This is a genomic window from Streptomyces sp. NPDC058092 (genome assembly GCF_042884935.1).
In the GTDB taxonomy this organism is placed as follows: domain Bacteria; phylum Actinomycetota; class Actinomycetes; order Streptomycetales; family Streptomycetaceae; genus Streptomyces.
In genome coordinates this window covers 1-57005 of sequence record NZ_JBHVSY010000024.1, presented here as the reverse complement: position 1 = coordinate 57005, position 57005 = coordinate 1, and the positions used below count along the sequence as shown (strand labels likewise).

At 70.4% G+C, this 57005-nt stretch carries 52 protein-coding genes (1 of these 52 running past the window's edge); 29 read left to right on the top strand and 23 right to left on the bottom strand.

Annotated features, from left to right (window positions below; genetic code table 11):
- From trpD to ACFVV1_RS31330, 5 genes are all read right to left on the bottom strand, one after another.
- On the bottom strand, positions 1-665 hold the 5' portion of the coding sequence (gene trpD, locus ACFVV1_RS31350) for an anthranilate phosphoribosyltransferase (protein ID WP_389996174.1). The gene continues 400 nt to the left of window position 1, outside the view; the window shows 665 of its 1065 coding nt (coding positions 1-665); the start codon lies at positions 663-665; the stop codon falls past the left edge of the window.
- Between the two features lie 123 nt (positions 666-788).
- Positions 789-2438, bottom strand: a complete 1650-nt coding sequence (locus ACFVV1_RS31345; protein WP_389996171.1) for a cytochrome bc complex cytochrome b subunit — start codon at positions 2436-2438, stop codon at positions 789-791.
- Positions 2435-3487: a Rieske 2Fe-2S domain-containing protein gene (locus ACFVV1_RS31340; RefSeq protein ID WP_389996169.1), complete on the bottom strand. Its 1053-nt coding sequence runs from the start codon at positions 3485-3487 to the stop codon at positions 2435-2437. The genes ACFVV1_RS31345 and ACFVV1_RS31340 overlap by 4 nt, the downstream gene beginning before the upstream one ends.
- Entirely contained in the window at positions 3484-4293 is an 810-nt protein-coding gene (locus ACFVV1_RS31335; protein ID WP_389996166.1) for a c-type cytochrome, read from the bottom strand. The genes ACFVV1_RS31340 and ACFVV1_RS31335 overlap by 4 nt, the downstream gene beginning before the upstream one ends.
- A 62-nt stretch (positions 4294-4355) precedes the next feature.
- The gene (locus ACFVV1_RS31330; RefSeq protein WP_384459961.1) at positions 4356-4976 is read right to left on the bottom strand and encodes a heme-copper oxidase subunit III; all 621 of its coding nucleotides are present in this window, start codon (positions 4974-4976) and stop codon (positions 4356-4358) included.
- Positions 4977-5163: 187 nt separating this feature from the next.
- On the opposite strand from ACFVV1_RS31330, the gene ACFVV1_RS31325 reads away from it, so the two are divergent.
- Positions 5164-5565, top strand: coding sequence for a hypothetical protein (locus tag ACFVV1_RS31325; RefSeq protein ID WP_389996163.1), 402 nt, complete (start codon positions 5164-5166; stop codon positions 5563-5565).
- 45 nt (positions 5566-5610) lie between these two features.
- Here the strand turns inward: ACFVV1_RS31325 and ACFVV1_RS31320 are convergent, their stop codons facing one another.
- The 4 genes from ACFVV1_RS31320 to coxB all read right to left on the bottom strand — a co-directional run bounded on the left by ACFVV1_RS31320 (position 5611) and on the right by coxB (position 10079).
- Complete coding sequence (locus ACFVV1_RS31320) at positions 5611-6870, bottom strand: Ig-like domain-containing protein (RefSeq protein ID WP_389996160.1); 1260 nt, start codon at positions 6868-6870, stop codon at positions 5611-5613.
- Positions 6871-6988: 118 nt separating this feature from the next.
- The gene (locus ACFVV1_RS31315) at positions 6989-7387 is read right to left on the bottom strand and encodes a cytochrome c oxidase subunit 4 (protein ID WP_389996157.1); all 399 of its coding nucleotides are present in this window, start codon (positions 7385-7387) and stop codon (positions 6989-6991) included.
- Positions 7384-9120, bottom strand: coding sequence for a cytochrome c oxidase subunit I (gene ctaD, locus ACFVV1_RS31310; RefSeq protein ID WP_389996154.1), 1737 nt, complete (start codon positions 9118-9120; stop codon positions 7384-7386). The genes ACFVV1_RS31315 and ctaD overlap by 4 nt, the downstream gene beginning before the upstream one ends.
- Entirely contained in the window at positions 9117-10079 is a 963-nt protein-coding gene (gene coxB, locus ACFVV1_RS31305; RefSeq protein ID WP_389996152.1) for a cytochrome c oxidase subunit II, read from the bottom strand. The genes ctaD and coxB overlap by 4 nt, the downstream gene beginning before the upstream one ends.
- Before the next feature lie 270 nt (positions 10080-10349).
- On the opposite strand from coxB, the gene ACFVV1_RS31300 reads away from it, so the two are divergent.
- A complete protein-coding gene (locus ACFVV1_RS31300) occupies positions 10350-11732 on the top strand; it encodes a cysteine desulfurase/sulfurtransferase TusA family protein (RefSeq protein ID WP_389996149.1) in 1383 nt (460 codons plus the stop codon).
- 13 nt (positions 11733-11745) lie between these two features.
- On the opposite strand, the gene ACFVV1_RS31295 is transcribed toward ACFVV1_RS31300, so the two are convergent.
- Positions 11746-12720, bottom strand: coding sequence for a carbohydrate kinase family protein (locus tag ACFVV1_RS31295; RefSeq protein ID WP_389996146.1), 975 nt, complete (start codon positions 12718-12720; stop codon positions 11746-11748).
- 159 nt (positions 12721-12879) lie between these two features.
- Here ACFVV1_RS31295 and ACFVV1_RS31290 point away from each other — a divergent pair, with 159 nt between their 5' ends.
- A complete protein-coding gene (locus ACFVV1_RS31290; RefSeq protein WP_389996144.1) occupies positions 12880-13077 on the top strand; it encodes a hypothetical protein in 198 nt (65 codons plus the stop codon).
- 141 nt (positions 13078-13218) lie between these two features.
- Entirely contained in the window at positions 13219-14685 is a 1467-nt protein-coding gene (locus ACFVV1_RS31285; RefSeq protein WP_389996141.1) for a hypothetical protein, read from the top strand.
- A gap of 80 nt (positions 14686-14765) precedes the next feature.
- On the opposite strand, the gene ACFVV1_RS31280 is transcribed toward ACFVV1_RS31285, so the two are convergent.
- Positions 14766-15122 carry an iron-sulfur cluster assembly accessory protein gene (locus tag ACFVV1_RS31280; RefSeq protein ID WP_030933606.1) on the bottom strand — a complete coding sequence of 119 codons (357 nt, stop codon included), beginning with the start codon at positions 15120-15122 and terminating at the stop codon, positions 14766-14768.
- A gap of 222 nt (positions 15123-15344) precedes the next feature.
- Here ACFVV1_RS31280 and nadA point away from each other — a divergent pair, with 222 nt between their 5' ends.
- The gene (gene nadA / locus ACFVV1_RS31275) at positions 15345-16541 is read left to right on the top strand and encodes a quinolinate synthase NadA (RefSeq protein WP_389996139.1); all 1197 of its coding nucleotides are present in this window, start codon (positions 15345-15347) and stop codon (positions 16539-16541) included.
- Between the two features lie 130 nt (positions 16542-16671).
- Here the strand turns inward: nadA and ACFVV1_RS31270 are convergent, their stop codons facing one another.
- The 5 genes from ACFVV1_RS31270 to ACFVV1_RS31250 form a co-directional block, all read right to left on the bottom strand.
- Positions 16672-19827: an efflux RND transporter permease subunit gene (locus tag ACFVV1_RS31270; protein WP_389996136.1), complete on the bottom strand. Its 3156-nt coding sequence runs from the start codon at positions 19825-19827 to the stop codon at positions 16672-16674.
- Between the two features lie 163 nt (positions 19828-19990).
- Entirely contained in the window at positions 19991-20686 is a 696-nt protein-coding gene (locus ACFVV1_RS31265; protein WP_389996133.1) for a response regulator, read from the bottom strand.
- Positions 20683-21942 carry a sensor histidine kinase gene (locus tag ACFVV1_RS31260; RefSeq protein ID WP_389996131.1) on the bottom strand — a complete coding sequence of 420 codons (1260 nt, stop codon included), beginning with the start codon at positions 21940-21942 and terminating at the stop codon, positions 20683-20685. Before ACFVV1_RS31260 ends, ACFVV1_RS31265 begins: the two co-directional genes overlap by 4 nt.
- Positions 21943-22249: 307 nt before the next feature.
- Positions 22250-22528 (bottom strand): hypothetical protein, encoded by a 279-nt coding sequence (locus ACFVV1_RS31255; protein WP_389996128.1) that lies wholly within the window; start codon positions 22526-22528, stop codon positions 22250-22252.
- Between the two features lie 9 nt (positions 22529-22537).
- Complete coding sequence (locus tag ACFVV1_RS31250) at positions 22538-23320, bottom strand: PspA/IM30 family protein (protein ID WP_384462077.1); 783 nt, start codon at positions 23318-23320, stop codon at positions 22538-22540.
- A gap of 296 nt (positions 23321-23616) precedes the next feature.
- Here ACFVV1_RS31250 and ACFVV1_RS31245 point away from each other — a divergent pair, with 296 nt between their 5' ends.
- From ACFVV1_RS31245 to ACFVV1_RS31235, 3 genes are all read left to right on the top strand, one after another.
- Positions 23617-24216, top strand: coding sequence for a DUF3043 domain-containing protein (locus ACFVV1_RS31245; protein WP_266420247.1), 600 nt, complete (start codon positions 23617-23619; stop codon positions 24214-24216).
- A 125-nt stretch (positions 24217-24341) separates the two neighbouring features.
- Positions 24342-25076: a class I SAM-dependent methyltransferase gene (locus ACFVV1_RS31240; RefSeq protein ID WP_389996345.1), complete on the top strand. Its 735-nt coding sequence runs from the start codon at positions 24342-24344 to the stop codon at positions 25074-25076.
- A gap of 210 nt (positions 25077-25286) precedes the next feature.
- Positions 25287-26363: a S1C family serine protease gene (locus tag ACFVV1_RS31235; protein ID WP_389996125.1), complete on the top strand. Its 1077-nt coding sequence runs from the start codon at positions 25287-25289 to the stop codon at positions 26361-26363.
- 438 nt (positions 26364-26801) lie between these two features.
- Here ACFVV1_RS31235 and ACFVV1_RS31230 read toward each other — a convergent pair whose 3' ends face one another.
- Entirely contained in the window at positions 26802-27011 is a 210-nt protein-coding gene (locus ACFVV1_RS31230) for a hypothetical protein (RefSeq protein WP_389996122.1), read from the bottom strand.
- A gap of 128 nt (positions 27012-27139) precedes the next feature.
- On the opposite strand from ACFVV1_RS31230, the gene ACFVV1_RS31225 reads away from it, so the two are divergent.
- The 5 genes from ACFVV1_RS31225 (at position 27140) to ACFVV1_RS31205 (ending at position 33149) form a co-directional block, all read left to right on the top strand.
- The gene (locus tag ACFVV1_RS31225; RefSeq protein ID WP_389996119.1) at positions 27140-28342 is read left to right on the top strand and encodes a bifunctional adenosylcobinamide kinase/adenosylcobinamide-phosphate guanylyltransferase; all 1203 of its coding nucleotides are present in this window, start codon (positions 27140-27142) and stop codon (positions 28340-28342) included.
- A 72-nt stretch (positions 28343-28414) separates the two neighbouring features.
- A complete protein-coding gene (locus ACFVV1_RS31220; protein ID WP_389996117.1) occupies positions 28415-29254 on the top strand; it encodes a class I SAM-dependent methyltransferase in 840 nt (279 codons plus the stop codon).
- Positions 29255-29349: 95 nt separating this feature from the next.
- Positions 29350-30444, top strand: a complete 1095-nt coding sequence (gene cobT / locus ACFVV1_RS31215; RefSeq protein ID WP_389996114.1) for a nicotinate-nucleotide--dimethylbenzimidazole phosphoribosyltransferase — start codon at positions 29350-29352, stop codon at positions 30442-30444.
- A gap of 84 nt (positions 30445-30528) precedes the next feature.
- The gene (locus ACFVV1_RS31210) at positions 30529-32418 is read left to right on the top strand and encodes a phosphatidylglycerol lysyltransferase domain-containing protein (protein WP_389996111.1); all 1890 of its coding nucleotides are present in this window, start codon (positions 30529-30531) and stop codon (positions 32416-32418) included.
- A complete protein-coding gene (locus ACFVV1_RS31205) occupies positions 32415-33149 on the top strand; it encodes a hypothetical protein (protein ID WP_389996108.1) in 735 nt (244 codons plus the stop codon). Before ACFVV1_RS31210 ends, ACFVV1_RS31205 begins: the two co-directional genes overlap by 4 nt.
- Here the strand turns inward: ACFVV1_RS31205 and ACFVV1_RS31200 are convergent.
- On the bottom strand, positions 33092-33853 hold the full coding sequence (locus ACFVV1_RS31200) for a hypothetical protein (protein ID WP_389996105.1): 762 nt from the start codon (positions 33851-33853) through the stop codon (positions 33092-33094). The genes ACFVV1_RS31205 and ACFVV1_RS31200 overlap by 58 nt on opposite strands.
- Before the next feature lie 88 nt (positions 33854-33941).
- Between ACFVV1_RS31200 and ACFVV1_RS31195 the strand changes: the two genes are divergently transcribed.
- Entirely contained in the window at positions 33942-34721 is a 780-nt protein-coding gene (locus ACFVV1_RS31195; RefSeq protein ID WP_389996102.1) for an adenosylcobinamide-GDP ribazoletransferase, read from the top strand.
- Here ACFVV1_RS31195 and ACFVV1_RS31190 read toward each other — a convergent pair.
- On the bottom strand, positions 34718-35590 hold the full coding sequence (locus tag ACFVV1_RS31190; protein WP_389996099.1) for an endo alpha-1,4 polygalactosaminidase: 873 nt from the start codon (positions 35588-35590) through the stop codon (positions 34718-34720). The two genes, ACFVV1_RS31195 and ACFVV1_RS31190, sit on opposite strands and share 4 nt — an antisense overlap.
- A gap of 263 nt (positions 35591-35853) precedes the next feature.
- Here ACFVV1_RS31190 and ACFVV1_RS31185 point away from each other — a divergent pair, with 263 nt between their 5' ends.
- The 7 genes from ACFVV1_RS31185 (at position 35854) to ACFVV1_RS31155 (ending at position 46581) form a co-directional block, all read left to right on the top strand.
- Entirely contained in the window at positions 35854-37398 is a 1545-nt protein-coding gene (locus ACFVV1_RS31185; protein WP_389996096.1) for a leucyl aminopeptidase, read from the top strand.
- 382 nt (positions 37399-37780) lie between these two features.
- A complete protein-coding gene (gene lpdA / locus ACFVV1_RS31180) occupies positions 37781-39169 on the top strand; it encodes a dihydrolipoyl dehydrogenase (RefSeq protein ID WP_389996093.1) in 1389 nt (462 codons plus the stop codon).
- A 61-nt stretch (positions 39170-39230) separates the two neighbouring features.
- Positions 39231-41012, top strand: a complete 1782-nt coding sequence (gene sucB / locus ACFVV1_RS31175) for a 2-oxoglutarate dehydrogenase, E2 component, dihydrolipoamide succinyltransferase (RefSeq protein WP_389996090.1) — start codon at positions 39231-39233, stop codon at positions 41010-41012.
- 146 nt (positions 41013-41158) lie between these two features.
- The gene (locus ACFVV1_RS31170; RefSeq protein ID WP_384464671.1) at positions 41159-41782 is read left to right on the top strand and encodes a GntR family transcriptional regulator; all 624 of its coding nucleotides are present in this window, start codon (positions 41159-41161) and stop codon (positions 41780-41782) included.
- Between the two features lie 469 nt (positions 41783-42251).
- On the top strand, positions 42252-44921 hold the full coding sequence (aceE, locus tag ACFVV1_RS31165) for a pyruvate dehydrogenase (acetyl-transferring), homodimeric type (RefSeq protein ID WP_389996087.1): 2670 nt from the start codon (positions 42252-42254) through the stop codon (positions 44919-44921).
- Between the two features lie 105 nt (positions 44922-45026).
- Entirely contained in the window at positions 45027-45998 is a 972-nt protein-coding gene (locus ACFVV1_RS31160) for a helix-turn-helix transcriptional regulator (protein ID WP_389996085.1), read from the top strand.
- A gap of 61 nt (positions 45999-46059) precedes the next feature.
- Entirely contained in the window at positions 46060-46581 is a 522-nt protein-coding gene (locus ACFVV1_RS31155; protein ID WP_389996342.1) for a DUF4240 domain-containing protein, read from the top strand.
- Between the two features lie 80 nt (positions 46582-46661).
- Here the strand turns inward: ACFVV1_RS31155 and ACFVV1_RS31150 are convergent, their stop codons facing one another.
- Positions 46662-47432, bottom strand: a complete 771-nt coding sequence (locus ACFVV1_RS31150; RefSeq protein ID WP_389996082.1) for an SDR family NAD(P)-dependent oxidoreductase — start codon at positions 47430-47432, stop codon at positions 46662-46664.
- Positions 47433-47599: 167 nt separating this feature from the next.
- Here ACFVV1_RS31150 and ACFVV1_RS31145 point away from each other — a divergent pair, with 167 nt between their 5' ends.
- Positions 47600-48235, top strand: coding sequence for a TetR family transcriptional regulator (locus ACFVV1_RS31145; protein ID WP_389996079.1), 636 nt, complete (start codon positions 47600-47602; stop codon positions 48233-48235).
- A 15-nt stretch (positions 48236-48250) separates the two neighbouring features.
- Here the strand turns inward: ACFVV1_RS31145 and ACFVV1_RS31140 are convergent, their stop codons facing one another.
- A complete protein-coding gene (locus ACFVV1_RS31140) occupies positions 48251-48787 on the bottom strand; it encodes a GNAT family N-acetyltransferase (RefSeq protein WP_389996076.1) in 537 nt (178 codons plus the stop codon).
- Between the two features lie 51 nt (positions 48788-48838).
- Positions 48839-48970 carry a hypothetical protein gene (locus ACFVV1_RS31135; RefSeq protein ID WP_389996073.1) on the bottom strand — a complete coding sequence of 44 codons (132 nt, stop codon included), beginning with the start codon at positions 48968-48970 and terminating at the stop codon, positions 48839-48841.
- A 1-nt stretch (position 48971) separates the two neighbouring features.
- Here ACFVV1_RS31135 and ACFVV1_RS31130 point away from each other — a divergent pair, with 1 nt between their 5' ends.
- The 3 genes from ACFVV1_RS31130 (at position 48972) to ACFVV1_RS31120 (ending at position 51671) form a co-directional block, all read left to right on the top strand.
- A complete protein-coding gene (locus ACFVV1_RS31130; protein WP_389996070.1) occupies positions 48972-49193 on the top strand; it encodes an FCD domain-containing protein in 222 nt (73 codons plus the stop codon).
- A gap of 65 nt (positions 49194-49258) precedes the next feature.
- Complete coding sequence (locus ACFVV1_RS31125) at positions 49259-50158, top strand: TIGR01777 family oxidoreductase (protein WP_389996067.1); 900 nt, start codon at positions 49259-49261, stop codon at positions 50156-50158.
- Between the two features lie 202 nt (positions 50159-50360).
- Positions 50361-51671 carry an NAD(P)/FAD-dependent oxidoreductase gene (locus ACFVV1_RS31120; protein WP_389996065.1) on the top strand — a complete coding sequence of 437 codons (1311 nt, stop codon included), beginning with the start codon at positions 50361-50363 and terminating at the stop codon, positions 51669-51671.
- Positions 51672-51696: 25 nt separating this feature from the next.
- On the opposite strand, the gene ACFVV1_RS31115 is transcribed toward ACFVV1_RS31120, so the two are convergent.
- On the bottom strand, positions 51697-53469 hold the full coding sequence (locus ACFVV1_RS31115) for a regulator (protein WP_389996062.1): 1773 nt from the start codon (positions 53467-53469) through the stop codon (positions 51697-51699).
- A 262-nt stretch (positions 53470-53731) separates the two neighbouring features.
- Between ACFVV1_RS31115 and lipB the strand changes: the two genes are divergently transcribed.
- From lipB to ACFVV1_RS31095, 4 genes are all read left to right on the top strand, one after another.
- Positions 53732-54544 (top strand): lipoyl(octanoyl) transferase LipB, encoded by an 813-nt coding sequence (gene lipB / locus ACFVV1_RS31110; protein WP_389996060.1) that lies wholly within the window; start codon positions 53732-53734, stop codon positions 54542-54544.
- 132 nt (positions 54545-54676) lie between these two features.
- Complete coding sequence (gene lipA / locus ACFVV1_RS31105; protein ID WP_389996057.1) at positions 54677-55642, top strand: lipoyl synthase; 966 nt, start codon at positions 54677-54679, stop codon at positions 55640-55642.
- 328 nt (positions 55643-55970) lie between these two features.
- Positions 55971-56171 (top strand): hypothetical protein, encoded by a 201-nt coding sequence (locus tag ACFVV1_RS31100; RefSeq protein WP_351207429.1) that lies wholly within the window; start codon positions 55971-55973, stop codon positions 56169-56171.
- A gap of 19 nt (positions 56172-56190) precedes the next feature.
- The gene (locus ACFVV1_RS31095; RefSeq protein ID WP_389996055.1) at positions 56191-56898 is read left to right on the top strand and encodes a DUF4191 domain-containing protein; all 708 of its coding nucleotides are present in this window, start codon (positions 56191-56193) and stop codon (positions 56896-56898) included.
- Positions 56899-57005: the final 107 nt, after the last annotated feature.

Sequence of the window (57005 nt, the reverse complement as noted above, 5' to 3'; positions counted from 1 at the left end):
GCGAGGACACCGGCGACGATGGGCGCCATCCGCAGGTCGGCGACGCCGATGGCCTGGGAGCGCACCTTCGCCGGGTTGGTGAGCGGCCCCAGGATGTTGAACGTCGTCGGGGCACCGAGTTCCTTGCGGGCCCTGGCCACGTACCGCAGAGCGGGGTGGAACTTCACCGCGAAGCAGAGGGTGATGCCCGCTTCCTCGGCGACCTCGACGACCCGCTGCGCGCTGAGGTCCAGATTGACGCCGAGCTTCTCCAGCACGTCGGAGGAACCGCTCGCCGACGAGGACGCGCGGTTGCCGTGCTTGACGACCTTGGCGCCGGTGCCCGCGATGACGATCGCCGACATCGTGGAGATGTTGACCGTCTTGGCGAGGTCGCCGCCGGTGCCGACGATGTCGACCGTACGGCCGGGTACGTGGATGGTGTGGGCGTGCTCGTACATCGCGCGCACCAGCCCGGACACCTCCTCGACCGTCTCGCCCTTGGCGCGCAGGGCCACCGCGAAACCGGCGATCTGCACATCGCTCGCCTCACCGCTCATGATGCGGTCCATCGCCCACGCGGTGTCGTCCGCGGTCAGGTTCTCGCCACGCAGCAGCGGGTTCAGCAGGCCGGGCCAGGAACGGTCCGCCACGCTGTCGCCGCCGACCGGGGTCACAACGTTCATGGTCCGCTCCTGGGGTCCACAGCCGATAAAAGGGATAGCCCCACCCTATCGAGGGCCGGGGACAGCGAAGAGCCCCGTCCATCGGATGGACGGGGCTCCTGCTGTGGCGATCAGTTCAGACGATCAGTGGTGACCGTGGCCGCTGGTGATCTCCTTGTACTCCTCGACGGTGGGCTTGGCGATCTGGTTGTCCTCGCCGTAGTAACCCTTGCTGAGCTTGGCACGCAGCTTCTGCAGGACGGACACCTTGCGCTCGACACCGTTCTCGTCGACCGTCGGGCCGATCTCGGCCGGCTTGTACTGCTCGTGCGCGGTGAGCGTGTGCAGCTGCTCGGGGCCGAGCGGCTCGTGGATCTCGACGAACTCACCGTGCGGCAGGCGCTTGATCATGCCGGACTCGCGCCCGTGCAGCACCTTCTCCTTGTCACGGCGCTGGAGGCCGAGGCAGATCCGCCGGGTGGCGATGAACGTGAGGACCGGGCCCACGAAGATGAAGATCCGGACGAACCAGGAAATGGCGTTCAGCGACAGGTGGAAGTGCGTGGCCCACAGGTCGTTGCCACCGCCGACGAAGACGATGAAGTACAGGGTGATCCAGGCGACACCGAAGGCCGTCCGGGTCGGGGCGTTGCGCGGGCGGTCCAGGATGTGGTGCTCGCGCTTGTCCCCGGTGATCCAGGACTCGATGAACGGGTAGACCGCGATGATCGCGAGCACCAGTCCGAAGGCCATCAGCGGGATGAACACACCCAGGACGAGCGTGTGACCCCAGAGGTTGATCTCCCAGCCGGGCATCACTCGGATCAGACCCTCGGCGAAGCCCATGTACCAGTCGGGCTGGGCGCCGGTGGACACCTGGTCCGGGCGGTACGGGCCGATGGCCCAGATCGGGTTGATCGAGGCGATGGCCGCGATGACGGCGATGATGCCGAAGACCAGGAAGAAGAAGCCACCGGCCTTCGCCATGTACACCGGCAACAGCGGCATGCCGACGACGTTCCTGTTGGTGCGGCCGGGACCCGCGAACTGCGTGTGCTTGTGGTAGAAGACCAGGATCAGGTGCGCCACCAGCAGGCCGAGCATGATGCCCGGCAGCAGCAGGATGTGGATCGAGTAGAACCGGCCGACGAAGTCGTGGCCGGGGAACTCGCCGCCGAACATGAACATCGAGATGTACGTGCCGACGACCGGCATCGACAGGATCGCGCCCTGGGTGAAGCGGACACCCGTACCGGACAGCAGGTCGTCCGGGAGCGAGTAGCCGGTGAAGCCCGTGAACATACCCAGCACGAACAGCAGGAAGCCGAACAACCAGTTGACCTCACGCGGCTTGCGGAACGCACCCGTGAAGAAGACGCGCATCATGTGCACGAACATGCCGGCCAGGAAGATCAGCGCGGCCCAGTGGTGGATCTGGCGAACCAGCAGGCCACCACGGACGTCGAAGCTGATGTCCAGTGTCGAGGCGTAGGCCTCGGACATCTTGATGCCCTGCATCGGCTCGTACGAGCCGTGGTACACGACCTCGCCCATGCTCGGGTGGAAGAACAGCGTCAGATACACACCCGTGAGGATGATGATGATGAAGCTGTACAGGGCGATCTCACCGAGCATGAAGGACCAGTGGTCCGGGAAGATCTTGCGCATGTTGGCCTTGGCCAGGGAGTAGATCCCGAGCCGGCCGTCCGCCCAGTCGGCCACCCGCTCGCCGGCGGGCGCCTTGCGATTGCCCGGTGCGGCGGCACCGGGTGTGTTCGTGGTCGCAGTACTCATCCGCGCTCCCAGAATGCAGGACCGACGGGCTCTTCGAAGTCACCGAGCGCCTCGAGGTTGCCCTCACTGTTCACACCGATCCGCAGCTGCGGAAGGGCGTGACCGGCCGGACCGAAGATGACGCGGGCGCCGTCGGAGAGGTCGAAGGTGGACTGGTGGCACGGGCAGAGTACGTGGTGCGTCTGCTGCTCGTACAGGCTGATCGGGCAGCCGACGTGGGTGCAGATCTTGGAGAAGGCCACGATGCCCTCGTGGGCCCACTCGCGCTCGCGCTTGTCCTTGATGTTCTCCGGCTCGATGCGGATGATCATCAGCGCGGCCTTGGCGATCTGGTTCTGGAAGTCCTCCGCCTCCTCCGTCAGCCCTTCGGGCATGGCGAAGGTCAGCGAACCGACGGCGACGTCCTCGGGACGAAGCGGCAGCATCGTGTTCATGTTGATGAGCTGCTTGCCCTTGGCCCACAGGGTGTTGCGGAGCTTCTTCTCCGGCAGCGGACCGAGGTCGCGCAGCAGCACCACACCGGAGAGCGGCACCAGGGCCAGCGCGCCGAACATGGTGTTGCGGATCAGCTTGCGCCGGCCGAGCGCGGACTCCTGGGCACCTGCCGCGAAGTCGGCGAGAACCTTCGCCCTGACCTCGGGCTCGGCCTCGATGGCGTGCCGGTCGTCGGCGACCTCCACGTCGGTCATCAGGGTGCGCGCCCAGTGGACGGCACCTGCGCCGATCGTGAAGAGGGCCACGCCCAGGGTCAGACCCAGGGAGAAGTTGAGCGCGCTCACATGGCCGAAGGGCCAGATGTACACGATCTTGTCGACCGGGAAGATGACGTACGAGGCGATGAAGCCGACCGTCGCCAGCATGGACAGCGTGAACATGAACGCGACGGTGCGCTCGGAGCGCTTCGCGGCACGTTCGTCGATGTCCTGGATGCGCGGCTTGTGGGCCGGCAGCCCCGGGTCGGCGAACGGGTCGTCCGCGACCGTTACCGCGCCGTGCGCGTGGTCCTGCTCAGCGGGCAGGTTCTCGTCTGGAATCTCTTGGCTACTCATGACTTCTTGGCCTTAGCGGTGTGGGCCGCGACCCAAATGGCAAGTGCGATCAGGGCGCCGAGCCCGAAGATCCAGCCGAACAAGCCTTCGCTGACCGGCCCCAGGCCACCCAGCTTGAGACCGCCCGGGTTCTCCGACTGGGCGCTGTTCACGGTCTGGACGTACGCGATGATGTCCCGCTTCTGCTGCTCGGGCATCGTCGTGTCCGGGAAGGTCGGCATGCTCTGCGGGCCGGTCTGCATGGCCTCGTACATGTGCTTCGGGTCCACGCCTTCGAGGCTGGGCGCGTACTTGCCGTTCGTCAGCGCACCACCCTCGCCGGTGAAGTTGTGGCACTGAGCGCAGTTGGTACGGAACAGGTCGCCACCCTTGGCGATGTCCGCGCCGTCAGGGCTGACCTGGCTCTTGGTCGGAACGATCGGACCGGCGCCGAGCGACGCGACGTACGCCGCGAGCTGGTCGATCTCGGACTGGCTGTAGATGACCTTCTTCTTCGGTACCTGGGCACCCGGCTGCTGCGCCGGCATGCGGCCCGTACCGACCTGGAAGTCCACGGCGGCGGAGCCCACGCCCACCAGGCTCGGCCCGTCGGTGGTGCCCCGACCGCCGATTCCGTGGCAGCTGGCGCAACCGACGGAGTACAGCTTCTTGCCCTCGTCGATGGCGAGGGACTGGGCGGTTTCGTCGGCCTGCGCCTTACTCGCGGGCGCAAACGCGGCGTACAGCCCCCCAGTAGCCGCCAGCGCGAGGAGTAGTACGACAACCGCCGCCAACGGATGGCGTCGTCGTGCGGAGAGCTTTTTCACGGATTACCCCGGTGTCAGGATCTTCTGCGTCGATGCTGGATGTGGTTCGGGTTCGAGCCCGGTTACTTGATCATGTAGATCGTGGCGAAGAGGCCGATCCACACGACATCGACGAAGTGCCAGTAATAGGACACGACGATGGCAGCGGTGGCCTGTTCGTGGGTGAACCTCTTGGCTGCGTATGTCCTGCCCAGAACGAGCAGGAAGGCGATGAGACCGCCTGTCACGTGCAGCCCGTGGAAGCCGGTCGTCAGGTAGAACACCGAGCCGTACGGGTCGGAGGACAGCGAGAGGCCGTCCTTCTTCACCAGCTCGGTGTACTCGAAGACCTGGCCTCCGATGAAGATCGCACCCATCACGAACGTGATCACGAACCAGGCACGGAGTTTCTTCACATCGCCCCGCTCCGCGGCGAAGACGCCGAGCTGGCAGGTGAGTGAGGAAAGCACCAGGATCGTGGTGTTCGTCGCCGAGAACGGGAAGTTCAGGGCCGAAGCCATTTCCTTCCAGTGATCCGGTCCCGTCACCGATCGCAGGGTGAAGTACATCGCGAAGAGGGCCGCGAAGAACATCAGCTCGGAACTCAACCAGATGATGGTTCCGACGCTGGTGAGGTTCGGTCGATTGACCGACGGGTGCGCGTGCCCGGTTTCTACTGTCGTTGCTGTCGCCACGCTCGACATTATGTCGGTCCCTTATCCCGCCCTCACCCCGGGGGGTGCTGTTCGGTGTGTCAACAGGGTGTGCCCTCCCCGAACAGCCCATGAATCCGCTGTCCCGGGCGGTGCTGACAGCCCATCGGGCGGAGTACGATCCGCGCATCGGTTCATGCCCGGCAAGCCCCGAAGACACAGATGTCACGGAGGAACAATGCAGCCGACCGCCACGGTCCTGGTCTACAGCGACGACGCCAACACCCGTGAGCAGGTGAGGCTGGCAGCCGGGCGCAGGCCCGCGGCCGATGTGCCACCGGTGGAGTTCCTGGAGTGCGCCACGCTGCCCGCCGTCCTGCAGGCGCTGGACAACGGCGGCATCGATGTCTGCGTCCTGGACGGTGAGGCGGCCCCGGCGGGCGGTATGGGCGTCTGCCGGCAGATCAAGGACGAGATCTTCCGCTGCCCGCCGGTGCTGCTGCTGATCGGACGCCCTCAGGACGCCTGGCTGGCCACCTGGAGCCGTGCGGACGCCGCGGTGACCCTTCCGGTCGAACCGGTCGAGTTCGCGGACGCCCTGGCCGCTCTGCTGCGCAGCAGGGACTGCGTGGACGCCTGAGGCCCGCCGCGGCTCCGCCGAGGGGCAGCGCGCTCCCCGGGCCGGTCAGACCTCGGGGCGCAGTCGCGCCGCCTGGATCGTCTCCGTGCGGTCCGGCGCGTCGTTCTTCTGCAGGGCGCTGCCCTGCTGCCATTTCGCCCAGGACAGGTTCCAGTCGCCGAAGCCGTTGTCGAACGGCGTCATCGTCTCGCCCTGGCTGCCGACGACCTGGACGATGTCGCCCGTGTGCACGGTGTTGAAGAACCACTCGGCCAGGCTGGTGCTCATGCCCGTACAGCCGTGGCTGACGTTCGCGTACCCCTGGGATCCGGTGGACCAGGGGGCCGCGTGCACGTACTCGCCGCTCCAGGTGACGCGGGTCGCGTAGTGGACCATCAGGTCGTACCCGTCGGAGGAGTCCTCCGAGATGCCGACGGTCTCGCCGCGCATGCGTACGGAGTACTCCTTGCTCAGCACGACCTTGACGCCGTTTCTGGTGGCGAAGCCGGGCTTGCCGGTGGTCACCGGAATGGTGTTGATCACTTTCCCGTTGCGCTTGACCGTCATCGTGTGCGCGGCGGCGTCGGTGATGGCCTCGATGCGGTCGCCCGTGGTGAGCTTCAGCGCCTTCACGGGCGCTCCGTACAGGTTGTCGCCGACCTTGATGCCGGCCAGGCCGCTGGTGACGTCGATGGTGGCTCCGGCGGGCCAGTACTCCTTGGGGCGGTAGTGCAGGGTCTTGTCGTCGACCCAGTACCAGGAGCCGGTCACGGCGGGCGCGGAACGGACGCGCAGGGCGCGCTCCACGGTGGCCCTGGACGCCTTGTCCTTGACCGGAGTGCTGAGTTGCGCCGTGATGGGCTGTCCTACCCCGTAGGTGCCCGCCTGGGGGCCGAATGTGACCTTCAGGACCTTCTTGGCCCGGACGGAGGCGGTCTCGAACGAGAGCGTACGGCCGCCCGGGGCGCCGTCGCCGTCCTCCATGCTGACCTGGACGGTGTAGCGGGTGCCGGCGGCGAGCGGGGAGGTGGAGTGCCAGCGCCTCCCGTCGGCGTCCAGTTCGCCCGCCAGATGGCGTCCGGTCGTGTCCGTGGCCGTCACGTCCGTGATCCGGCCGTCGCCGTCCTCGACGTTGACTTCGAGCGGCTTGTCGGGGTCGGCCTTCTCGTCGCCCGCGGGGACGTTGGCGGAGATCTCGTCCGTCGCGTCGTACGGTTTCGCCGCGAGCGGGTGGCCGTCGGACCCACAGGCGGTCACACCTGCGACCAGGGTCATGACCAGCAGAGTGCTGCTGACTACGGGGCGGAAGCGCGGCGTGTGGCTCATGAACACACGTTATGGAGATTCATCCCTATAAGCGCGCGATGTGACTGCAAACGGGGGACCCGTACTCCTTTTGGTGGAGAAGTACGGGCCCCCCGTCAGGTGGAGCGGTGACGCGAGGTCACTGGGTGCGGTTCTCACCGCGGTAGTACTCGAAGACCCAGCCGAACAGGCCGACCAGGATCACCGGGACCGAGTAGTAGAGCAGCCACCAGCCGAAGACGATGCCCAGGAAGGCGAGGGCGCCACCGGTGGCCAGCGCGAGCGGCTGCCAGCTGTGCGGGGAGAAGAACCCCACCTCGCCGGCCTCGTCCGCGACATCGGCTTCCTTGTTGTCCTGCGCCATGGCGTCGACCCGCCTGGCCGTGAAGGCCAGGTAGAAGCCGATCATGATGCTCAGGCCGAAGGCCAGGACGAGCGCGGTGGTACCGGCCGGCTCCTTCGACCACACGCCGTACGTGACGGCCAGGGCGAGGAAGAAAACGCTCAGCCAGATGAACAGCTTGCCCTGGATCTTCACTTGCCGGCCTCCTTGCCACCAGTGAGCGCCTTGTCGGCCTCGGAGTGGTGCTCCAGCAGCTCGAGCGCCGCGATCTCCGGGTGGTGCAGGTCGAACGCCGGGGATTCGGAACGGATCCGCGGCAGGGTGAGGAAGTTGTGCCGCGGCGGCGGGCAGGAGGTCGCCCACTCCAGCGAACGGCCGTAGCCCCACGGGTCGTCGACCTCGATCTTCTTGCCGTACTTGGCGGTCTTCCACACGTTGTAGAAGAACGGCAGCATCGACAGGCCGAGCAGGAACGAGGAGATCGTCGAGATCGTGTTCAGCGCGGTGAAGCCGTCTGCGGCGAGGTAGTCCGCGTAACGACGCGGCATGCCCTCGGCACCCAGCCAGTGCTGCACCAGGAACGTGCCGTGGAAGCCCACGAACAGCGTCCAGAACGTGATCTTGCCGAGCCGCTCGTCCAGCATCTTGCCGGTGAACTTCGGCCACCAGAAGTGGAATCCGGAGAACATCGCGAAGACCACGGTGCCGAAGACGACGTAGTGGAAGTGCGCGACGACGAAGTACGAGTCCGATACGTGGAAGTCCATCGGGGGCGACGCCAGGATGACACCGGTCAGACCACCGAAGGTGAAGGTGATCAGGAAGCCGACGGCCCAGAGCATCGGTGTCTCGAAGGACAACGACCCCTTCCACATCGTGCCGATCCAGTTGAAGAACTTCACACCGGTCGGTACCGCGATGAGGAAGGTCATGAACGAGAAGAACGGCAACAGCACACCGCCGGTGACGTACATGTGGTGCGCCCACACGGTCACGGAGAGGCCGGCGATGGCGATCGTCGCGCTGATCAGACCGATGTAGCCGAACATCGGCTTGCGGCTGAACACCGGAATCACTTCGGAAATGATTCCGAAGAACGGCAAAGCGATGATGTACACCTCTGGATGGCCGAAGAACCAGAAGAGGTGTTGCCAGAGCAGGGCGCCGCCATTGGCTGCATCGAACACATGCGCGCCGAACTTGCGGTCGACCTCCAGCGCGAAGAGCGCGGCGGCGAGGACCGGGAAGGCCAGCAGGACCAGTACAGCGGTCAGCAGGACGTTCCAGACGAAGATCGGCATGCGGAACATCGTCATGCCAGGGGCGCGCATGCAGATGATCGTGGTGATGAAGTTGACCGAACCGAGGATCGTGCCGAAGCCGGAGAAGGCCAGACCCATGATCCACATGTCGCCGCCGATGCCCGGCGAACGGACCGCGTCGGTCAGCGGGGAGTAGGCGAACCAGCCGAAGTCGGCCGCACCCTGCGGGGTGAGGAAGCCGGCCACCGCGATGATCGAGCCGAAGAGGTACAGCCAGTACGCGAACATGTTCAGCCGCGGGAACGCCACATCGGGCGCGCCGATCTGCAGCGGCATGATCCAGTTCGCGAATCCGGCGAACAGCGGCGTCGCGAACATCAGCAGCATGATCGTGCCGTGCATCGTGAACGCCTGGTTGAACTGCTCGTTCGACATGATCTGCGTGCCGGGACGGGCCAGTTCGGCGCGCATGAAGAGCGCCATCAGACCGCCGATGCAGAAGAACGCGAACGATGTGACCAGGTACATCGTGCCGATCGTCTTGTGGTCAGTGGTGGTCAGCCACTTGATGACGACGTTTCCCGGCTGCTTGCGCCGGACCGGCAGCTCGTCCTCGTACGAGTCGTCTGCTGCCGCGGCACCCTGAGGTTCGTTGAGGATGCTCACAGTTTGTTCGTCTCCGCATTCCTGGCCGGGTCAGTCTGCTCGATGCCGGCCGGCACGTAGCCCGTCTGGCCCTTCTTCGCCAGCTCCTTGAGGTGCGCCTGGTAGCGCTCCGGGGAGACGACCTTGACGTTGAAGAGCATCCGGGAGTGGTCGACGCCACAGAGCTCGGCGCACTTGCCCATGAAGGTGCCCTCTTGGTTGGGAGTCACCTCGAAGGCGTTGGTGTGGCCCGGAAAGACGTCCTGCTTCATGAGGAACGGCACCACCCAGAAGGAGTGGATGACGTCACGCGAAGTCAGAACGAAGCGGACCTTCTCGCCCTTCGGCAGCCACAGGGTCGGACCCGGGTTGCCGTTCTGCGGATTCCGCGTTCCCGGGATGCCGTAGTCGTAGACGCCCTCTGCGCCCTTGGGGAAGTCCTTCCGGAACCTTTCCGGAATGGCATCGAGCTCCTTGGGGATCTGTTTGCCCGTGGCGAGCGAGCCGTCCACGTTCTCGATGTAGTTGAATCCCCAGCTCCACTGGTAGCCGACCACGTTGATGGTGTGGGCGGGCTTCGGGGAGAGCGTGAGGAGCTTCGATTCATCGCGCGCGGTGAAGTAGAACAACACCGAGACGATGATCAGAGGGACCACGGTGTACAGCGCCTCGATGGGCATGTTGTACCTGGTCTGCGGAGGAACCTGGACCTTGGTGCGGCTGCGCCGGTGGAAGATGACGCTCCACAGGATCAGGCCCCAGACCAGCACACCCGTGGCGAGCGCTGCCGCCCACGAGCCCTGCCAGAGGGAAAGGATCCGTGGTGCCTCTTCCGTCACCGGAGTGGGCATACCAAGGCGGGGGAAGTCCTTGTATGTGCAACCGGTTGCGGTCGCCAGGATCAGGCCCGCAGTCAGCACCTGCGGCAGCTTCCGCCGCATCGGGCGCCGCGACGAGCGGTCGGAGCCGTTGGGACTCACGTAGCGCCTTCCCGAGAGTCTCGCCCGCGCGGTCGGCGCGGCCGTGTCTCTGGTCGGTCGCCGCCCTGACGCGGGCAGGGGTTTGGATGTTTATGCGGACCAAACCCTACTGGACGCTATTTGGGGCCGCGCGGGGAGGGTGCCCAACGCGCCGTCCGACTCCCCGAAGGGGTGGAATACGGGCCTCCGGCCGTCATCTGACGCCCCCTCTCCTGGCCGCGCGGGCGGCCCGTCCACGGCTCCGGGCCCCGCGCGGGCTAGCGTGGCAGCGTGCCCTACTTCGACGCCGCTTCCTCCGCTCCCCTGCACCCCGTCGCCCGGCAGGCGCTGCTTGCCGCGCTGGACGAGGGGTGGGCCGACCCGGCCAGGCTCTACCGCGAGGGGCGGCGGGCCCGCCTCTTGCTGGACGCGGCCCGGGAGGCCGCCGCGGACGCCGTCGGGTGCCGTCCGGACGAGCTCACATTCACTCCTTCGGGTACGCGGGCGGTGCACTCCGGAATTTCCGGAGCTCTCGCGGGGCGTCGGCGTGTCGGCCGCCATCTGGCCATCTCCGCTGTCGAGCACTCGTCGGTGCTCCATGCGGCGGCCGCCCACGAGGCGCAGGGCGGATCGGTCTCCGAGGTCGCGGTCGACCGGTCGGGGGCGGTGAGCGCGGCGGGGTACGCGGACGCGCTGCGCGAGGACACCGCGCTGGCCTGTCTGCAGTCCGCGAATCACGAGGTCGGCACCGAGCAGCCGGTGGCCGAGGTGGCGGAGGTCTGCCGGGCGGCGGGGGTGCCGCTGCTGGTGGATGCCGCGCAGTCGCTGGGCTGGGGGCCGGTGCCGGAGGGCTGGTCGCTGCTGGCGGCCAGCGCGCACAAGTGGGGCGGGCCCTCGGGGGTCGGGCTGCTGGCCGTACGCAAGGGGGTGCGGTTCGCGGTTCAAGGACCGGCCGACGACCGGGAGTCGGGGCGGGCCGCGGGGTTCGAGAACCTTCCGGCGATCGTGGCCGCGGCGGCGTCGCTGCGGGCGGTGCGGGCGGAAGCGGCGGCGGAGTCCGTGCGGCTGCGGGCCCTGGTGGACCGCATCAGGGCCCGGGTGCCCGAGCTGGTGCCGGATGTGGAGGTGGTCGGCGATCCGGTGCGGCGGCTGCCGCATCTGGTGACCTTCTCCTGTCTCTATGTCGACGGGGAGACACTGCTCCATGAGCTGGACCGGGCGGAATTCTCCGTATCGTCCGGTTCCTCCTGCACCAGCAGCACGCTGATTCCGAGCCATGTGCTCAAGGCGATGGGAGTGCTGTCGGAGGGGAACGTACGGGTGTCGCTGCCGGCCGGCACGGCGGACGAGGACGTCGACCGCTTCCTGGACGTGCTGCCCCGGGTGGTGGCGGAGGTACGGGAGAGGCTGGGCGCGCCCGTCTCGGCGCCGCCCTCCCCCGCCGCGGCCGCGTCCCTGGTGGTCGATGCCCTCGGGAAGCGGTGCCCGATCCCGGTGATCGAGCTCGCAAAGGTGATCGGGGAGGTGCCGCCGGGCGGGACGGTGACCGTGCTCTCCGACGACGAGGCGGCCCGCCTGGACATTCCGGCCTGGTGCGCGATGCGTGAGCAGGAGTACGTGGGCGTGGAGCCGGCGGACCGTGGCTCGGCCTATGTGGTCCGCCGGCTGACCTGAGGTGCCCGCGGGATCAGCCCAGGTGCGCGCGGACCTCGGCGGCGGCGTCGTGGCCGTACGCCTTGGTGAAGCGGTCCATGAAGTGGGCGCGGCGCAGGGTGTACTCCTGGGTGCCGACGGTCTCGATGACCAGCGTGGCGAGCATGCAGCCGACCTGGGCGGCGCGCTCCAGTCCGACGCCCCAGGCGAGACCGGAGAGGAATCCGGCGCGGAAGGCGTCGCCGACACCGGTCGGGTCGGCCTTGATCTCCTCCTCCGGGCAGCCGACCTCGATCGCCTCCTGGCCGACCCGCTCGATCCGGACACCGCGGGCGCCGAGCGTGGTGACCCGGTGGCCGACCTTGGCCAGGATCTCCTCGTCGGTCCAGCCGGTCTTGGACTCGATGAGCCCCTTCTCGTACTCGTTGGAGAAGAGGTACACGGCGCCGTCGAGGAGGATCCGGATCTCGTCGCCGTCCATCCGGGCGATCTGCTGCGAGAAGTCCGCGGCGAACGGGATGCCCCGGGTGCGGCACTCCTCGGTGTGGCGGAGCATCCCCTCGGGGTCGTCGGCACCGATCGAGACGAGGTCGAGGCCGCCGACCCGGTCGGCGACGGCCTTCAGCTCGATGAGGCGGGCCTCGCTCATCGCACCCGTGTAGAAGGAGCCGATCTGGTTGTGGTCCGCGTCCGTCGTGCAGACGAAGCGGGCGGTGTGCAGGACCTCGGAGATCCTGACCGAACCCGTGTCGACGCCGTGGCGGTCGAGCCAGGCGCGGTACTCGTCGAAGTCGGCGCCCGCGGCACCGACCAGGATCGGGCTGGTGCCCAGCAGGCCCATGCCGAAGCAGATATTGGCGGCGACACCGCCCCGGCGCACGTCGAGGTTGTCGACCAGGAAGGAGAGCGAGACCGTGTGCAGCTGATCCGCGACCAGCTGGTCGGCGAAGCGGCCGGGGAAGGTCATGAGGTGATCGGTGGCGATGGAGCCGGTGACTGCGATTCGCACGGGGAGACTGCTCCTGCGGAGATCGGAGGGAACGGGTGACTGCGTTCCCTGGGCGGCGTGACAGTTCACGCTACCTCTCTCCGCACTCACCCCGAAGGGGTGAAAACTACCCGATAGTAGGTCTTTCTTCCCGAGGCGCGTGGCGCCTACGGTGCGGTTATGTCGAACCACATCGCTACGCGCGAGTCCGAGATGAGCCTGGCCGAGCTGCGCGGTGACTGCGCGCGGATGGCTCCGCACTGGGTGGTCCCCGCGAAGTCCGCCCCCGCCCGGGTCGCGCCGTCCCTGATCCACGGTGTGACGGTGCCGGCCGCCTCCGCCCGGCTGATCGACGCCATGTCCGAGTACGGCGACTGAGAACGGCGCCGATCACCTCCGACGCCCCCTGAGGGAACCGAGCGCTCCTGTGCCCCGTCCCACCGTTGTCCCCGACCCCGTGGGACGGACGGCAGGCCGGGTGAGGCCTGTGACGGCAACGCAGGCGAAGGAGCGGATCCGGTGAGCACCGAGCGACCCGACAACGACGTGACGAGCCCCCGGCGGCGTTCGCCGCTCGCCGTGGCCTCGGTGGCGGCTGCCGTACTGCTGGCCGGGGGCGGCGGCGCGTACTGGGCCGCGACCGCGGCGGACGGCGAGGGCAGGAGCGGCGGCAACGCGTCCGGCAGCGGGAAGCCGGCCCCTCCCCCGCTGGCCCTGGACGGGCGCGTGGGCGGCCCGGCGGCACCCGGCGGGGTCCCACCGGGCATCGCGCCGGGCGAACCCGATCCGAACGGCGGCCGGGTGGTCTACCGTGCGTCCGGCGAGTTGCCCGAGGGGCCGCGTACGGCGGCGGTGCAGCACGCCGAGGGGACCGTCTCCGCGGCGGAGGTGGCCCGGCTGGCGAAGGCGCTGGGTCTGGAGGGCACGCCGCGGGCGGAGGGCACGTCCTGGAAGGTGGGGTCCGACGGGGACGGCTCGGGCCCGGTCCTGCGGGTGGGCAAGCAGGCTCCCGGCACCTGGAGTTTCGCCCGGTACGGCTCCGGCGGTACGGACAACTGCGAGAGCACCACGGTCTGTTCCGGCCGGAAGGCGGCCCCGGGCGGCAGCGGTTCCCCGGTGAGCGAGAGCGCCGCGAGGGCTGCCGCGACGCCGGTCCTGAAGGCGGTGGGCCAGGACGACGCCGCGCTCGACGCCCGCCAGCTCATGGGTTCGGTACGGGTGGTGAACGCCGACCCGAAGGTGGACGGCCTTCCCGCCTACGGCTGGTCGACCGGCATCCAGATCGGTCCGGACGGCGAAGTGGTCGGCGGCAGCGGCCAGTTGAAGGGGCTGGCGAAGGGGGACAGCTATCCGGTGATCAGCGCGAGCGAGGCGCTGAAGCAGCTGAACGGGTCGGCGTCCCGGACGGACGGGCGCGCGGACATCGGTGGCTGCGCCGATCCCGTACCGCTGCAGGATGGCCTGAAATCGCCTGGGGTCCACTGCGGGACGCGGACCGGCGCGGAGCCGACGACGACCACCGTGACGGTCGACAAGGCGGTGTTCGGGCTGACGAGTCAGTACGTGGCGGGCAAGCGGACGCTCGTACCGTCCTGGCTCTTCTCGGTGCGGCCGGCCGCACCCGGCATGGGCAGCACCGTGTCGCAGGTCGCCGTGGACCCCGCGTATCTGACGAAGGACGCACCGTCGACGACGACCCCGCCCCGGGGGGACGCGGAGAAGTCCCCGCAGCAGATCCTGTCGTACAGCGCCGACGGGCGGACCCTGTCGGTGACGTTCTGGGGCGGGGTGTGCAGCACGTACGCGGCGAGCGCGACCGAGGACGGGAAGTCGGTGCGGGTGACGGTGACGGAGTCGAAGCCGGCCGGCAGGAAGGTCTGCATCATGATTGCCAAGGAGCTGACCCGGACGGTGACGCTGGACGCGCCGCTCGGTGACCGGACGGTGGTCGACGCGGCATCGGGCGGCGACGTGCCCCGCGCCTGACGCGCGCCCGCGCATACGACGACGGTGGCGGTCCCGGATTCCGGGACCGCCACCGTTCGTTCCGCCGATTCCGTCAGGTTTTAGCTGAAGGAGTCGCCGCAGGCGCAGGAGCCCGTGGCGTTCGGGTTGTCGATCGTGAAGCCCTGCTTCTCGATGGTGTCGACGAAGTCGATGGAGGCGCCGCCCAGGTACGGAGCGCTCATCCGGTCGGTGACGACCTTGACGCCGTCGAAGTCCTTCACGACGTCGCCGTCGAGCGAACGCTCGTCGAAGAAGAGCTGGTAGCGCAGGCCCGAGCAACCGCCGGGCTGGACGGCGACGCGCAGCGCCAGGTCGTCACGGCCTTCCTGCTCCAGCAGGCCCTTGACCTTGGCTGCGGCGGCGTCGGACAGGAGGATGCCGTCGCTCACGGTGGTGGTCTCGTCCGATACGGACATCTGCTTCTCTCCCGGGTTGTACGGAGACTGCTTGCCGACGTTGCAACCGTCGGGACCGCGGATTCATTCCGGGCCGAGCGCTTGCCTGTTCCATTCATGCTCGCACACCGGCCACCCCGCGGTATGCGTCACATCGACACTATGGCCGTCGTCAAAGTGACGTGAACCGGATATGATAGATAACGTCAATTCGACGAAAAGGCTTTCCGCAGAGAAGAAAGGGTGCGTGACGTGACCACGGCCCACCCCGTCCAGGATCTCGACGTCCAGCCGACGCCCCTCGCGCTGCTCCTGCTCGGCCGCGAGGCCGACCCGAGGAGCGAGCGCGGCGTCGAGTGTCCCGGCGACCTGCCCTCCCCGTCCGACCCGGACCTGGTGGAACGTGCCCGCGCGGCCAGGGAGAAGCTCGGGGACAAGGTGTTCGTCCTCGGCCACCACTACCAGCGCGACGAGGTCATCCAGTTCGCGGACGTCACCGGCGACTCCTTCAAGCTCGCCCGGGACGCGGCGGCGCGCCCGGAGGCGGAGTACATCGTCTTCTGCGGCGTGCACTTCATGGCCGAGTCCGCGGACATCCTGACCACCGACGACCAGAAGGTCGTGCTGCCGGACCTGGCGGCGGGCTGCTCGATGGCCGACATGGCCACCGCCGAGCAGGTCGCCGAGTGCTGGGACGTACTGACCGAGGCCGGGGTCGCCGAGCAGGTCGTACCCGTCTCGTACATGAACTCCTCCGCCGACATCAAGGCCTTCACCGGCCGGCACGGCGGCACGATCTGCACCTCGTCCAACGCCGAGCGGGCGCTGGAGTGGGCCTTCGAGCAGGGGGAGAAGGTGCTCTTCCTGCCCGACCAGCACCTGGGCCGGAACACCGCGGTCCGGGACCTGGGGATGACGCTGGAGGACTGCGTCCTCTACAACCCGCACAAGCCGAACGGCGGCCTCACCGCCGAGGAGCTGCGCAACGCCAAAATGATCCTGTGGCGCGGGCACTGCTCGGTGCACGGGCGCTTCTCGATCGACTCCGTCAACGATGTGCGCGAGCGCATTCCGGGCGTCAATGTGCTGGTGCACCCGGAGTGCAGGCACGAGGTCGTGGCGGCGGCGGACTACGTCGGCTCGACGGAGTACATCATCAAGGCCCTGGAGGCGGCGCCGGCCGGCTCGAAGTGGGCGATCGGCACCGAGCTGAACCTGGTGCGCCGCCTGGCCAACCGGTTCGCGGCCGAGGACAAGGAGATCGTCTTCCTCGACAAGACGGTGTGCTTCTGCTCGACGATGAACCGGATCGACCTGCCGCACCTGGTGTGGGCCCTGGAGTCGCTGGCCGAGGGGAACCTGGTCAACCGGATCGAGGTCGACCCGGAGACGGAGAAGTACGCGAAGCTGGCGCTGGAGCGGATGCTGGCACTGCCGTAGGACTCCGCCCCGACCCCCGGTCCTCAAACACCGGACGGGCTCGATCTTCCCGCCCGGGCGGGCTGGATCCGAAGACGTACGAAGGCCCCGGCACCGTCGAAACGGTGCCGGGGCCCTTGTATGCCCTGCGTTACGCCTTCGCGGGCTCCGGCTCCTCGACGGTGGCGTCCACCGCCTCGGCCGGCGTCGGGAGGCCCGCCTTCTTCGCCCGCTTGATGGCCTTCTTCTTCGCGCGGCGCTCCTTGCGGAGCTCCACCATCGCGTAGAGCGTCGGCACGAGCAGCAGGGTCAGCAGCGTCGAGGTGACCAGGCCGCCGATCACCACGACGGCGAGCGGCTGCGAGATGAAGCCGCCCTCGCCGGTGACGCCGAGCGCCATCGGGAGCAGCGCGAAGATCGTCGCGAGTGCCGTCATCAGGATCGGGCGGAGCCGGTGACGGCCGCCCTCGATGACCGCTTCGACGACGCCCATGCCCTGCGTCCGGTACTGGTTGATCAGGTCGATCAGCACGATCGCGTTGGTGACCACGATGCCGATCAGCATCAGCATGCCGATCATCGCCGCGATGCCCATCGGGGTACCGGTGATGAGGAGCAGTCCGATCGCTCCGGTCGCCGCGAACGGAATGGAGACCAGCAGGATCAACGGCTGGACGAGCGACCGGAAAGTGGCGACCAGCAGCATGAAGACGATCGCGATGGCCGCCAGCATGGCCAGGATCAGCTTCACGAACGCGTCCTTCTGGTCCTCGGAGACACCGCCGATGGTGGCGGTGGCGCCGTCCGGGAGGTCCAGGGCCTTGATCGCGTTCTGGAGGTCGGTTCCGACCGCGCCGGTGTCGTCGCCGACGGGCTTGGCGGTGATCGTCGCGGCGCGCCGGCCGTCGATCCGGGTCATCGAGACCGGTCCGGGGACCAGCTCGACGTCGGCGATCCGGCCGAGCTCGACCGGGCCGAGCGAGAGATTCTTGAGCTCGGCCATCGTGGTCGCCGGGTGGGCGGACCTGATGACGACGTCACGCTCGGTGTCGTCCATGATCGCCTTGCCGGACGGGGTGCCGCGCACCGCTCCGGCGACGGCCGCGCCGAGCGTGGCCTGGTCGAAGCCGGCGTCCGCGGCCTTGGCATTGGCCTTGACCGAGATCCGCGGGACGCTCTGCGCCAGGTCGCTCTGGACGTCGGTGACGTCCTTGAGCTTGGCGACCTCGGCCCGTACCTCTTCGGACGCCTTCTTCAGGACGTCCGCGTCCGCAGCCTTGACCACGACGCTGAGGTCCTGGCTGCCGAAGCCGCCATCCGCCGAGATGGTGATGTCGCCGATGCCGTCGAGCTTGCCGAACTCCGCTTCGAGGCGCTTCTGCGCGGCCTCGGATTCGCCCGCGTCCTTCAGGGTGATCTGGTACGAGGCCTGGTTGGAGCCCGTACCGCCGCCGAAGGCCGCCATGAAGCCGGAGGAGCCGACGGTGACCTGGTAGTCCTTGACGCTCTTGTCGCCCGCGAGAACCTTCTCGACCTTCTTGGCCGCCTCGTCGGCGGCCGCCAGGCTGGTGCCCGGGGCCAGCTCCTGCTTGACGGAGAGGACTTCCTGCTCGCCCTGGTCGAAGAGGGTGGTCTTCAGCAGCGGGGCCATGCCGAAGGTGCCGAACAGCACCACGACGGCGATGACGATGCTGGTGATCCTGCGCCGGGTCGCGAAGCGCAGCACCGGGACGTACAGCCGCTGGAGCCGGCTGCCGGCTTCCTTCTCCTCGGCCTTGCGACGGGCCTCGTCCGGGTCCTCGGCGGTGCCCTTGGGCGCGCGCAGGAACCAGTACGACAGGACGGGCACGACGGTCAGCGAGACCAGCAAGGAAGCCAGCAGGGCCGCGGTGATGGTCAGCGAGAACGAGCCGAAGAGCTCACCGACCATGCCGCCGACGAGACCGATCGGCAGAAAGACGGCGACCGTGGTGAGGGTCGAGGCGGTGACCGCGCCGGCCACTTCCTTCACCGCGGTGATGATCGCCGACTGGCGCTCCTCGCCGTAGCCGAGGTGACGCTTGATGTTCTCCAGGACGACGATCGAGTCGTCGACGACCCGGCCGATCGCGATGGTCAGTGCGCCGAGCGTGAGCATGTTGAGCGACAGATCGCGGGTCCAGAGCACGATCAGCGCGAGGACCACGGAGAGCGGGATGGAGACCGCGGTGACCAGGGTCGAGCGCAGCGAGGCGAGGAAGACCAGGATCACGATGACCGCGAAGAGCAGACCCAGCGCGCCCTCGGTGGTCAGACCGGAGATCGCCTTGGAGACGGCGGGGCCCTGGTCGGAGACGACGGTCAGTTCGGCGCCGGAGCCGAGGTCCTTGCGGAGGTCGGGGAGCTTGTCCTTGACCGCGTCCGAGATGGCGACGGCGCTGCCGTCCTTGTCCATCGTGGCCATCACGGCGAGGCTCGGCTTGCCGTTGGTACGGGTGAGGGAGACCGCGGTGGACGGCTCCTGCTTCACCGTGGCGATGTCACCGACGCGAACGGGCTTGCCGGGCTTGCCCGTCGCGGGGTCCTTGCCGGCGACCCGCAGGTCCTCGATCTGCTTCAGGGAGGTGAAGGCGCCGCCGACCTGGACGGTGCGGCTCTTGCCCGACTCGGAGAAGGAACCGGCGGGGACGGTCGCGCCGGCCGCCTGGAGCGCCTGGGAGAGCGTCATGGTGTTCAGGCCGGCCGCGGCGAGCTTGTTGTCGTCGGGCGTAATGGAGACCTGGAGGTCCTGCACGCCGTCGACGGAGACCTGGCCGACGCCGGCGATGTCCTCCAGCGCGGGGACGACGGTGCGGTCCAGCTGGTCGGCGAGCGCCTGCTGGTCCTTGCCGGAGGTGACGGCGAGGACGACGGTCGGCATGTCGTCCGTCGAGCCGGCGACGACCTGCGGGTCCACGTCGTCGGGAAGCTGGACGCGGGCGCGGTTCACCGCCTGCTGGATGTCGGCGACGAGCTGCTTGGTGCCCTCGCTGCCGAAGTCGAAGGACGCCATGATGACGGCGTTGCCCTCGCTGGCGGTCGAGGTGATGCCGGTGACCCCGTCGACGGCCTTGATGGAGTTTTCGAGCGGCTCGACGACCTGCTTCTCCACCACATCGGGCGACGCACCCTGGTAGGGGGCGAGCACCGACACCATCGGGAGTTCGATGGTGGGCAGCAGCTGCTGCTTGAGCTGCGGGATCGCGATCGCTCCGAAGACGAGGGCGACGATCGAGATCAGTCCGATCAGGGCCCTTTGCGCGAGGCTGAATCTGGACAGCCAGGACATGGGTGGGTCTCTCTTCTGTGGCTTAAGCGGCAGATGGGCGGGTGGCTGGGGACAGACCCGGCCCAGATCTACGATCACTCATCCGCAAGGCCGGAAGCGTCGGCCCGAGGTCGCTTTCTTATGCCGCGCATACCGCAGGTGGAGTACGCCGAATCTCCACCCGTCACTCCACCCTGGGGCGCACCAGGCCCGATTCGTACGCAATGACCACCAATTGAGCCCTGTCCCGTGCGCCCAGCTTCGCCATCGCCCTGTTCACATGCGTCTTGACGGTGAGCGGGCTGACGACGAGCCGCTCGGCGATCTCGTCGTTGGAGTGGCCGGCCGCGACCAGGACCAGCACTTCGCGCTCGCGGCCGGTGAGCGCGTCGAGCCGCGCGGAGTACTCGGCGGTGCCCGGCCCGGCACCGCCCGAACTGTCGCTCTGCGCAAGGAAGGTGGCGATCAGACCCTTGGTCGCGGCGGGCGAGAGCAGCGCCTCGCCACCCGCGGCGATCCGGATGGCGTTGAGGAGTTCCTCGGGTTCCGCCCCTTTTCCGAGGAAGCCGGACGCCCCGGCCCGCAGCGACTGCACCACGTACTCGTCCACCTCGAAGGTGGTGAGCATGACGACCCGTACGTCGGCCAGTTCAGGATCGGCGCTGATCATGCGGGTCGCGGCGAGTCCGTCCGTACCGGGCATCCGGATATCCATCAGCACCACGTCGGCGCGGGTCGACCGGGCGAGCTCCACGGCCTGTGCGCCGTCCGCCGCCTCGCCGACCACCTCCATGTCGGCCTCCGAGTCGACCAGCACCCGGAACGCGCTGCGCAGCAGCGCCTGGTCGTCGACGAGCAGCACCTTGATGGGCGGTGTCATGTGTTCTCCCCCGTCCGGCCCGCCGCGCCCGGCTCCTCGGGCTCTGCCGTACGGGCCTTGACGGGCAGGATCGCATGGACCCGGAATCCGCCCCCGTAGCGGGGGCCCGCGGTGAGGGAGCCACCGAGTGCGGTGACGCGTTCGCGCATGCCGAGGAGGCCGTGGCCACCGCCGTCCCCGTTGTGGCCGCCCCCGCCCGAGCCGTTGTCGATGACGGTGATCTCGGCGGTGGCCCCGACCCGTACGACGCTCACCTCGGCCTTCGCGCCGGGGCCCGCGTGCTTGCGCACATTGGTCAGCGCCTCCTGGATCACCCGGTACGCGGCCAGGTCGACGGCTGCGGGCAACGGGGGCCGCCGGTCGGTGCAGGCCACCTCGACCGGGAGCCCGGCCCGCCGGACGGTGTCCACCAGTTCGTCGAGGACCGCGAGCCCCGGGGCCGGTTCGGTCGGCGCCTCCGGGTCACCGGACTGGCGCAACAGCCCGACGGTGGCCCGCAGTTCGTTGAGCGCGGAGCGGCTGGCCTCCCGGACGTGGGCCAGCGCCTCCTTGGCCTGGTCGGGGCGCTTGTCCATGACGTGGGCGGCCACCCCGGCCTGGACGTTGACCAGGGCGATGTGGTGGGCGACGACGTCGTGCAGATCCCGGGCGATCCGCAACCGCTCCTCGGCGACCCGGCGCCGGGCCTCCTCGTCGCGGGTGCGCTCGGCCCGTTCGGCGCGCTCCCTGATCGCGTCGACGAAGGCGCGCCTGGAGCGGACGGCGTCCCCCGCCGCGCCGGCCATGCCGGTCCAGGCGAAGACGCCGAAGTTCTCCTGGCTGTACCAGGGCGCCGAACCGAAGAACATCGCAGCGGCCGTCAGCACGGCCATGGTCAGCAGCCCGACCCTCCAGGTGGTGGGCCGGTCGGTGCGGGCTGCGACCGTGTACAGCGCGATGACGGTGCTCATCACCACGGGCGCGGGCGGGTCGAATCCCACCAGTTCGACGACCGTCAGCCCGGCGGTGGCCACGAGCACCGCCATGGGATGACGCCGCCGCCAGATGAGCGCCACGGCACCGAGCACCATCAGGAGCACGCTGCCCGCCTCGGGCGTGCGGGTGCCGAAGGCGGCACCGTTCGGTGCGCCCGGGCGGACGAACGAACCGATGACCATGGCCACGAGTACGGCCAGGGCGAGCACGGAGTCCAGCGCGAGGGGATGGTCGCGCAGCCAGTGCCGGACGCGCAGAACCCCGGTTCCGAGGGTGGTCACGTCAAGCTACGTTACGGCGTGTCGCGCGGGAATCGGTCCGAGTCGTACGGAGAAATCGGTCGTACCGGTCGTACCGGTCGTACCGGTTGCACGGAGAAGTCGTAGCGCCCGAACGGAGAACGTCGCACGAAGAGAACGTCGCACGAAGGAGAGCGGTCGTGCGGCGATGACGGCACGGGGCGTATGGAAGCGCTGAAGCGCCGCGGACACGGCTGTGCCCCGTGACCGGCGGACCGGACACGGGGCACAGGGCACGGACTCGTGCGGATGCTCGCGGGTGCGTGCAGGTGCTGGAGTGCGGCCGGCGTCAGCCGGGGATCAGGCCGTCGTCCCGGAGCATGGCGCGCACCTCTTCGAGGGTCGCGTCGGACGACGGAAGGATCAGTTCGGACGGCTCCAGGGAGTCGTCCGGCAAGGGTTCACCGAGCGCGTGCACCCTGGCGAGGAGCGCATGGAGAGTGGAGCGGAAGCCGGGGCCGTCGCCGCTCTCCATCTCGGCAAGCAGTTCGTCGTCGAGCTTGTCGAGCTCGGCGAGATGGCTGTCGGCCAGGGCGACCTGGCCCTCCCCCATGATCCGTACGATCATGACGCTGCCTTAACTCTTGTCGAACTTGTGCGGGGACTGGGACGACTGCTGCTGCGCCGCGTCCTGCGGGCCGCCTTCGATAGCCTGCTGCTGGGTGGGGCCGCCGGCCAGCTCGGCCTTCATGCGCTGCAGCTCCAGCTCCACATCCGTACCACCGGAGATCCGGTCGAGCTCGGCGGCGATGTCGTCCTTGGCCGTACCGGTCGGGTCGTCCAGGGCGCCGGAGGCGAGCAGCTCGTCGATCGCGCCGGCCCGGGCCTGCAGCTGCTGGGTCTTGTCCTCGGCCCGCTGGATCGCCAGGCCGACATCGCCCATCTCCTCGGAGATCCCGGAGAAGGCCTCGCCGATCCGGGTCTGCGCCTGGGCAGCGGTGTAGGTGGCCTTGATGGTCTCCTTCTTGGTACGGAAGGCGTCGACCTTGGCCTGGAGCCGCTGGGCCGCGAGAGTGAGCTTCTCCTCCTCGCCCTGCAGCGTGGTGTGCTGCGTCTCCAGGTCGGTGACCTGCTGCTGGAGTGCGGCACGCCGGGACAGCGCCTCGCGGGCCAGGTCCTCGCGGCCGAGCGCGAGCGCCTTGCGGCCCTGGTCCTCCAGCTTGGACGACTGACCCTGCAGCTGATTCAGCTGCAGTTCCAGCCGCTTGCGCGAGGTCGCCACATCGGCGACACCGCGGCGTACCTTCTGAAGCAGCTCCAGCTGCTTCTGGTACGAGTAATCGAGGGTCTCGCGCGGATCCTCGGCCCGGTCAAGGGCCTTGTTTGCCTTCGCGCGGAAGATCATCCCCATACGCTTCATGACACCGCTCATGGGCTTCGCGCGCCCCCTTCTGACGGACTGAGCTCCAGCACTCCAACAGAACCCACAGTACGGGCCCTGCCTCTATTACCGCACTGTTCGAGCACAGATGTGCTCCTCCCCAAGGACGACTGCACCCGGTCACCACTCCGGCCCAGGGTGTAGGTGGCGGTCGGGGAGACCGGCGGCGTCCACCGTGCGGAACCCCCGGGGACACCTGCGAGAACGCGGGCCGTTGCCGGATCGTTCCCGACCGGCCTGGGGCCGTGACGATCGAACCCGTACCCTTGGGCCTTGTGTTCCGTAGCCGTTCGAAGGAAGAGAAGGCGCCCACCGGCAAGGTGACGGCCGACCTCTCCACGCAGCCCCGCGACCCGCAGGCCCCCAAAGGTCGCCCCACCCCCAAGCGCAGCGATGCCCAGTCGCAGCGCCGTCGCGCCTCCAGTGGCGCGCCGCTCGATCGCAAGGAGGCCATGAAGCGGCAACGCGAAGCGCGCCGTGTGGACATGGCCAAGCAGCGTGAGGCGCTCGCCAGTGGCGACGAGCGCTATCTGCCGGCTCGCGACAAGGGCCCCGTGCGGCGCTTCGTCCGCGACTACGTGGACTCGCGCTTCTGCATCGCGGAGTTCTTCCTGCCGCTCGCCGTGATCATTCTGATCCTCAGCGTGATCCAGGTGCAGAACATCCAGAACATCTCGCTGCTGCTCTGGCTGATCGTGATCGTGCTGATCGTGATCGACTCGATCGGTCTCGCGTTCCGCCTGAAGAAACAGCTGAACGCGCGCTTCCCCGATACGCCGAAGCGTGGCGCGGTCGCCTACGGCCTGATGCGTACGCTTCAGATGCGTCGGCTCCGGCTGCCGAAGCCGCAGGTCAAGCGCGGAGAGCGGCCCTGAGTACGGATACCTCCGGCTCGGTCGGCGGTCCGTCCGTCGACCGGGCGGGCCGCGCCACCCCTGCCGCCACTCTCGTCACTGGATTCTCGGGAGCCTCCTCGGCATGGCTGAAGGGGCTCGGCGGGCTGCGCAACACGGTCCGCCAGGAGCTGGTCGCGCGCCAGCTCGACGAGCAGATCGCCGCCCGCTTCCCGGTCGGGCAGCGGCTGCGCATCCTCGACGTCGGCATGGGCCAGGGCACCCAGGCGCTGCGTCTGGCCAGGGCCGGGCACTCCGTGACGGGTCTGGAGTCCGATACGGAGATGCTGCGGGTGGCCCGTGAGTCGCTCGGCAGCGAGCCCGCGGGCATCCGCGAGCGGGTCCGGCTGATCGAGGGCAACGGCCTGGACACGGGGGTGCACTTCCTGCCCGGCAGCTTCGACGTGGTGCTCTGCCACGGTGTGCTGATGTATGTCCGGGAGCCGGACGCGATGGTGGCCGGCCTGGCCCGGATGCTGGCCCCGGGCGGGCTGCTCTCGCTGCTCGTACGGAACGCCGACGCGCTGGCGATGCGGCCCGGGGCGGCCGAGGACTGGGACGCGACGCTGGCCGCCTTCGACACGGACACGTACACCAACCGGCTGGGCCTCACGGTGCGGGCCGACCGGCTGGACGCCCTGACGGCCACGCTCGCCGGGATCGCGGCGCCCCTGCACGCCTGGTACGGGGTGCGCGTCTTCACGGACCACGTGAGCAACGACGTGGAACTGCCGGCCGCCGCCGAACTGGAACAGGTGCTGGCCGCGGAGGACCGGGCCGGGCGGACGGATCCGTACCGCCGGGTGGCCGCGCTGCTGCATCTGTGCGGGGTGCGGGGCTAGGGTCTGCCCGGCGGATCAGGGCCACGGTCGGGGTCGGATCAGGGCCGGGGTCGGGGTCCGGGTCGGAAGCCTGACGCGGCAACCTCGCGGCGTTGCCGAAATTCCGGTCACCCGCCCGCGGGCACGGGCGGCCGCCGGAGCCGTCAGGCGACTTACCCGATCGGCCGAATCCAGCAGGCCACCGAGAGCCGCAAAAGCAACAATCCGGACATGGATGCATTCCACTCCCCCCGTCACATACGCCGGCTGCTACTGCCTCTGACGGCAGGTCTCTGTGCGATAGCCCTGGTGAGCGGCTGTTCGGACGCGGACTCCAATTCACCCGAGACGAGTCCCACCACATCGGCCCCCGCCGCCCCGTCCGCGGGTTATCTGCAGAGCGAATACGAGGCCGTGATCAAGAACGTGCTGCCGTCGGTCGTTCAGATCGAGACCTCCAACGGCCTGGGCTCCGGCGTCGTCTACGACACCAAGGGCCATATCGTCACCAACGCCCATGTGGTCGGCAATGACACGACGTTCAAGGTCACCGTCGCCACCGGCGAGAAGGTGCTGAAGGCCTCGCTGGTCGCCGCCTATCCGGAACAGGATCTGGCCGTCCTCAAGCTCGACACCGCCCCGGACGGTCTGAGGCCCGCGAAGTTCGGTGACTCGAGAAAGGTCCAGGTGGGACAGATCGTGCTGGCGATGGGCTCGCCGCTCGGACTGTCCTCCAGTGTCACCCAGGGCATCGTCTCGGCGCTCGGCCGGACCGTCAGCGAGAGCCGGGCGGGCGGCGGCACGGGCGCGACGATCGCGAACATGGTGCAGACCTCGGCGGCGATCAACCCGGGCAACAGCGGCGGTGCGCTGGTCAACCTGGACAGTGAGGTGATCGGCATCCCGACACTGGCGGCGATCGACCCGCAGCTGGGTAACACCGCGGCGCCGGGCATCGGGTTCGCGATCCCCGTCTCGATGGTGAAGACGGTCGCCGATCAGATCATCAAGAGCGGCAAGGTCACGAACTCGGGCCGGGCGGCACTGAACATCACCGGGCGCACGGTCGTCGACCAGAACTACCAGCCGGCCGGGGTGGCGCTGGTCAGCGTGACGAAGGGTGGCGCCGCGGAGAAGGCGGGGCTGCGGGCCGGCGACATCATCACCAGGATCGGCGATCTGCCGGTCACGACAATCACGTCCCTGTCGGAGGCGCTGGCCTCGGACAAGCCCGGCCAGAAGGTCACCGTGACGTATCTGCGCAACGGGGCGGAGAAGACGGCGCAGGTCACCCTGGGTGAGATCTAGGGTCTTTCGTCTGGATCAGGCCGGATCAGGGAGCGGCCCGCCGCGGAGCGGCTGATGTCACCGTGGTGCCGTGCATCGCAAGGCGGAGGCAAGGAGCCCGATGGGGTCTCCCCTGGTCGAGCGGAGCCGAAGGCTCGGGGAAGGAGCCCGATGGGGTCTCCCCGGTCGAGCGGAGCCGAGAGCTCGGGGAAGACCGACGACAACGCGGCGAGGCGCGGTGCCGGGGCACGCGAGCCCGGCATGATCCGAACGAGAGGCCCTGGGGCCTGTCCGGCCCCGATCCGCCGGACAGACCCCACTGCCGTGACCGGCAACCGTCGCCGGTCGCGGCACTGGTTCCCGGCCGTACGGGCACAGACACCGGCGTACGGGCGGGGCCTCGGCCGTACGGGCGCAGGGCCCGGGCCCGTACCGCCGACGCGCGCGGGGACGCGGGAATCAGCCCTCGTCACCCTGGAGGCTCATGGGGCCGTAGATCTTGGTCGTGTCCTCGAAGAGCGTCACCTGGTCCGCCCCGCCGTCGAGGAGTTCCTTCCAGTACTCGCCGATCCAGGACTCCGCGTCACCCTGCGTAGTGAATTCCTCCGGCTGCAGGGCCGGCTCCGTCTCCGTACCGTCGGACTTCTCGAACCGCCACGTCCATGCCATGTCCGCCTCCTGGGTCGCTTCGCTGCCCGCAGCCTAGTGCCTACGACCAGTGCCGGTACGGGCCCTGCGCCTGCCCGGACGCCCCCCAGGTCGCGCACCGGTTGCGCGGACGCGGGAGGATCGGAGGCGTGGAACTGACTCTGCTCGGCACCGGAGCCCCCGACGGGCTGCCGCGCCCCGAATGTCCCTGCGCCGCCTGCGCCGCCGCCCGCGGGACGGCCTCGCGGGCCGCGACCGCCCTGCTGGTCGACGACGCGCTGCTGCTCGATCTCACCCCGGGCGCCGTGTTCGCCGCGGCCCGGGCGGGGCACTCGCTCACCGGCGTACGACAGGTGCTGCTCACCCATCCGCACGACGGGCCCGCCGTGGAGCTGCCCCCCGGGCTGCCTTCGGCGGGACGGGTGCCGGACGGGCAGGAGCTGACCCTGATCAGCGGGCACCGGGTGCGGGCGGTGGCGATGGACGCGCCGGGCACGGGCTACGAGGTGACCTCGCCGGAGGGCGTACACCTGCTGTACCTGCCGCCGGGCGCCGCGCCCTCCGGCCTCGCGGACCGGGCACCGCGGCCGTACGACATGGTGGTCGGCGACGTGGTCGGGCGGCCGGACGCGGTGGCACGGCTGCGGGCCGTCGAGGCGATCGGGCCCACCACCGAGATCATCGCCGTCCATCTGGACCACGACGCGCCGCCCGGCGCCGAGCTGGGCCGGCGGCTCGCGGCGGCCGGCGCGCGGACCGTGCCGGACGGGACGACGCTGGTGGTGGGCGGGTACCACACGGCGCCGGAGGTACCCCGGCGCACGCTGGTGACGGGCGGTGCCCGGTCGGGGAAGTCGGTGGAGGCCGAGCGGCGCCTGGAGACGTTCCCCGAGGTGGTGTACGTGGCGACCGGTGGCGGCAGGGAAGGGGACGCGGAGTGGGCGGCCCGGATCGGGCTGCACCGGGAGCGCAGGCCCGCCGCCTGGCGCACCGAGGAGACCTGTGAGCTGGTGGAGCTGCTGGAGTCGGACGGGCCTCCGCTGCTGATCGACTGTCTGTCGCTGTGGCTGACGGACGCGATGGACCGGGTGCACGCCTGGGACGACGCGGCGTGGGCGGGAGGCGGCGAGAGCGCGCTGCGGGGGCGGACCGCCGAGCTGGTCGCCGCGGTGCGCGGGACGCGGCGCACGATCGTCGCCGTGACCAACGAGACCGGCTCGGGCGTGGTGCCCGCGACGGCTGCCGGGCGACGGTTCCGGGACGAACTGGGCCGGTTGAACGCCGCGTTCGCCGACGAGTGCGAACAGGTGCTGCTGGTGGTGGCCGGACAGGTGCTGACGCTGCGCGGCTGACCGGACCACGCGAACGACGACGCGGGAACGGAACACGACAGGAATGGAATCGCGGGAACAGGAGGAGCGGGCATGGCACGCATGCGACCGATGTTGAGCGGGATTCCCGAGACCCTGCTGTGGACGCTCTACAACCGGGCGTACGAGGCGGGACAGCGCTATCCGGTGCTGGACGACCCCATGGCGCTCCGGCTGATGAAGGATCTGGACTACCCCTTCGAGGAGCGGTTCGGGCAGCCGAACGCGTTCCACTCGCAGGCCCAGGGGCTGCGCTCGCGCTGCTTCGACCTGGCCGTGCAGGAGTATCTCGCCGACCGTCCGCAGGCCACCGTGGTCGCGCTCGGCGACGGCCTGGAGACCGGTTTCTGGCGGGTCGACAACGGCCGGCTGAACTGGCTGAGCGTGGAGCTTCCGGAGGTCGCCGAGCTGCGGCGGGCGCTGCTGCCCGCCTCCGGGCGGCTGCGCACCCTGTCCTGCTCGGCGACCGATCTGTCCTGGCTGGACGCGATCGAGGACCCGGAGGGCCGCGGCGTGGTCGTCACGACGCAGGGGCTGCTGATGTATCTGCCCCCCGCGGAGGTACGGAGGATCCTGGTGGCCTGCGCCGAACGGCTGCCCGGTGGCGTCCTCGTACTGGACACGATGGCGCGCTGGCTGGCCAGGGGCACGGTGGCCGGCACGTCGAAGGTCGGCGGGATGACCATTCCGCCGATGCGCTGGGCGATGAACCCCGGCGAGCGGCACAAGCTGCGCAGTGCGCACCCGGCGATCACCGAGGTGCGGGCGCTGCGGCTGCCGCGCGGGCGGGGTGCGATGGGCGAGCTGATCCGGCTCCAGTCGCTGTTGCCGGGGCTGCGGACCCTGACGCCCGCGATGACGCAGCTGCGGTTCGGGTACGGATCCCCGCGCTGATCCGGTGTCAGAAACGCGGCGGGTACTGTTCCGCAGTGAGCCCGCCGCCGGGCTCACCGGCCCACTCCACGTATCGACCCGCGAGGCAGACCCCCGTGAATCTGGACGACTTCTCCGACCTGATCGAACGCCCCGACGGCGGCGTACGGCGCGACGCCGAGGAACGCCGGGAGCGCCTGGTCGTTCCTCCGGGCGCCCTCGGCCGCCTGGACGAGCTGGGCGAATGGCTCTCGGCCGCCCAGCAGTCCGTACCGGTCAAGGCGATCGAGCAGCCGCGCGTGGTGCTCTTCGCCGGTGATCACGGGGTTGCCGAACTGGGTGTTTCCGGGCGCGCGGCCGGGAGCGCGTACGAGCTGGTGCGGGCCACGCTGGACGGCGCGACTCCGCTCGCCGTGCTGGCCCGTCAGTTCTCCGTACCGGTACGGATCGTCGACGCCGGACTGGACTGCGACCCGGAGCTGCTGCCGGAGCCGGTGGTACGTCACCGGGTGCGGCGCGGCAGCGGCCGGATCGACATCGAGGACGCGCTGACGGCCGAGGAGGCCGAGCGGGCGGTACGTCTGGGGATGGCGATCGCCGACGAGGAGGCCGACTCGGGCACCGATCTGGTGGTGCTCGGTGATCTGAGCGTCGGCGGTACGACGGCCGCGGCCACGCTGATCGCGGCGCTGTGCGGCACGGACGCGTCGGTGGTAACCGGGCGCGGTGGCGCGGGGATCGACGATCTGGCGTGGATGCGCAAGTGTGCGGCGATCCGGGACGCGCTGCGCCGGGCCCGGCCGGTCCTCGGTGATCAGCTGGAGCTGCTGGCCACGGTGGGCGGCGCGGATCTGGCGGCGACGACCGGGTTCCTGTTGCAGTGCGCGGTGCGCAGGCTGCCGGTGATCCTGGACGGCGTGGTCTCGGCGGCCTGTGCGCTGGTGGGTCAGCGGGCGGCCTTCCGGGCGCCGGACTGGTGGCTGGCGGGTCAGGCGAGCGGCGAGCCGGCGCAGGCCAAGGCCCTGGACCGGATGGCACTCAACCCCTTGCTGGACCACGGCGTCATCGTGGGAGAAGGAAGTGGGGCATTGCTCGCGCTTCCGCTCGTTCGGGCCGCGGCCGCGCTGGCGGCGGAGCTGCCGGAGCGTCCGTCCGTCGCCGACGAGAAGGACGGCGTCGGCGACGCGGCGGGCGACGCGACCGACGGCTGACGGACCCGGCACGGCTGCGGCCGCCGGACACCGGTCGCAGCACGGTCCCCTCATGGGGCGCGATGCACCATATGATCGCTTTTTATGGGAGAGGTCCGATTGGCCACCGAGGAATCCGGGCGGGGCAGCACCCGGGCACCGAGCACCGTCCGGTCACGCCGCTGTGCCGCGTTCGCCATCTGGTACCTGCGTGTCGTGTCGTTCATCAATTTCCTGAGTGCCGTCTGGGTCACTCTCGGCAACGACCTGCGCCGCCACAACACCGCGAACTACTTCACCCCGTACCTGCTCACCGCGGGCTTCTCCTCCGGGGTGGTCGCGCTCTTCCTCGCGATCACCATGCACCGCCGCAAGCGGGCCGCCTGGATCGTGAACATGGTGGTGAGCAGTCTTCTGCTGCTGCTCTTCGTCCTGGTGATCCCATTCCCGGAGGTCCGGCAGTACCCGCAGAACTGGATCTCGCTGACGCTGACCGCCGCGTTCGTCCTGGCGCTGGCCCTCGGCCGGCGTGAGTTCTACGCGAAGGGCGACCGGTCCAATCCCAAGCTGGCCGCGGTCGTCGCGGTCGGCGGACTGCTGGCCACCTCGCTGATCGCCGCGGGCCTGGTCACCCTCACCAACACCGCGCACGACGAATTCCGCTCGACCTTCCTGGACCGCTGGCGCTACGGCACCCTGCGGCTGATCTCGATCACCGACAACGACACCAACTACCCCGGGATCACCACGCCGGGCTGGGTCAACGTCAGCATCAACATCCTCTCCACCCTGCTGCTGATCGCCGTCGTGTACGCGGCGTTCCGGGCCCGCCGGGCCGTCGACCCGATCACCCCCGAGGACGAGGCCCGGCTGCGCGTGCTGCTCGACAAGCACGGTGAGCGGGACTCGCTCGGCTACTTCGCGCTGCGCCGGGAGAAGAGCGTCATCTGGTCGCCGACCGGGAAGGCCGCCGTCGCCTACCGCGTGGTCGGCGGGGTCTCGCTCGCCTCCGGTGATCCCATCGGCGACCCGGAGGCGTGGCCCGGGGCGATCGAGCCGTGGCTGGCCGAGGCCCGCGAGCACGGCTGGATCCCGGCGGCGATGGGGGTGAGCGAGGAGGGCGGCACCGTCTACGCGCGGCACGGCCTCGACGCCCTGGAGCTGGGCGACGAGGCGATCGTGGAGACCGCCGACTTCACCCTCGAAGGACGGGCGATGCGCACCGTCCGCCAGGCGTACAACCGGATCGGGCGCGCCGGGTACGAGGTGACCGTGCGCCGGCACGCCGACATCCCGGACGACGAGATGGCCGAACTGGTGCGGTGCGCCGACGACTGGCGCGACGGGGCGACCGAGCGCGGCTTCTCCATGGCGCTGGGCCGGCTCGGTGATCCGGCCGACGGCCGGTGCGTGATGCTCGAATGCCGCAACGCGCCTGCCGGGAAGGCCGGCGCGCCCGTCGAAGAGGGCGCCGGGGCCGCCGGAAGTGGCGCCGCGGCCGCCGAGAAGGGAAGCACCCCCGCCGCGAAGGGCACCGCGCCGGGCGAGTTGCGCGCCGTGCTGAGCTTTGTGCCGTGGGGGCCGAACGGCCTCTCGCTGGACCTGATGCGCCGTGACCGCAACTCCGAGAACGGCCTCATGGAGTTCATGGTCATCGAACTCCTGCAGCGCGCCGAAGAGATCGGGATCACCCAGGTCTCGCTGAACTTCGCGATGTTCCGGTCCGTCTTCGAGCGGGGTTCACGGCTCGGCGCCGGACCGGTGCTGAGGCTGTGGCGCTCCATGCTCAGCTTCTTCTCGCGCTGGTGGCAGATCGAGTCGCTCTACCGTGCCAACGCCAAGTACCGGCCGATCTGGGAGCCACGCTTCATGCTCTTCGAGAAGAGCTCCGACCTGCTGCGCATCGGCCTCGCCGCGGGCCGTGCCGAAGGGTTCCTGGAGGCGCCCGGTCTGCCCAAGTGGCTGCACCGCTCGCATCTCGGGGCCGGTGGATGAGTTTCGTACGCGCGCTGAGCGGGGCGGCCCGCCGCGAATGGGGTCCGCTCCTCATCACCGTACGCGCGGGGCTCGCCGCCTCCCGGCTGCGGGCGGTCCCCCTGACGCTCGCCGTGGTCTGTCTGACGGCGCTGCTCCATGCGGTGCAGAACCAGTCATGGGGGGCCGGAGCGGTGCGCGGGCTCGGGGCGGTGCGGGCCGAGGATCCGTTGTGGCAGGCCCTGCTGCGTACCCCGTTGTCGCTGTTCGTCCCGGCGCCGGACCTGCCGGTGTGGGGGGCGCTGGTGCAGATCCTGGCGGTGTTCGGGACAGCCGAGATCTGTCTGGGCCGGTGGCGCACGCTCCTCATCGCGTACGTCGCGACGCTGGCCGGGACGCTGTTCGCACGGATCGGTGTCGCGCTCGGCCCGGACGGGGCGTTCGGGCTGCCCGCCTCCGACGCGCGGATCGTCGACACCGGCCCGTCGGCGGCGGTGGTCGGTCTCGCCGTCTACGTGTGCTGCCTCTACCGGGCCTGGTTCACCGGTGCGCTGGTGATCGCCGCGATGGTGGTCGAGGTGGTCGCCAAGAACAACCTGGCCGGCAAGGAGCATCTGGCGGCGATCGCCGTGGTGCTCGTGCTGTGCGCCGTCACGGCCGGCCGGAACCGGCGCCGGTATGCGCGCCGCCGTGATCAGGGCTTGCGTCCGGGGGCCGGGACCCGGTCCGGTGCCCCGCCGATGAGGTCCTGAAATCTGCGGCGCGGGCCCACCCAGCGCACGTCGTGGTGGTAGGCGCGCAGCACCGCCCGGGCACGGGTGCGGTGACGGTTGCGGTAGAAGCGCTTCGCCCACATCGAGGTCGGCCGGGCCAGCCGGATCGCCCCGATCAGCGCGACGAACGGGACGAGGGTGCCGACGACCGCGAGCCGCGCCTTGCCCTTGAACAGGGCGATCAGCACGAAGCAGAAGTTGACGATCAGGGTCAGGACGACCCCGAGCCTGCCCTGCTGCTCCTCACTGCTCAGCTCGTTCACACCGAGCGGCGAGAATCCGGCCAGGACCAGCAGCACCAGCGCCGCGGTGAGGACGACGACCTCCACGCTCTGCCGGCCCTGCTCGGTCCAGTACACGTCGTCGAGATGGAGGATCAGGGCGAACTCGTCCAGCACCAGACCCGCACCCATGCCGAAGATCACCGCGCAGACCGCCGCGGTGACGCCCTGGCGCCCGCTGGCGACCGCCCCGAAGCCGCCGATGACACTCAGCACCACGCCGGGCACCACGTGGTGGACGTGCACTCCACCGGGCGTGATGTTGCGGAACGGCCCCTTCCCCGCCCTGATCATCCGGGTGATGAACCGGGTGATGGCGAAGGTGAGCACGAAGGCGGCCAGCGCGAGGAGCAACGGCAGCTTCCCCGGCTCGACGATGTTCACCTCGAACCAGTGACCCATGCCACCCACTCCCGATAAGACGCTTTCGTCATGGTCCGTCGTGCTATGACCAATCTATCGGCCCGTCACAGCGATTAGCCTGCGCGCCGTGACCTCCCTGAACCTCCACGGCCTGCGTTTCGCCTTCGGCACCCTGACCGTGCTTCCCGTCCGCGTCACCCGCTGGGACCGCGGTACCGCCCGCGCCGGAATGCTGTGCGCGCCGCTGGCCGGTCTCGTCGTGGGGCTTCTCGCGGCGGTGCCCGGTGGCCTGTTGCTGCTGCTCGGCTCCGGTCCGCTGCTCGCCGCGGTCGCCTCCGCCGCCGTGCCCGCGGCGCTGACCCGGGGACTGCATCTGGACGGTCTCGCGGACACCGCCGACGGCCTGGGCAGCGGCAGGCCCGCCGACGACGCCCTGCGGATCATGAAGCAGTCGGACATCGGGCCGTTCGGGGTGATCACCCTGCTGTTCGTGCTGCTGGCCCAGGTCGCGGTCCTCGACCAGTTGTACGGGCAGAGCTGGGCGCGCGGCGCGGTGGCGGCGGCCGTCGCCGCGGTCACCGCCCGGCTCGCGCTCACCCTGGCGTCCCGGCAGGGCGTACCGGCGGCCCGTCCGGAAGGGCTGGGTGCGGCGGTGGCGGGGACAGTCACGGTCCGGGCCGCGGTGGCTGCCGGGGCGGTCGTGGTCGCGGCCTGCGCGGGTGCCGGTGCGCTCTTCGGCGGCTACGGGGCGCTGCACCACGCCCTCGCCGCACTGCTCGCCCTCGGCGCCGCCCAACTCCTGCTGCGGCACTGCGTGCGCCGCTTCGGCGGGGTGACCGGCGATGTCTTCGGCGCACTGGCGGAGACGGCGGCGACGGCGGCCCTGGTGGTGCTGGCGCTCGGTTAGGGCCTTTCGGCTTCGGAGCCCGATCCGGCCGTGCCGTTCCGGGAACGCGCCTGTGGGCACTCCTGGCGCCACACGCCCAGTTCGTACTTCTTCCGCAGCGAGCTGAGCCCCAGCCGCTTCGACGCGGCGCAGAACCGGGCGGCCGGCAGTTCGTACTCCACGTGGAAGACGGCCTTGCCCGCCTTCACGAACGGGGTGAGGGCCTCGCACTCCTCGTACTGCGCGCACTGCTCGTTGACCGCGAAGTCGAAGTCGGGCTCCAGCTCCGGTATCTGGCCGAGATCGTTCTTCAGGCCGACGGCGAGTCCGTGGCGGTGGGCGATACGGGCGACGAGCCGGTTGTAGCGCAACTGGTCGGCGGCGGTCAGCGGGAAGCCCGTACGGTTGCGGTAGCCGTCCATGTTGTCGGGTTCGACCGCGTCGAAGCCCTTCTTCGCGCACATCGCGATCCGCCGTTCCATCAGCGGCTCCAGGACGTCCGTGCGGCGGATGTCGAGCCAGTACTCCCCCTCCCAGCCGTTGCTCCTTCCCCGTATCGCGGCGGGGAACTTCCCGGCGTCCGGGCGGAAGTCCTCCCAGGCACCGGTGGAGAGATAGCAGATCACCTTGCGGCCCCGGCGGTGCAGATCGGCGACGGCCGAGGCCTTGTGGTCGAAGCCGTCGATGTCGTACACCGGGACGTCCACCGTGGGGTCCAGCCGGCCGGAGAGCTGCCACTGCCAGCCGATGCCCGGCTCCGGCCGCCACCGGCCCTTCGAGGCGGGCTCCGCAGCCGTGGTGCAGCCGGTCAGCAGGGCCAGCAGCATCAGTACGGTCACGGGCAGCGCCCGGCCCGTTCCCCGCACGCGTGCAGCCCCGCGGGCGCGCATGGTCTTCTCCCCCCGTTGGTCCGGCACCACCAACGACCCTACGTCCACGGCCCGTTCCGGCCGCACGGACCCGGCCCCGGCCGCTCCCGGCCCGTGGCCCGGGTCGCCGCAACAGGCCGCCGGCGGCCCGCCGCCGTGATACCGCAGCAAAGGCGCGCGTAGGCTCATTCCCGGCACATTGCGGCGGCGTCTACGATGCGCCGGGCACGGTCGGCCCACCCATCGACCGACAACGAACTCAACGGAAGCGAGATTTCACCACCGTGACTGCTCTCACTCTCAGCACTGCCGGTGCGGCGACGCTGCGCGCCGACGCACTCGTCGTCGGCGTCGCCAAGGGCGCCAAGGGTCCGGTCCTCGCACCGGGCGCCGAGGCCGTGGACAAGGCGTTCGACGGAAAGCTCGCCACCGTCCTGGAGGCCCTGGGCGCCGCAGGTGCCGAGGGCGAGGTGACCAAGCTCCCCGCGCCCGACGGTCTCAAGGTCCCGGTCGTCATCGCGGTCGGCCTCGGCTCCGTCCCGGAGAAGGACGAGGCGTACGACGCCGAGACGCTGCGCAAGGCCGCGGGCTCCGCCTCGCGCGCCCTGGCCGGTTCGAAGAAGGCCGGCTTCGCGCTGCCCATCGCCTCCGTCGAGGACGCCGGGGCGATCGCCGAGGGCGCGCTCCTCGGTGCGTACGCCTTCACCGCGTACCAGGGCGGCGAGAACAAGCTGGCGCCCAAGGACAAGAAGAACGGCAACGGCCCGAAGCAGCCGCTCGCCGAGGTCGCCCTGCTCGGCGCCAAGCCGCGCGACAAGGCGTTCAAGGCGGCCGCCGACCGCGCGCTCGCGATCGTCGAGGAGATCAACCGCGCCCGCGACCTGATCAACACCCCGCCGAACGACCTGTACCCCGAGTCCTTCGCCGCCGTGGCCACCGCCGCGGGCAAGGAGCACGGCATCAAGGTGCAGGTCTTCGACGAGAAGGCGCTCGTCAAGGGCGGCTTCGGCGGCCTGCTGGGCGTCGGCCAGGGCTCGACCCACGGTCCGCGCCTGGTGAAGCTCGCCTACACGCACCCGAAGGCGGAGAAGACCCTGGCCCTCGTCGGCAAGGGCATCACCTACGACTCGGGCGGCATCTCGCTGAAGCCGGCCGGCCACAACGAGACGATGAAGTGCGACATGAGCGGCGCCGCCGCCGTGTTCGCGGGCGTCGTCGCGGCCGCCCGTCTGGGCCTGCGGGTCAATGTCACCGGCTGGCTGGCGCTCGCCGAGAACATGCCGTCGGGCAACGCCACCCGCCCCGGTGACGTGCTGCGCATGTACAGCGGCAAGACCGTCGAGGTCCTCAACACGGACGCCGAGGGCCGGCTCGTCCTCGCCGACGCGCTGACCCGTGCCTCCGAGGAGAACCCGGACGCGATCGTCGACGTGGCGACCCTGACCGGCGCCATGGTGCTGGCGCTCGGCAACCGCACCTTCGGCATCATGGCCAACGACGACGCCTTCCGTACCTCCATCCACGAGATCGCCGAGGAGGTCGGCGAGGCCTCCTGGCCGATGCCGCTCCCCGCCGACCTGCGCAAGGGCATGGACTCCCCGACCGCCGACATCGCCAACATGGGCGAGCGGATGGGCGGCGGCCTGGTGGCCGGTCTGTTCCTGCAGGAGTTCGTGGGCGAGGGCATCGCCTGGGCGCACCTGGACATCGCGGGCCCGGCCTTCCACGAGGGCGCGCCGTACGGCTACACGCCCAAGGGCGGCACCGGTTCCGCGGTCCGCACGCTGGTGAGGCTGGCGGAGCGCACCGCGGCCGGAGACCTCGGCTGACGTCCCAGCTGGTGTACGGCCCCGGGCATATGTCCGGGGTCGTACGTGTTCCCCTGCCGGCATCGCGGCACGGATCGATCCGGCCGGTTTCGCTCCCGATGAAATCCGTACGCCCTCCCGTCTCCCACCACCACCCTTCCGACGCCGCGCTACGCGCCTATCCTCTTTCTACGCAGCGGTAACCACCCGAGACGAATGATCATCCGTCTCAGACCCGGGCCCCGCGTCCCGCCCACCGTCGACAAGTGCGAAGATGGGTTCTCGGCAGGACAGGGCCCCCACCACAGGGCCGAACATCAAAGCGGCCGAACACCAGCCGACCGGCCGGTCATCCCCCAGCGACGGGGCCCGGCATACGGCGCACATGCATGGAGGACGTGACGTGGCGAACGACGCCAGCACCGTTTTCGACCTAGTGATCCTCGGCGGTGGTAGCGGCGGTTACGCCGCGGCCCTGCGCGGAGCGCAGCTGGGCCTGGACGTCGCTCTGATCGAGAAGGACAAGGTCGGCGGCACCTGCCTGCACAACGGCTGCATCCCCACGAAGGCCCTGCTGCACGCCGGCGAGATCGCCGACCAGGCGCGCGAGGCCGACCAGTTCGGCGTCAAGGCCACCTTCGAGGGCATCGACATCCAGGCCGTCCACAAGTACAAGGACGACGTGATCTCGGGCCTGTACAAGGGTCTGCAGGGTCTCATCGCCTCGCGCAAGGTCACCTACATCGAGGGTGAGGGACGGCTCTCCTCCCCCACCTCGGTGGATGTGAACGGCCGACGCGTCCAGGGCCGCCACGTGCTGCTCGCGACCGGCTCCGTGCCGAAGTCGCTGCCGGGCCTGGAGATCGACGGCAACCGCATCATCTCCTCGGACCACGCGCTGAAGCTGGACCGCGTCCCGAAGTCCGCGATCGTGCTGGGCGGCGGCGTCATCGGCGTCGAGTTCGCCTCGGCGTGGACCTCCTTCGGCACCGACGTCACGATCATCGAGGGCCTGAAGCACCTCGTCCCGGTCGAGGACGAGAACAGCTCGAAGCTTCTTGAGCGCGCCTTCCGCAAGCGCGGCATCAAGTTCAACCTCGGTACGTTCTTCCAGGGCGCCGAGTACACGCAGGACGGCGTCCGCGTGACCCTCGCCGACGGCAAGACCTTCGAGGCGGAGGTCCTGCTGGTCGCCATCGGCCGCGGCCCGGTCTCGCAGGGCCTGGGCTACGAGGAGGCCGGCGTCGCGATGGACCGCGGCTACGTCCTCGTCGACGAGTACATGCAGACCAACGTTCCGACCATCTCGGCCGTGGGCGACCTGGCCCCGACGCTCCAGCTCGCCCACGTCGGCTTCGCCGAAGGCATCCTGGTGGCGGAGCGGCTGGCCGGTCTGAAGACCGTTCCGATCGACTACGACGGTGTCCCCCGGGTGACGTACTGCCACCCCGAGGTCGCCTCCGTGGGCATCACCGAGGCCAAGGCCAAGGAGCTCTACGGCGCGGACAAGGTCGTCGCTCTGAAGTACAACCTCGCGGGCAACGGCAAGAGCAAGATCCTCAAGACCGCGGGCGAGATCAAGCTCGTCCAGGTCAAGGACGGTGCCGTGGTCGGCGTCCACATGGTCGGTGACCGTATGGGCGAGCAGGTCGGCGAAGCCCAGCTGATCTACAACTGGGAGGCGCTGCCCGCCGAGGTCGCGCAGCTCATCCACGCCCACCCGACCCAGAGCGAGGCGCTCGGCGAGGCCCACCTGGCCCTGGCCGGCAAGCCCCTGCACTCCCACGACTGATCAGTCGACCGGGCGCGACGACCGACCTACTTCCGCACTTTCGTAAGGAGCAACTGAAACCATGTCGGTTTCCGTAACCCTTCCGGCGCTCGGCGAGAGCGTCACCGAGGGCACTGTCACCCGCTGGCTGAAGGCCGAGGGCGAGCGCGTCGAGGCCGACGAGCCGTTGCTCGAGGTTTCGACCGACAAGGTCGACACCGAGATCCCGGCTCCCGCGGCCGGCATCCTCTCGGCCATCAAGGTCGCCGAGGACGAGACCGTCGAGGTCGGCGCCGAACTGGCCGTCATCGACGACGGCACGGGTGCGCCTGCTGCCGCCGCGGCTCCGGCCGCCGAGCCCGCGGCCGCCCCGGCCCCGGCGCCGGCGCCGGTCGCCGAGGCCCCCGCCGCCCCGGCCCCCGTGGCCGCGGCTCCTGCCGCCGCCGCTCCGGCCGGTGGCGCCGCCGGTACCGACGTCACCCTCCCGGCGCTCGGCGAGAGCGTCACCGAGGGCACCGTCACCCGCTGGCTGAAGGAGGTCGGCGAGGAGGTCACGGAGGACGAGCCCCTCCTGGAGGTCTCCACGGACAAGGTCGACACCGAGATCCCCGCCCCGGTTTCCGGCGTGCTGCTGGAGATCGTCGTCGCCGAGGACGAGACCGCCGAGGTCGGCGCCAAGCTCGCCGTCATCGGCGCCGCGGGTGCCGCTCCGGCTCCGGCCGCTCCGGCTCCCGTCGCCGCCCCGGCTCCGGCCGCCGCTGCCCCCGCACCGGCACCGGTCGCTCCGGCCGCCCCCGCGCCGGCTCCGGCACCGGTGGCGCCCGCCGCCCCGGTCGCCGCACCGGCACCGGTGGCCCCGGCCGCACCGGCGCCCGTCGCCGCACCGGCTCCGGCGGCTCCGGTCGCCCCGACGGCCCCCGTCGACGAGGGCGCGTACGTCACGCCGCTGGTGCGCAAGCTCGCCTCCGAGAGCGGCGTCGACCTGGGCGCGGTCAAGGGCACCGGCGTCGGTGGCCGTATCCGCAAGCAGGACGTCGTCGCCGCCGCGGAGGCCGCCAGGGCCGCCGCCGCTGCCCCGGCTCCGGCCGCCGCCGCTGCTGCTCCGGCAGCCTCGAAGGCGCCGAAGCTGGAGGTCTCCCCGCTGCGCGGTCAGACGGTCAAGATGACCCGCATGCGCAAGGTCATCGGCGACAACATGATGAAGGCGCTGCACTCGCAGGCCCAGCTGACCTCGGTCGTCGAGGTCGACATCACCAAGCTGATGAAGCTGCGCAACCAGGCGAAGGCCGCTTTCGCCGCCCGTGAGGGCGTCAAGCTGTCCCCGATGCCGTTCTTCGTGAAGGCGGCGGCCCAGGCGCTGAAGGCCCACCCGGTCATCAACGCCCGGATCAACGAGGACGAGGGCACCATCACGTACTTCGACTCGGAGAACATCGGCATCGCCGTGGACGCCGAGAAGGGTCTGATGACCCCGGTCATCAAGGGTGCGGGCGACCTGAACATCGCCGGTATCTCGAAGAAGACCGCCGAGCTGGCCGGCAAGGCCCGCGGTGGCGGCCTGACGCCGGACGACATGTCCGGTGCCACCTTCACCATCAGCAACACCGGCTCGCGCGGTGCGCTGTTCGACACCGTCATCGTGCCCCCGAACCAGGCAGCCATCCTGGGCATCGGTGCCACGGTCCGCCGCCCGGTGGTCATCGACCACCCGGACCTCGGCGAGACGATCGCGGTGCGCGACATGACGTACCTCGCGCTCTCCTACGACCACCGTCTGGTGGACGGCGCGGACGCCGCCCGTTACCTGACCGCGGTCAAGGCGATCCTGGAGGCCGGTGAGTTCGAGGTCGAGCTCGGCCTCTGAGCACCACGGTTGTAACCAGCCTCACCAGCGGCGCCCCCGTCCGGACCACTTCCGGGCGGGGGCGCCGCCGTATTGTCTAGTCACCACCGGTCGCCGCTTCGGCGTCGACCGGATCGGCAGCGCCGGTTTCCCCGAAGGAGCCCCTCATGACCCCGCCCGTCGTCCACTCGCTGCGCGAACAGATCCGCGAGCACATCGTGGACGGGATCGTCAGCGGGCGCTGGAAGCCGGGCGAGCGGATCGTGGAGCGGCGGATCGCCACCGAGCTGGAGGTCAGCCAGACGCCCGTACGCGAGGCGCTGCGGGAGCTGGAGACGCTCCGGCTGATCGAGTCGGCGCCCAACAAGGGCGTACGCGTACGGAACCTGACCGCGGCCGACCTGGAGGAGTCCTATCCGGTACGGGCCGGCCTGGAGCAGATCGCCGCGGAACTGGCGGCTCCGGCGCTCGGCGAGGACTGCTCGCGGCTGTCGCCGCATGTGGCGGCGCTCTACGAGGCCGACCGGCTGGCCGACGGTGAGGCGCAGGTGCGGCACACGGTGGCGTTCCACCGGGAGATGGTGCGGGCGGCCGGAAACGCCGTACTGCTGCACACCTGGGAAGGGCTGGGCATCGAGGTGTTCACCGCCCTGTCGATCCGGTGGCTGGGCACGGTGCAGAAGTCGTACGCGGAGGAGCACGAGGCGCTCATCGAGGCCTTCCTGCGAAAGGACCCGGACATCGGGGTGCTGGTCAAGGCCCACGTCCTCGGCTGCGCCCCCCGCGCCTGAGGTCGTACGCGTCGCGCATCCGAGCGGCCTACGCGTCACGCGCCCGAGCGGCCTACGCGTCACGCGCCCGAGGAGCCTACGCGTCACGTGCCCGAGCGGCCTACGCGTCTCGCGTCGGACGGGCGTACGCGTCACGCGCCCGAGGAGCATACGCGTCGCCGCCCGAGAGGCGTGGGCGTTTCCGCCGCAGATGCGTACGCGTCTCCGTCCGAGCGGCGTACACATCTGTCGCGAGCGGCGCTCATCCGTGCAAACCAACGCCCCTTTTGCGCGCTAAATCCCGTCACTCCGTGCCCGGTTTCACGGCACCGAATGCCACTTTCTTCATATCGAGAAGTTTTGCCGTTCATCCTTTGATCGATCATCGATCGGCGACTTAGAGTTCACTCCGCGGGCCCACCGGCCCCATCGCCCTGTCCTGCCAGTCAGGGCCTTTCTCCACCCCCCTCCACTCCGGAAGGCGGCGATCATGACCGACCCCGTAGGAAAGCTTCCGAGCGAGCTCGACCAGCTCCCGGACCGTGACCCCGAGGAGACCGCCGAATGGGCGGCCTCCCTGGATGCCGTCACCAAGGCCGCGGGCCCGCACCGCGCCGCGTACCTGATGCGCCGCTCGCTCCAGCACGCCGAGGGCGCCGGTCTCGCGCTGCCCAAGCTGCTGGAGACCGATTACGTCAACTCCATCCCGACCGCCGCCGAGCCCGCGTTCGACGGCGACCTGGAGATGGAGTCCCGGATCACCGCCTGGAACCGCTGGAACGCGGCGGCGATGGTCACCCGTGGCTCCCGGCTCGGCGTCGGCGGCCACATCGCCACCTTCGCCTCGGCGGCCTGGCTGTACGAGACCGGCTTCAACCACTTCTTCCGCGGCAAGGAGGGGGACGGCTCCGGCGACCAGCTCTACATCCAGGGCCACGCCTCCCCGGGCATCTACGCCCGCGCGTTCCTCGACGGCCGGCTCAGCGAGCAGCAGCTCGACAACTTCCGCCAGGAGGCGGGCGGCGACGGTCTGCCCTCCTACCCGCACCCGCGGCGGCTGCCCTGGCTGTGGGAGTTCCCCACCGTGTCGATGGGCCTCGGCCCGCTCTCGGCGATCTACCAGGCGCGCTTCAACCGTTACCTGACCAACCGCAATATCAAGGACACGTCGAACTCGCACGTCTGGGCCTTCCTCGGCGACGGCGAGATGGACGAGCCCGAGTCGACCGCGGCCCTCGCCCTCGCGGCGCGTGAACGGCTCGACAACCTGACCTTCGTCATCAACTGCAACCTGCAGCGCCTCGACGGCCCGGTCCGCGCCAACTTCCGCGTGGTCCAGGAGCTGGAGGGCGCGTTCCGCGGCGCCGGCTGGAACGTCATCAAGACACTCTGGGGCAGCGCCTGGGACGAGCTGTTCCAGCTGGACACCACCGGTGCGCTGGTCCGCCGGCTCCGGGCGGTCCCGGACGCGCAGTTCCAGACGTACGCCACCCGCGATGTCGCGTACATCCGTGAGCACTTCTTCGGCGCCGAGCCCGCGCTCGCCGAGCTGGCGAAGCTGCTCACCGACGCGAAGATCGCCGAGTGCTTCTACAGCTCGCGCGGCGGCCACGAGGCCCGCAAGGTGTACGCGGCGTACAAGGCCGCCGTCGAGCACAAGGGCGCGCCGACCGTGATCCTCGCGCAGACGGTGAAGGGCTACACGCTCGGCAAGGGCTTCGAGTCCAAGAACGCCAACCACCAGATGAAGAAGCTGACGATCGACGAGTTCAAGGGCATGCGCGAGCTGCTCGGTCTCCCGATCCCGGACAGCGCCTTCGCCGACGGCCTGGTGCCGTACGGCCACCCGGGCGCCGACTCCCCCGAGGTCCGCTACCTCCAGGAGCGCCGCGCCGCCCTCGGCGGCCCCGCGCCGGCCCGCCGGGTGCACGCGGTGGCGCTGCCCGAGCCCGAGGAGCGCGCGTTCAAGGCCCTGTACAAGGGGTCCGGCAAGCAGGAGATGGCCACCACCATGGCGTTCGTGCGCCTGGCCAAGGACCTGATGCGGGACAAGGAGACCGGTAGGCGCTGGGTGCCGATCGTCCCGGACGAGGCGCGCACCTTCGGCATGGAGTCGCTGTTCCCGTCGGCCGGCATCTACTCGCCGCTGGGCCAGACGTACGAACCGGTCGACCGCGACCAGCTGATGTACTACAAGGAAGCCAAGGACGGCCAGATCCTCAACGAGGGCATCACCGAGGCCGGCGCCATGGCCGACTTCATCGCCGCGTCCACGTCGTACGCGACGCACGGCGAGCCGATGATCCCCTTCTACATCTTCTACTCGATGTTCGGCTGGCAGCGTACGGGCGACCAGTTCTGGCAGCTCGGCGACCAGCTCGGCCGCGGCTTCGTGGTCGGTGCCACGGCGGGCCGTACGACGCTGACGGGTGAGGGCCTCCAGCACGCGGACGGCCACTCGCACCTGATCGCGGCCACGAACCCGGCCGCGCTCAACTACGACCCGGCGTTCGCGTACGAGATCGCGGTGATCGTCAAGGACGGTCTGCGCCGGATGTACGGCCCCGACGCCGAGAACGTCTTCTACTACCTGACGGTCTACAACGAGCCGAAGCCGCAGCCCGCGATGCCGGAAGGCGTCGAGGACGGCATCATCAAGGGCCTCTACCGCTTCAAGGAGGGCACGCCCGCGGCGGCGGACGCCCCGCACATCCAGCTGCTGGCCTCCGGTACGGCGATCCACTGGGTCCTGGAGGCCCAGGAGCTGCTGGCCGCGGACTGGGGTGTCCGGGCCGACGTCTGGTCCGCCACCTCGTGGGGCGAGCTGCGCCGCGAGGCGCTGGAGTGCGACGAGGCGCTGCTCCGCGGTGAGCAGCGGGTGCCGTACGTGACCCAGGCACTGGAGGGCGCACCGGGCCCGGTCCTCGCGGTCAGCGACTGGATGCGACAGGTCCCGGACCAGATCAGCCAGTGGGTGGAGCAGGACTGGTCCTCGCTCGGCACGGACGGCTTCGGCCTCTCCGACACCCGCGACGCGGCCCGCCGCCACTTCGGCGTCGACGCCCGGTCGATCACGGTCGCGGCCCTGGCTCAGCTGGCCCGCCGCGGCGAGGTGACCGCGTCCGCGGTCAAGGAAGCCCGGGAGCAGTACGGGCTGTGACATGAGGAGGCGGCCGGGCACGCCCGGCCGCCGATGCGCGGGCCGGGCCGGGAATCGCTCCCGGCCCGCGATCGAGGGCAGCACGCATACGGCCACAATGGCCGCATGCGTGCTGCCCGTCTCATCAAAATGGTGCTGCTCCTGCAGTCCCGTCCCGCCATGACCGCCGCCGAGCTCGCCCAGGAGCTGGAGGTGTCCGAGCGGACCGTCACCCGGGACGCCCAGGCACTCTCCGAAGCGGGTGTCCCGGTGTACGCGGACCGGGGCCGGGCCGGGGGCTACCGGCTGGTCGGCGGGTACCGTACGCGCCTCACCGGGCTCGCCCGCAGCGAGGCCGAGGCGCTCTTCCTCTCCGGGCTGCCGTCCGCCCTGCGCGAGATGGGCCTGGAGGACGCCGCGTCCGCGGCCCGGCTCAAGGTGTCGGCGGCGCTGCTCCCGTCCCTGCGGGACGCCTCGGCAAGTGCCGCCCGGCGCTTCCACCTGGACGCTCCCGGCTGGTACCAGGAACCGGTCACTCCCGAGCTGCTGCCCGCCGTCGCGGAGGCGGTCTGGGACGACCGGATCGTCCAGGCCCGCTACCGCCGCAGCGGCCGGGACGACGAGGTGGAGCGGGAGCTGGCCCCGTACGGGCTCGTCCTGAAGGCCGGGGTCTGGTACCTCTGCGCCCGGGTGGCGAAGGACTTCCGGGTGTACCGGATCGACCGGTTCTCGGCCGTCGCGGTGTCGGACGAGCGGTTCGCGCGCGACGAGCGGTTCGATCTGCCGGGGTTCTGGGACGAACGGGCCGCGCAGTTCGCCCGCTCGCTCCTGCGTACCGAGGTGACCGTACGGGTGTCGGAGGAGGGGGTACGCCGACTGCCGTACACGCTGGACCGTTCGGCGGTCCACGACGCGCTGGACGCGGCGGGACCGGCCGATACGCGGGGGCGGCTCACGGTCACTCTGCCGGTCGAGTCCCTCGATATCGCGTACAGCCAACTGCTCGCCCTGGGGCCGGAGTTGGAAGTTCTCGAACCGACCGCTCTGCGGGCCCGTTTCGCCGCGGCCGCCGAACGCCTGCGCGACCTCTATCGCTGAGGGGTCCTTTTCGCCGCGTCCGCGTGCATCGCCTGCCGCCAAGGCCGATGCTTGAGCCGTGATGGACGAGACGGAGTTCTGGGAGATCGTCGACAGCACCCGCGAGGCCGCCGAGGGCGACCCCGAGGACCAGGCCGATCTGCTCGTCGAACGGCTGGTGCGGCTCGATCCCGAAGCCGTGCTGGATTTCGCCAGGCACTTCGAGGCCCGTTACAACCGCGCGTACCGCTGGGATCTGTGGGGCGCCGCCGCCGTGCTGCTGGGCGGCGCGAGCGACGACGCCTTCGACTTCTTCCGCTGCTGGCTGATCGGGCAGGGCCGGGAGGTCTTCGAGGGCGCACTGCACGATCCGGACGGCCTCGCCGACCTCCTCGACGACTTCGACGCGGAGGTCGACGGGGAGGCCGAGGATCTCGGCTACGCCGCGGACGAGGCGTACGAACAGCTCACCGGTGTGGTCACCCCGGACCTCGGCCTGCCGCCCCAGACCGCCGAGCCGGCGGGCACCCCGTTCAGCCTTGAGGACGAAGAGGTCCTGGCGGAGCGCTTCCCCGCGCTCTGGGAGCGGTTCGGGTCCGACTGAACCCACCGGGGCCCTGCCGTCACACGGTCACACCGTCCCGCCGTCCCGCCGTCACGCCGGAAGCGGGTTCTGTCGCCGCGTCAGAAGTGCGTGCCGCCGTCGATCCGGATCTCCGTACCCGTGATGAACGCCCCGTCCTGCGATCCGAGCATCGCGACGACGCCCGCGACGGTGTCCGGGCCGGCGAAACCCTCGCCGAGCGCCGGGGACAGCTTCGCGAAGAGCGACATGTCGGCATCGGCGGGCAGCCCGGGGCCGTTGCCGCTGGTCATGTCGGAGGAGATCGAGCCGGGCGCGACGGCGACGAACCGCAGCCCCTGCTTGCTGTACTCGCTCGCCAGCGCGTGCGTCATCGACTGGATGCCGCCCTTGCTCGCCGCGTACGCCGCCATGTAGGGGTGCGCGAAGCTCGCCGAGGTGGAGGAGAAGTTCACGACAGCCGGCTTGTCGCCCGCCAGCAGGGCCGGTATCGCCTCGCGGATCATCAGGAACGTACCCGTGAGGTTGACCGCGAGGATCTTGTTGAAGAACTCCAGCGTCGTCTTGTGCGTATGCTCGGAGCGCAGGATTCCGGCCGCGTTGACCAGCACGTCGAGGCCGCCGAGGGTGGCCACGGCGGAGGCGACGCCCGCCCGGACCGCGGACTCGTCCGAGATGTCGAGGACGAGGGTGGTGAGACGGTCGGCCGTGCCGTTCGCCACGGCGGTCCCGTACGTGGCCTTCAGCCCGTCCTCGTTGACATCGGCCGCGACGACGCGGCCGCCCTCGGCGAGGAGGCGGTGGACGGTGGCCTGTCCGATGCCGGAGCCACCGCCGGTGATGAGTGCGCGACGGCCTTCGTAACGGTTCATTTCTGTTCTCTCCCGATCCCGGTGACTGCTGTCCCGAAGCGTTCTCGAAGCTCTCTCGAAGGTTCTCGATCCCGCCTCGTCCGATGTCCACAGTACGCCTAAGTGGCACGGTTTGCCATGACGTCATTTTGCGCACACCTCTCCCCCGCCGGGGTAATCTCCTGGGAATGAGCCCGAAGCCGAGTCAGCCGTCCCTCACCGAACGCCGTAAGGCCGCGACCCAGCTGGACATCGCGCGCGCCGCCGCCGCGCTCTTCGCCGAGCGCGGGCCCGAGGGCACCACGGCGGAGGACATCGCCCATCGGGCGGGCGTCGCGCTGCGCACCTTCTACCGGTACTTCCGCTCCAAACAGGACGCGGTGGGCCCGCTGCTCTCCGGCGGCGCCGAGCGCTGGCGAGCGCTGCTCGAAGCGGCCGAGCCGGGAGACACGCTCGCCGGGGTCTTGGAGCAGGCGGTCACCGAGGCGCTCCGGGTGCCGGGCGCGGACGCCGCCGAGCAGCTCGGCTGGACGCGCGGGCTGCTGCGGGCGGCGGCGGCGGACCCGGCACTGCGTGCCGTCTGGTACCGGGTCAATCAGGATTCGGAGGAACGGCTGCTGCCGGTGCTGACCCGGCTGGCCGGCGAGGAGGCGGACCCGCTGGAGGTCCGGCTCGCCGCGGCGGCCGCCACGGACGCGGTACGCGTAGCGCTGGAGGCCTGGGCGGAGACGGACGCGCCGACGAGCGGGCCCGGCTCGCCCGCCGATCTGGCGGTGCGCTGTCTGCACGAACTCATGGGCGGCATGCGGCTGTTCAAGGGCTGAGCGGGAACCGAACGGTCAGGGGGCGAGCGAGCGGCCCATCTGGACGTCGTCGACGTAACGCCCGCCCAGGAAGAACTCCCCGGGCAGCACGCCCTCGACGACGAACCCCTCCGACTCGTAGAGGGCCCGCGCGGGCGCGTTGTGCCCGAGCACCCGCAGCGTCATCCGGTTCGCCCCGTCGCTCCGCGCGGCCGCGAACGCGGCCCGCAGCAGCGTCCTGGCGACCCCGCGGCCGCGCGCCCGGTCGGCCACGGCGAGGCCCTGTATCTGCCGGACATGGGCGTTGCAGGCCATCGGGGACGGCGGGACCAGCCTGATGTACCCGACGATGGACACCTCCCCTGCCGCGTTCTCCGCCTCGGCGACGAGAAACTCCTCGGGCCTGTGGCGGTCGTCGAAGAACGGCGCGTACGGCGGCTGCGGCTTCGGCATCACCGCGTGCAGCGTCGACCACGTGGAACGGTCGAGTTCGCCGAGAGCGGCTTCGTCGGCGAGGACCGCGGGGCGGACGGAACGGATGGGGCTGACCGGGTGCGGGTGTATCTCGGGCATGCGTGCCACTGTGCCACGCCGCACCTTGCACGGTCAGCCCGGTTTTTCGTCTCAGCACATATCGGCGGGGCGCTCGGCCGAGTCGAACGGGAACCGGCGGCGGAAGTCGTCGGCCACGGCCTCCAGGGTGCAGAAGCTGACGCCCTCGTGCCCGGCGACGTACACCGCCTTCCACCACCACATCGTGGATCTGTCGGACAATGAACTGCTCGTCACCACCCTGGAGTCCCTGGAGGGGCGGCTGTGCCGGCTGTTCCAGCAGATCGACGACCCGGGACCGCTGTGGGAGGAGCACCGGCTGCTCTGCGCGGCGATCACCGCCGCGGACGTCGAAGCCGCGGCCGGCTGCGCCCTGCGGCACGTCCGGCACTACCGGGACGTCGCCCTCCGGCTGCTCTTCGGATGACCCGTGCGGGGGTCGTCGGCCCGGCGGCCGAGGCGCGCCCGGGCCCCCTGCGGCAGGATGGCCCCATGCTGCACTCCCGTATCGCTGTCACCGGAGCATCCGGACTCATCGGAGCGGCGCTGGTGCGCTCGCTGCGGGCCGACGGTCACGAGGTCGTACGCCTGGTGCGACGCCCGGCACGGGCCGGTGACGAGGTCGAGTGGAATCCCAGGCGCCGGTACGTCGACGTGGCGGGCCTGGTGGGCTGCGACGCCGTCGTCCATCTCGCCGGCGCCGGCGTCGGCGACCACCGCTGGACACCGGCGTACAAGCGGGAGATCAGGGACAGCCGGGTGCTCGGGACGACGGCGATCGCCGAGGCCGTCGCCTCACTGGACGCACCGCCGAAAGTTCTGCTGTCCGGGTCGGCCATCGGCTACTACGGCGACACCGGGGACCGCGCGGTCGACGAGAGCGCCCCGGCCGGCGAGGGCTTCCTGCCGTCCGTGTGCGTGGCATGGGAGGCGGCAACGGCCGCCGCCCAGGAGGCGGGCGTACGGACGGTGCACGCGCGCACCGGTCTGGTGGTCGCGCGTGAGGGCGGGGCCTGGGGCCGGCTCTTCCCGCTGTTCCGCGCGGGGCTCGGCGGGCGGCTGGGCAACGGACGCCAGTACTGGAGCTTCATCGCGCTGCACGACGAGGTCGCGGCGCTGCGGCACATCCTGGCGACGGAGTCGCTGTCGGGCCCGGTGAACCTGACCGGCCCCGACCCCGTCACCAATGGCGAAGTGACGGCCGCGATGGGGCGCGTGCTGCACCGCCCCACGCTCCTGACCGCTCCGGCACCGGCTCTGCGGATCGCCCTGGGGGACTTCGCCGAGGATGTGCTGGGCAGCCAGCGGGTGCTGCCGGGCAGGCTGCTGGACTCGGGCTTCGTGTTCGCCTTCCCGGGAATCGACGCGGCGATCCGCGCGGCGCTGAGCTGAACGCGGGGCGCGCCCGGCGCGACCCCGGCCCGCGCATCCCGCGCGCATTCGGACGGACGTGCGACCCTGTGCACCGGTGCCCCCGGTACGCGCGACTGCGCCCGCATCGGACGCCCTCCTAGCCTCCTTGCGAACTCGGGCATTCCGGGGGCCAGTCGGGGGCAAGAGCCTCCCAGTAGTTGCGCCGACTCGGGGAGGGCACGTGCTCAGCTCGGCACGCCACGCGGACGTCGTCATCATCGGGGCCGGGATCGCCGGCCTGTCAGCCGCCCACCGACTGACCAGCGCAGGGGTAAGTGTCAGCGTCCTGGAAGCCGGCCCCCGGGTCGGCGGCCGGATGACCACCGCCGAAACGGACGGCTTCCTGCTCGACCACCTCGGCCCGCTCCTCAGCACCTCGTACCCGGAGCTCCGCCTGATGCCCGCCCTCGACGGGCTCGTGCTGCGCAGCTTCACACCGGGGGTGCTCGTCCACAGCGAGGGCCGCCAGTACCGGACCGGCGATGTACGGGGCGCGCGGGGCGCATTCAAGGCGGCGCGCGCCCTGGCAAGCGCCCCCCGTCCGCCGATGGGCGGGCCGATCGACCAGGCCCGGCTGGGCGCAGCCCTGGCCCGGCTCGCCGCGACCCCGGCCGCCCGCATCCTGGCCCGGCCCGAACAGAGCGCGCTCGCCGCCCTGTCCCGCCGCGGCCTGACCGCCCGTACGGTCAACGGCTTTCTGCGGCCGCTGCTCACCGCGCTGCTCAGCGACCCGCAGCTCGCCACGTCCAGCCGGTGCGCCGATCTCACGCTGCGCGACTACGCGCGCGGCCGGTTGTGCGTGCCCGAGGGCGGTTCGGCGCGGCTGCCCGAACTGCTCGCGGCCGCGCTGCCGCCCGGCACCGTACGCACGGGCGTGCATGTCACGGCGGCCGACATCACCTCGGTCCGCACCAAGGAGCACGGCGAACTGGGCTGCCGCTCCCTGCTGTTGGCGACCGGCGCAGGCGCCGCCGCCGAACTGCTGCCCGGCCTGCGGGTGCCGCCCTTCCACCCCGTGACAGTCCTTCACCACACCGCCCCCGCTCCCCCGCCGACCGGTGCCTCGCTGCTGCTGGACGCCGACCGCTCGGGCCCGGTCGCGCACACCGCGGTGATGAGCGCGGTCGACCCGTCGCGCGCCCCGCACGGCCGGACCCTGATCAGCTCGACGGTGCTCGGCACCCCACCACCCGACCTGGACCGCACGGTCCGCGCCCATCTGGCCGCCCTGTACGGCACCCCCACCGACGACTGGGAGCTGCTGGCCGCCCATCACGACCCCGAGGCGGTCCCGGCGATGCCCGCCCCGCACGATCTGCGCCGCCCGGTCCGGCTGCTCGCCGGGCTGTACGTGTGCGGCGACCACCGCGACACGAGCACGGTCCAGGGCGCCCTGTTCTCGGGCCGCCGCGCGGCCGAGGCGATCCTCACCGACCTGGGCGTACGGCCGGGGTACGCGAACGGGACGGCGTCACTGCCCGAAGCGGCGTAGGGCCTCTCGTTCGGATCACGCGGTCTCACCCCAGTGCGGCAACCCGTTCGTGGTACCCGCGCACCGCGGCCGCGTCCCGGTACGGCTCCAGGCGGCGCTCGAAGTCCCGTACGTACTCCGTCGCCCGCACCGACCGCATCTCGGCCGCCTGCTGGGCGGCCTCGGCGCCGAGCAGGCACGCCTGGTCGAGCTCACCGAGCCCGAGCCGCGCGGAGGCCAGCACCACCCGGCAGAACAGCCTGCTGCGGGCGTACGCCGGGGCGCGCAGCTGGAGGGAGCGCTCCGCGTGCTGCGCCGCGGCCTTGTACTGCTGCAGATCCCGGTGGCAGTGGCCGAACTCGTCGGCGAGCTGGGCCTCGTCGAAGTACCGCACCCAGTGCGGCATCTCGTCCCCGGGACGGGCGGTCTCCAGCGCGCGTTCCGCCCGAGCCAGCGAGGCGGTGCAGGGCCTGGCCTCGCCGAGCACCCCGTGGCCGCGTGCCTCGACGGCATGCAGCAGGGCCTGGACGACGGGCGGCGCCGACGAACCGATGCCCTGCTGGGCGACGCGGGCCAGCTGCACGGCTTCCCTGCCGTGCCCGAGGTAGACCGCCTGCCGGCTCATGGTGATCAGGACGTAGCTGCCGTACGCGCGGTCCCCGGCGGCCTGGGCGAGCCGCAGCGCCTGGACGAAGTACCGCTGGGCCAGGCCGTGGGCCGCGATGTCGTACGAGGTCCAGCCCGCCAGCCGGGTCAGCTCGGCCGCGGCGGAGAAGAGCCGGCGCCCGGTGGCCTCCCCGTACGTCCCGCGCAGCATCGGTTCCGCCTCGTGCTCCAGATACCGGACGAGGGCCTGCCGGGCGTGGCCGCCGCCGTAGGCGTTGTCGATGGTGCGGAAGAGCTCGCCGACCGAGCGCAGGGCGGCGACGTCTCCGACGCCGACCCGCTGGCCGGAGCTGCGGTCGGACTGCCGCTGCCGGGGGACGCCGGGGGCGCCTGCCTGCCCTGTTCCCGGGGCGGCGGGAGCGGCCGGGGGTGTGCAGGATCCGGGAGGTGCGGACGGTCCGCAAGGCCGGGACGGTGCCGGCCCACGGACCCCGCTGCGGCCGCCGGCACCGGCCGCCCCCGTACCGCCGTGCGCACTGCCGCCGGGCCAGTGCGCGCCGTGCAACCCCTGCGCTCCGATCCCGCGTGCCCCGCCGGGCCCACCGGCCCGCTCCGCACCACCGACCTCGACGGCCCCCATGGCCCCAGCAGCCCCGACGGACCTGCCGAGCCCACCAGCCGCACGAGCACCACCCGCCGCACGGGCAGCACCACCGGCCCCGGCAACCCCGCCCGGTACCGGTGGCGAGGACTCGCTCCCCCGTCCCACCCACTCGTCGGCCCGGCCGATCAGCCAGTCCCGGCTGGGGACGACGAGCCCGGCCGGGGTGAAGGCGATCTTGCGCAGCTCCGCATGGCTGCCCGAGTCCTTCCGCCAGAGCCCGCTGACGATGTCGATCGCCTCGGCGGGCGTGGCCGCGAACTCCAGGCCCGCGTAGACGGGGGCGCACGCGTCGAGGCCCAGGTCCTGCGCGGAGAGGCGGCGCCCGAGCCGCCGGGTGAAGACCTCGGCGATCAGCGCGGGGGTCGTCCCGCGCGGCTGCTGGCCGCGCAGCCAACGGGTCACGGACGTCTTGTCGTACCGCAGGTCGAGGCCGTGTTCCAGGCCGAGCTGGTCCACTCTGCGGGCGAGGCCGGCATGGGAGAAGCCGGCCTCGGAGATGAGCGAGGCGAGTCGGCGGTTGGGGGTGCGCTGCGGAGGTCGTTCCGACATCAGCTGTACGGTCTCCTGCCTTCGGGGCCGGGCGGGCAGCCCTAATGGAACGGCGCGAATTTAGCGGCCTCTGCCGCCACCAAAGTCACCTTCGCTTCACTTTCATCCGATCGTGTGAGGATTGGGGGTGGCGCTGACGGGATCGACCTGCTGGGCCGCCGCCCGGGCCCCGGCCGTACAGTGGCCGGGGCGTGATTCAGTGCATGGTGACGTGGCTCCGGGCACCCCGGCTCCGGGCACCGCGAGTAGGGAGGCATCTGTCGTGACCGAGCTTCGGTTCGTCCGGCTGGGATTCGGCGAGGAAGCCGTCGACTACCAGGAGGCCTGGCAGAAGCAGCGCGAGGTGCACGCGGCCAGATTCGAGGACGCCGTCCCGGACACCTGTCTGCTGCTGGAACACCCGCCCGTCTACACGGCTGGACGGCGCACGACCGACAGCGAGCGCCCGCTGGACGGCACCCCGGTCATCGATGTGGACCGTGGCGGCAAGATCACCTGGCACGGCCCCGGACAGCTGGTCGGCTACCCGATCCAGAAGCTGCCCAGGCCGGTGGATGTCGTCGCACACGTCCGCCGGCTGGAGGACGCGCTGATCCGTACCGCCGCCGAGTTCGGTCTGGAGACCTCCCGGGTCGAGGGCCGCAGCGGGGTCTGGGTGCTCGGCGACCCGGTCGAGGACCGCCCGGCGATCGGCGGCCTCTCCCTCGACTTCGACCCGCGGCTGCAGGACGAGGAGTTCGATCCGCGGCTGAACGGCCCCGAGTACGCCCCGTCCAACGCCGGGCAGCGCCGCGAGGACCGCAAGCTGGCCGCGATCGGCATCCGGGTGGCCAAGGGCGTGACCATGCACGGCTTCGCGCTCAATGTGAACCCGGACAACACCTGGTTCGACCGCATCGTGCCGTGCGGCATCCGGGACGCGGGTGTCACGTCACTCGCGTACGAACTGGGTCGCGACATCGCAATCGCGGATGTGCTCCCGGTCGTCGAGAAGCACCTCAAGGACGTCCTGGAGAACGCGCAGCTCGCCCCGCGCACCATCGAGCGCCCGGCGGATGCCGTGGCCACGGCATGACAGCCTGGACACCCGGCCGGGAATAGGCCCTGTCGGCCACAGGTTGGCCAGACGTAATGCCGTTTGAACTACGGGCGTACCCTGGTGTTCGCCGAAGAATCCAATGCAGCGAAAGCAAAGGGGAGTGCCGGAGTGTCCGCTGTCGCACCCGACGGGCGCAAGATGCTGCGCCTCGAGGTCCGGAACAGCCAGACCCCCATCGAGCGCAAGCCCGAGTGGATCAAGACCCGGGCGAAGATGGGCCCCGAGTACAACCAGCTGCAGAAGCTCGTGAAGAGCGAGGGCCTGCACACGGTGTGCCAGGAGGCCGGCTGCCCCAACATCTTCGAGTGCTGGGAGGACCGCGAGGCCACGTTCCTCATCGGCGGCGACCAGTGCACCCGGCGCTGTGACTTCTGCCAGATCGACACGGGCAAGCCGCAGGCGCTGGACCGGGACGAGCCCCGCAGGGTCGGCGAGTCCGTCGTCACGATGGACCTGAACTACGCCACCATCACCGGCGTGGCGCGCGACGACCTGGAGGACGGCGGAGCCTGGCTGTACGCCGAGACCGTGCGCCGGATCCACACGCTGACCGCGGACCGGGAGGCCGGCCGCACCAAGGTCGAGCTGTTGATCCCCGACTTCAACGCGGTGCCCGAGCAGCTCGCCGAGGTCTTCTCCTCGCGCCCCGAGGTGCTCGCGCACAACGTCGAGACGGTGCCGCGGATCTTCAAGCGGATCCGCCCCGGTTTCCGTTACGAGCGCTCCCTGGAGGTCATCACGCGGGCCCGCGAGGCCGGTCTGGTGACCAAGTCCAACCTGATCCTCGGTATGGGCGAGACCCGCGCGGAAGTCAGCGAGGCGCTCCAGGACCTGTACGACGCCGGTTGTGAGCTCATCACGATCACGCAGTACCTGCGGCCGTCCGTGCGCCACCACCCGGTCGAGCGCTGGGTGAAGCCGCACGAGTTCGTGGAGCTGAAGGAGGAGGCCGACGAGATCGGCTACTCCGGTGTGATGTCCGGGCCGCTGGTCCGTTCCTCGTACCGCGCGGGCCGCCTTTTCCAGCAGGCGATCGAGCGGCGCGGCGCCGTCACGGCGATGCCCGCCGTGTGAATCCCCGCACAACAAGCTACCGGGCGGTAATGACTGATTCGACGCGGCTCATACGCTCCCCGCAGGTCGGGGGCGCGTATGGGCCGCGTCGGCGTGCGCTCGGCCCATATCAAGGTTTCATTGGTGTTTGACCGACCGGTCATGCGCTGGTAACACCGAGCAGTGACGCTGGGTACTTACGGCGCAGTGGCTTCCGGGCCGCTGCCACCGCCGCTTTCCCCACCCAGCGCACGCCACTCACTTCGCGCAACGCAGTCCCGGGCAGCCGGCCCGGGCAGCTGAGTCCATGCCACTCAGTCCGCACATCCGCTCCGAGGAGATTTCCACGATGCAGGCCGTGCCGGTACGCGCCACCGCCATCCCTTCCGTCACCAATGCCCTCCGTGCCGTCGAGTCGCTGCTGCTGAGCAGCGGCCAGCGCACAGCCCGCCGCAATGCCTGGACGGCCGTCCTGGAGGACCGGCGCCGGGCCAAGGACCGGGTCGAGGCCGAGTACGTACTGGAGGCCGCGGCCGACCACCGTTCCTAGGCCACGTAAACTTCGGTACATGGCGAGGAAGGCAAACACTGAAGGCGCGGACAGCGCCGAGAACGCGGGGCGGCTCAAGCAGATCGCCCTGACCTACAAGATGACCAGGCGGACCGACTCCAAGATCGGTCTTGTCGTCGCGGGTGTGGGAATCGTCACCTTCGGTGTCCTTCTCGCGGCCGGTTTCCTGATCGGCCACCCGATCTATCTGGGCATCATGGGCTTCGTGCTGGGCCTCCTCGCGATGGCGATCGTCTTCGGACGGCGTGCCGAGCGCGCGGCCTTCGGACAGATGGAGGGACAGCCGGGCGCTGCGGCGGCGGTGCTGGACCGGGTGGGCCGGGGCTGGACCACGACACCCGCGGTCGCGATGAACCGCAGCCAGGACGTCGTCCACCGTGCCGTGGGCAAGGCGGGCATCGTGCTGGTCGGCGAGGGCAACCCGAACCGGGTGAAGGTGCTGCTCGCAGCCGAGAAGAAGAAGATGGCGCGCATCCTGGTCGACGTACCGGTGCACGACATCGTCGTCGGCAACGAAGAGGGCCAGGTGCCGCTCAAGAAGGTGCGCACGAAGATGCTGAAGCTGCCGCGCATCCTGACCGGCCCGCAGGTGACGGCCGCCAACGACCGGCTGCGCGCGATGGGTGACCTGATGAGCAACATGCCGCTGCCCAAGGGTCCGATGCCGAAGGGCATGCGGATGCCACGCGGCGGAAAGATGCGCTGACGCCTCCGCTGTACGTATGAAGAGGGCGGGGGGGGGGCCCGCCCCGGGGGCGGCCCCCCCCCCACCGCGGGGGGGGGGGAAAAACAAAAACCAGACCCCCCCCACCC

Coding starts and splice junctions, on each gene's coding strand:
- ACFVV1_RS31345 (WP_389996171.1), bottom strand. CDS start 2,438: ATGAGTACTGCGACCACGAACACACCCGGTGCCGCCGCACCGGGCAAT.
- ACFVV1_RS31340 (WP_389996169.1), bottom strand. CDS start 3,487: ATGAGTAGCCAAGAGATTCCAGACGAGAACCTGCCCGCTGAGCAGGAC.
- ACFVV1_RS31330 (WP_384459961.1), bottom strand. CDS start 4,976: ATGTCGAGCGTGGCGACAGCAACGACAGTAGAAACCGGGCACGCGCAC.
- ACFVV1_RS31325 (WP_389996163.1), top strand. CDS start 5,164: ATGCAGCCGACCGCCACGGTCCTGGTCTACAGCGACGACGCCAACACC.
- ACFVV1_RS31320 (WP_389996160.1), bottom strand. CDS start 6,870: ATGAGCCACACGCCGCGCTTCCGCCCCGTAGTCAGCAGCACTCTGCTG.
- ACFVV1_RS31290 (WP_389996144.1), top strand. CDS start 12,880: ATGTCGAACCACATCGCTACGCGCGAGTCCGAGATGAGCCTGGCCGAG.
- ACFVV1_RS31280 (WP_030933606.1), bottom strand. CDS start 15,122: ATGTCCGTATCGGACGAGACCACCACCGTGAGCGACGGCATCCTCCTG.
- ACFVV1_RS31270 (WP_389996136.1), bottom strand. CDS start 19,827: ATGTCCTGGCTGTCCAGATTCAGCCTCGCGCAAAGGGCCCTGATCGGA.
- ACFVV1_RS31265 (WP_389996133.1), bottom strand. CDS start 20,686: ATGACACCGCCCATCAAGGTGCTGCTCGTCGACGACCAGGCGCTGCTG.
- ACFVV1_RS31255 (WP_389996128.1), bottom strand. CDS start 22,528: ATGATCGTACGGATCATGGGGGAGGGCCAGGTCGCCCTGGCCGACAGC.
- ACFVV1_RS31250 (WP_384462077.1), bottom strand. CDS start 23,320: ATGAAGCGTATGGGGATGATCTTCCGCGCGAAGGCAAACAAGGCCCTT.
- ACFVV1_RS31235 (WP_389996125.1), top strand. CDS start 25,287: ATGGATGCATTCCACTCCCCCCGTCACATACGCCGGCTGCTACTGCCT.
- ACFVV1_RS31230 (WP_389996122.1), bottom strand. CDS start 27,011: ATGGCATGGACGTGGCGGTTCGAGAAGTCCGACGGTACGGAGACGGAG.
- ACFVV1_RS31220 (WP_389996117.1), top strand. CDS start 28,415: ATGGCACGCATGCGACCGATGTTGAGCGGGATTCCCGAGACCCTGCTG.
- ACFVV1_RS31210 (WP_389996111.1), top strand. CDS start 30,529: ATGGGAGAGGTCCGATTGGCCACCGAGGAATCCGGGCGGGGCAGCACC.
- ACFVV1_RS31205 (WP_389996108.1), top strand. CDS start 32,415: ATGAGTTTCGTACGCGCGCTGAGCGGGGCGGCCCGCCGCGAATGGGGT.
- ACFVV1_RS31200 (WP_389996105.1), bottom strand. CDS start 33,853: ATGGGTCACTGGTTCGAGGTGAACATCGTCGAGCCGGGGAAGCTGCCG.
- ACFVV1_RS31190 (WP_389996099.1), bottom strand. CDS start 35,590: ATGCGCGCCCGCGGGGCTGCACGCGTGCGGGGAACGGGCCGGGCGCTG.
- sucB (WP_389996090.1), top strand. CDS start 39,231: ATGTCGGTTTCCGTAACCCTTCCGGCGCTCGGCGAGAGCGTCACCGAG.
- ACFVV1_RS31170 (WP_384464671.1), top strand. CDS start 41,159: ATGACCCCGCCCGTCGTCCACTCGCTGCGCGAACAGATCCGCGAGCAC.
- aceE (WP_389996087.1), top strand. CDS start 42,252: ATGACCGACCCCGTAGGAAAGCTTCCGAGCGAGCTCGACCAGCTCCCG.
- ACFVV1_RS31160 (WP_389996085.1), top strand. CDS start 45,027: ATGCGTGCTGCCCGTCTCATCAAAATGGTGCTGCTCCTGCAGTCCCGT.
- ACFVV1_RS31155 (WP_389996342.1), top strand. CDS start 46,060: ATGGACGAGACGGAGTTCTGGGAGATCGTCGACAGCACCCGCGAGGCC.
- ACFVV1_RS31150 (WP_389996082.1), bottom strand. CDS start 47,432: ATGAACCGTTACGAAGGCCGTCGCGCACTCATCACCGGCGGTGGCTCC.
- ACFVV1_RS31145 (WP_389996079.1), top strand. CDS start 47,600: ATGAGCCCGAAGCCGAGTCAGCCGTCCCTCACCGAACGCCGTAAGGCC.
- ACFVV1_RS31140 (WP_389996076.1), bottom strand. CDS start 48,787: ATGCCCGAGATACACCCGCACCCGGTCAGCCCCATCCGTTCCGTCCGC.
- ACFVV1_RS31135 (WP_389996073.1), bottom strand. CDS start 48,970: ATGTGGTGGTGGAAGGCGGTGTACGTCGCCGGGCACGAGGGCGTCAGC.
- ACFVV1_RS31125 (WP_389996067.1), top strand. CDS start 49,259: ATGCTGCACTCCCGTATCGCTGTCACCGGAGCATCCGGACTCATCGGA.
- ACFVV1_RS31115 (WP_389996062.1), bottom strand. CDS start 53,469: ATGTCGGAACGACCTCCGCAGCGCACCCCCAACCGCCGACTCGCCTCG.
- ACFVV1_RS31100 (WP_351207429.1), top strand. CDS start 55,971: ATGCAGGCCGTGCCGGTACGCGCCACCGCCATCCCTTCCGTCACCAAT.
- ACFVV1_RS31095 (WP_389996055.1), top strand. CDS start 56,191: ATGGCGAGGAAGGCAAACACTGAAGGCGCGGACAGCGCCGAGAACGCG.